Consider the following 57,671-nt stretch of genomic DNA (forward strand, 5'->3'; position numbering starts at 1 on the left):
ATGCTCAAGCGGCTGATCGCCAACATCGGCGCGGCCTTGCAGCACGTTCGGTCAGCTGCGGAGCAGTTCAAGGACCTCGACCGCTGGGGCTGCCTGCTGCGCTACGTCAGCGACCGCATAGCCCCGATCGTCGGCCCACCACGACCCGCGGCTGGCCTGCCAGCGACGGGGTAACTGCCGGATTTAGGCTGACTCGGTTCGTGAACGTGGCGATGTGGACTCCGGGGTGCGGGTGCCTCGCGGGGCATGGAGTCCACGGTCTCGAATCTGGCGCAAGAGTCGTCGCTTTGCGCCGCCCGCGCGGGTGCAGGCGGGACGGGTCGGGGCGCGGGGGAAAACAAGAAACCCCGCAAGCCGAAGACTTGCGGGGTTGGGTCTTGGTGGGCAGTGCAGGGTTCGAACCTGCGACCCCTGCCGTGTGAAGGCAGTGCTCTACCGCTGAGCTAACTGCCCGGAATGCGGTGTGGGCCGTGTTCCGGCAAGGCGCAGATTATGCCACGGCGCTGCGCCACACCGTCTTGCCGCCACTGGCCTTGTCCAGGTCCGCCAGTACGGCCTCGTGGGCGGCGCACTCCTCGGCGGTGGCGGCGAGCACGGGCAGCTCGAAGCGGCGCAGGTCGATCGGCGCGGCCGTCGCAGCCGCCTGCTCGCCGTCGAGACCGTCGATGACCAGCGACTCCTGGCCGCGCGTCATGCGGATGTAGACCTCGGCCAGCAGTCCGGCGTCGAGCAGCGCGCCGTGCAGCGTGCGGCTGGTGTTGTCGACCTCGAGGCGCTTGCACAGCGCGTCGAGCGAGTTCGACTTGCCCGGGTACATCTCGCGCGCCAGCTGCAGCGTGTCGACGATGCCGGCCACGTGCTCGCGCAGCGGCGCCCGTCCGATGCGCCGCAGCTCCTCGTCGAGGAAGCCGACGTCGAACGCGGCGTTGTGGATCACGACTTCGGCACCGGCCAGGTACGCCAGCAGCTCGTCGGCGATGGCGGCGAACAGCGGCTTGTCGGCGAGGAACTCGTCGGTCAGGCCGTGGATGCGCACGGCGTCTTCGCTGTTCGGGCGCTGCGGATTCAGGTAGTGGTGCAGGTTGCGCCCGGTCGGCCGCCGGTTGACGAACTCGACGCAGCCGATCTCGATGATGCGGTCGCCGTTCTCGGGGCTCAGCCCGGTGGTCTCGGTGTCGAGGAAAACCTGTCGCATCGGCTCAGCCTGTCTTCGGGGCACGCAGCCACAGCCACGCGCCGACGACGAGCATCGGCACGCACAGCCACTGGCCCATGCTCATGTTCAGCGCCAGCAGCCCGAGGAAGCTGTCGGGCTCGCGGAAGTACTCGGCAATGAAGCGCAGCACGCCGTAGCCGACGAGGAACGCCGCCGACACGCGCCCCAGCGGCCGCGGCTTGCGCGAATACCACCACAGCAGCACGAACAGCAGCACCCCCTCGAGCGCGAACTGGTACAGCTGCGACGGGTGCCGCGGCAGGCTCGAGCCCGACTGCGGGAACACCATCGCCCACGGCAGCGACGCGTCGGCCACCCGGCCCCACAGCTCGCCGTTGATGAAGTTGCCCAGCCGCCCGAGCGCCAGGCCCACCGGCACGACGGGCGCGACCAGGTCGCCCACCTCGAGCACCGGCCGGCCGCGCCGCCACGCGTAGCCGAAGAACGCGGCGATGACGCCGAGCAGCCCGCCGTGGAACGACATGCCGCCCTTCCACAGCGCCAGCGCCTCGAGCGGGTTCGCGGCGTAGTAGCCGGGCTTGTAGAACAGCACGTAGCCCAGGCGCCCGCCGACGATGACGCCGATCACGACCCAGAACAGCAGGTCCTCGACGTCGCGCGACGTCCAGCCGGCCGACGCGAACGGCGCGCGCGCGGCGCGGTGGCGCGCGAGCACGAAGCACAGCACGAACGACGCGAGGTAGGTCAGGCCGTACCAGTGGATGTGCACGGGTCCCAGCGACAAGGCCACCGGGTCGAACTGCGGGTGCATCAGCATGGTCGCGCATGCTAGCAGCGCGCTCGTGTGCGGCTCACGCGGCGCGGCCGCTGCCGCACGGGCCGCCGCCTAGAATGCGCGTTTGCCTTCGCGACCATCCCCCGAGGTGCCGCCATGACCGAACCGCTGAAGATCAACCGCCGCAGTGCCCACATCACCGAAGGCGTCGCGCGCGCGCCGAACCGCTCAATGTACTACGGCATGGGCTACGCGCCGGAAGACTTCGGCAAGCCGATGATCGGCGTGGCCAACGCGCACTCGACGATCACGCCGTGCAACTCGGGGCTGCAGAAGCTCGCCGACGCGGCGGTCGAGGGCCTGCGCATGGCGGGCGCGAACCCGCAGGTGTTCGGCACGCCGACGATCAGCGACGGCATGGCGATGGGCACCGAGGGCATGAAGTACTCGCTGGTGTCGCGCGAAGTCATCAGCGACTGCGTCGAGACCTGCGTCGGCGGCCAGTGGATGGACGGCGTGATCACGATCGGCGGCTGCGACAAGAACATGCCCGGCGCGATGATGGGCATGCTGCGCGCCAACGTGCCCGGCATCTTCGTCTACGGCGGCACGATCCTGCCCGGCCACTACAAGGGCCAGGAGCTGAACATCGTCAGCGTGTTCGAGGCGGTGGGCCAGTTCAGCGCCGGCAAGCTCAGCGAGGAGGACTTCTGCCAGATCGAGCGCCGCGCGATCCCCGGCAGCGGCTCGTGCGGCGGCATGTACACCGCCAACACGATGAGCTCGGCCTTCGAGGCGCTCGGCATGAGCCTGCCCGGCAGCTCGACGATGGCCAACGTCGAGGACGAGATCGTCGCCGCGACGCACCGCGCCGCACAGGTGCTCGTCGAGGCGGTCAAGAAGGACCTCAAGCCGCGCGACATCGTCACGCGCAGGAGCATCGAGAACGCGGTGGCCGTCATCATGGCCACCGGCGGCTCGACCAACGCCGTGCTGCACTTCCTCGCGATCGCGCACACGGCCGGCGTCGAGTGGACGATCGACGACTTCGAGCGCGTGCGCCAGAAGGTGCCGGTGATCTGCGACCTCAAGCCCAGCGGCAAGTACCTCGCGATCGACCTGCACCGCGCCGGCGGCATCCCGGCGGTGATGAAGGTGCTGCTCGACGCCGGGCTGCTGCACGGCGACTGCATGACGGTCACCGGCAAGACGGTGGCCGAGAACCTGGCCGACGTGCCGCCGCTGGCGGCCGACCAGCAGGTGATCCGGCCGATCGACCAGGCGCTGTACCCCGAGGGCCATCTCGCGATCCTCAAGGGCAACCTCAGCCCCGAGGGCAGCGTGGCCAAGATCACCGGCCTGAAGAACCCGGTGATCACCGGGCCGGCGCGCGTGTTCGACGACGAGCAGTCGGCGCTCGCCGCGATCATGGGCGGCCAGATCAAGCCCGGCGACGTGATGGTGCTGCGCTACCTCGGCCCCAAGGGCGGCCCCGGCATGCCCGAGATGCTCGCGCCGACGAGCGCGCTGATCGGCCAGGGGCTCGGCGAATCGGTCGGCCTCGTCACCGACGGGCGCTTCTCGGGCGGCACCTGGGGCATGGTCGTCGGCCACGTCGCGCCCGAGGCCTACGAGGGCGGCACCATCGCGCTGGTGCAGGAAGGCGACTCCATCACGATCGACGCGCATCGCCGGCTGCTGCAGCTCAACGTCGACGACGCCGAGATCGCGCGCCGGCGTGCCGCGTGGCAGCGGCCGGCTGCGCGCTACACGCGCGGCGTGCTGGCCAAGTTCGCGTTCAACGCCGCCAGCGCCAGCCACGGCGCCGTGCTCGACCGCTTCGACGGCCGCTGAACGTCGCGCGCCAGGCCGGTTGGGCAGGTCGACTCCCGGCGCAGCGGCGTCTGGGCATCACCGCGCGGCCTGCGGGCGGTGACGCTAGCGCAGACTCGGTAGGACGCCCGAAAACGGTACCGGCGGCGCGCGCGTCGCCTCACTGGCGCGGCCGGCGGGTGTCCTCCATGCCGAGGTTGACGATGTTCTTGCGCCGGCGCTCGGCCTTGCGCCGTTCCATCTTGTCGATCTCGCGCTTCTTCGTCAGCCCCGAGGTGTCGGCGTACCACCACCACAGCGCGGCCAGCGGGAACGGCGACAGCACCAGCCACCACGACCACCCGGCCACCGGGCCGAGTTCCGCCACTTTCATCACGATGAACAGCACGCCGACGATCACGAAGGCCATGGCCGATCTCCCAGCGACACGGTTGGGCGTCAACCGCCGTGCCTAGAATTGCGTTGTCGAGGTCGTACGGTACCCGTACGTCAACCGCTTGTATCGACCGCTGAGAGGAAACATGAAGACTCTGCTTGCCCTGACCGCCGTCGCCGGCCTGTTCGCCGCCGCCACCCCCGCGTTCGCCAGCGCCGAGTTGGCCAAGGCGAAGAACTGCATGGCCTGCCACGCGACCGACAAGAAACTCGTCGGCCCGGCTTACAAGGACGTCGCCGCCAAGTACGCCGGCCAGAAGGATGCGGTCGACAAGCTCGCGCAGAAGATCATCAAGGGCGGCTCGGGCGTCTGGGGCCCGGTGCCGATGCCGCCGAACGCCAACGTCAGCGAAGCCGAGGCGAAGACGCTCGCGGCCTGGGTGCTGACGATCAAGTAAGCCAGATCGTGTCGTCGCGTCGCAGCCCTGCGACGCCCGCATGGCCCGCCACCGCCGGGTGAGCGGGCCGTTTCTTTTGCGCCGCCTGCACGCGCGGCACGGCGTGGTCAGCGCGCGAGCGGACCGGCCAGCGCCGTGCCACCGGCCGCGGCAGGCGGCGTCGCATCGCCCGGCCCGGCTGGCGGACGCCACCGGCGCAGCAGCAGCGCGTTCGAGACGACGCTGACACTGCTCATCGCCATCGCCGCGCCGGCGATCACCGGGTTCAGCAGCCCGAACGCCGCCAGCGGGATGCCGACCACGTTGTAGGCGAAGGCCCAGAACAGGTTCTGGCGGATCTTCGCCGTCGTGCAGCGCGAGATCTCGATCGCCGCCGCGACGAGGCGCGGATCGCCGCGCATCAGCGTGATGCCGGCCGTCTCCATCGCGACGTCGGTGCCGGTGGCCATCGCGATGCCGACGTCGGCGGCCGCCAGCGCGGGGGCGTCGTTGATGCCGTCGCCGACCATCGCCACCGTCGCCCCGCCCGCCTTCAGGTCGCCGACGACGCGCGCCTTGTCGGCCGGCAGCACCTGCGCGCGCACTGCATCGATGCCGAGCTGGCGCGCGACGGCCTGCGCACTGCCGGCGTTGTCGCCGGTGAGCAGCACCACCTGCAGGCCGAGCGCACGCAGCCGCGCGACGGCGTCGGCGGCCGTCGGCTTGAGGCGGTCGCCGAACGCCAGCAGACCGAGCAGGCGCGACGTGCCGTCGCCGCCGACCTCGGCCAGCCAGGCCAGCGTGCGCCCCTCGGCCTCCAGCGCGGTGGCACGTGCCGCGAGCGCACCGACGTCGAGTGCGCGCTCGTCGCGCAGCCGGGAACTGCCCAGCCACAGTGGCCGTCCGTCGACGCGGCCTTCGACCCCGCGGCCGGCGAGCGCCTGCACCGCGTCGGCCGCCGGCGGTGCCAGCCCCTCGGCCTTCGCGTGCTCGACGACGGCGCGCGCCAGCGGATGTTCGCTGCGCGCCTGCAGCGCGGCGGCGAGCCCGAGCACCTCGCGCTCGCGGCCGGCGTCGGCGGCCTCGACGGCGATCAGCCGCGGCCGGCCTTCGGTCAGCGTGCCGGTCTTGTCGAACGCGACGTGGGTCACGCGATGCGCGAGCTCGAGCGCCTGCGCGTCCTTGATCAGGATGCCGTGGCGCGCCGCGACGCCGGTGCCGGCCATGATCGCCGCTGGCGTCGCCAGCCCGAGTGCGCACGGGCACGCGATCACCAGCACCGACACCGCGTTGATCAGCGCCCCCTCGGCGTCGCCGGTCCACCACGCGCCGCCGGCGAACGCGAGCACCGCGACGACCAGCACCACCGGCACGAACACCGCAGCCACCCGGTCGACCAGACGCTGGATCGGCGCCTTGGCGGCCTGCGCCGACTCGACGAGGCGGATGATGCGCGCCAGCGTGCTCTCGGCGCCGACGCCGGTCGCGCGCACCGTCAGCGCCCCTTCGCCGTTGACGGCGCCGCCGGTCACGCGGTCGCCCGGGCCCTTGGCCACCGGCAGGCTTTCGCCGGTCAGCAGCGACTCGTCGACGTGCGTGCGGCCCTCGACGACGACGCCGTCGACGGCGAGCTTCTCGCCGGGGCGCACACGCACGAGGTCGCCGACGCGCACCTGCGCGAGCGGCACCTCGACCTCGCTGCCATCGGCGCGCTGCACGCGCGCGCGCTGCGGGCGCAGCGCCTGCAGCGCGCGGATCGCGTCGGTCGCCTGGCGCTTGGCGCGCGCCTCGAGCCACTTGCCCAGCAGCACCAGCGTGATCACCGCCGCCGACGCCTCGAAGTACAGGTGCGGCATGCCATGCTCGGCGTGGCGCCACCACTGGAACACCGACAGCCCGTACGCGGCACTGGTGCCCAGCGCGACGAGCAGGTCCATGTTGCCAGCCCCAGCGCGCACCGCCTTGTAGCCGGCGACGTAGAAGCGCCGGCCGAACACGAACTGCACCGGCGTGGCCAGCAGCCACTGCAGCCACGCCGGCGGCATCGCGTCGACGCCAAACGGCATCAGCGCCATCGGCAGCACGAGCGGCAGCGTCAGCACGGCTGCGGCGAGCACCGCCAGCGCGTCGCGACGGCGCTGCGCATCGGGCTCGCTCGCGGCACCGCGGCCTGCGGCGGCGGCGCTGTCGGTGTCGTCGGCGGCGCGCGCGCCGTAGCCGGCGCGCTCGACGGCGGCCAGCAGCGTCGCCACGTCGACGCCGGCCAGCGCCTGCACCTGCGCCGCCTCGGTCGCGAGGTTGACGCTCGCCGCCAGCACGCCCGGCACGCGCGCGAGCGCCTTCTCGACGCGGCCAACGCAGCTCGCACAAGTCATGCCGTCGATGCGCAGCGTGTGGGTGCGCGTCGGTACGTCGTAGCCGGCGCGGCGCACCGCGTCGGCCAGCCGCCCGGCATCCACGCCGCCGGGCGCCGTCTCGACGACGGCCGTCTCGGTCGCGAGATTGACGCTCGCCGCGCGCACGCCGTCGACGGCCTGCAACGCCTTCTCGACGCGGCGCACGCACGACGCACAGGTCATTCCGGCGATCGGCACGTCGATCGTGCACGCCGCGCCGGCGCCGCTCTCAGCGGTGGTCGTCCCCATGCGGCGATGTTGCCACGCGCCGGTGCGCGCCCTCGACGCGTGCGGCGGCGTGGGCACCGCGGGCACCATGCGGCGGTGCGCCGTCGAGCGTGTGCAGCCAGCGCACGGTCAGCGCCGGCTCCTCCTCGTGCGACAGGTGGCCGAGCGCCGGCCACTCGGTCAGCGTCGATCCCGGCACGTGCCGGTGCACGCGCTGCGCCTGCGAAGGCGGCACGGCGCGGTCGCGGCGGCCCACGCCCAGGTGCAGCCGCCCGCCCAGCCGCGGCAGGTCGCGCCACAGCGGCGCGACGTCCCACTGCGCCATCATCGCCAGCGCCGCGTGACAGTGGTGCGCGTTGGCCACCAGCCGCGCATACAGCTCGACGCCGCGCTCGTCGAGCCGCGAGCCGGTGCCGTCGATCAGCCGCTGCACCGCGCGCCGGTCGGCCGCGCGCCACGCGAACAGGTGCGCCGCCACCGGCGTGGCCGCCATCAGCCGCGCCATCGGCGGAAAAAGCCACGCCGCCAGCCCCGGCAGCGGCAGCAGCGCGCCGTTGAGGCTCGCAACGACCTGCGGCTCGAGGAGCCCGTCGAGCACCATGCGCGCCGCGATCGCGGCGCCGGCCGAGTGGCCGACGACGCCGTGCGGACGCACCCCGAGCACGCGCAGCAGCTCGCCGAGCGCGGCGGCCATGCCGGGCAGCGTGTACGCCGCCGAGAACATCCCGAAGCCCGGCGGTGCACTCGTGAAGCCGTGACCCGGCAGGTCGACCGCGACGACCGTCGCGTCGCGTGCGAGCCGGGGCGCGACGTCGCGCCACGAGTGCGTCGCGGCGCCGGTGCCGTGCAGCAGCAGCCACACCGGGCCGCGGCCGAGCTGCTGCACGTGCCAGCGGATGCCGGCCGCGTCGACGAAGCGGCTGTGCTCGCGCAGCGGCCAGTCACGGCCGTCGCTCGCCCAGTCCAGCCGTGCCATCGCGGGTCCGACGGCGTCAGCCGACGGGGTCGGCGCCGCGCACGGCCTGCTGCACCGCGGCCGACATCGCGCGCGCGTCGGCGTGCGGCAGCGGCAGGTAGCGCGCGCCCATCGCCAGCGCGAGCTGCTGCGCGGTGGGCTGCGGCTGCGGCGACGTGTCGAGCAGCAGCACGCCGACGCCGGTGGCGCGCAGCCGCGCCGCGGCCGCCTGCGCGTCGGCCTGCGCCTGCGCCCGGCCCGGGCGGCCGTCGCGCGCAACGTTGGCGCGCCCGTCGGTCAGCAGCACGACGAGCGGCGTCGCGCCCTGCCGGCGCACCGCATCGGCGAGCGCGGCGGCACTGTCGATCGCGGCGGCCAGCGGCGTGCCGCCGCCGCCGGGCAGCCCGGCGAGGCTCTTCTTCGCGCGTACCAGCGAGCGCGTCGGCGGCAGCAGCAGCTCGGCGCCGGCACCGCGAAAGCCGATCACGGCGACCCGGTCGCGGCGCACGTAGCAGTCGGCCAGCAGCAGCTCGACCGCGCCCTTCGCTTCGGCGAGCCGGTGCAGCGCCGACGACCCCGACGCGTCGACGACGAACAGCGTCGTCGTCTCGCTGCGCTGCTTGAAGCGCGTGACGTGGAAGTCCTCGCGCCGCACGTGCAGCCGCGCGCCCGCGGCGCTGTCGCGCGCGCCGGCCTCGCGCCGGCGCAGCGGCTGCCAGGGCGCCGCGGTGCGCAGCGTCGCGATCAGGTTCAGCCGCGCGCCGGCACGGGGCTCGCCGCGGCGCACGCCGGCCGGCCGGCCGCGCAGGCGGCCCTGCTTCAGCGCGCCGGCGCGGCCGCCCGTCGGGCTGCGGTCGCGCGACATCACGCCACTGAGCAGCGCGGCGAGCAGGCCGGGCGGGATCGCCGCTTCGGCGGCGTCGAGCACGCGGTCTTCGAGCGCCTGCGGCTCGCGCTGCGCGTCGTCGTCGGTGGCCGGCGGGGGTTCGGCGGCGTCCTGCGGCGGCGGGGGCGGCTCGGCGTCGGCCTCGGCCGGCTCGTCGGGCAGATCGTCGGGCGGTGGCGCGGGCAGGCGCGTCGCGCGGTGCGCGAGCACGAGCCGCGCGGCGAGCGCGGCGTCGTCGGCGTCGGCGTCGGTGCGCCCGGCCAGCGCCGCGGCGGCGCGCGCGGCGCGCACCGCGAGCAGCGGCGCACGCACCGAGTCGACGCCCAGCGCCAGCGCCGCCGCGCACAGCGCCTGCACGACGTCGTCGCCGACCCGCACGCGCGACAGCCGCGCGCGCGCCGCGCCGATATCGTCACGGGTCCACGGCAGCGGCAGCGCGTCGTCGCGCGGCGAGCGCGGCGGCAGCGCCGGCGCGAACGCCAGCCGTTCGCGCAACGCCGCCGGCGTGCGCTCGTCGTCGGTGAGCCCTTCGTCGAGCGCGACGACGCCGATGCGCGCCGCGCGCGCGAGCGACAGCCCTTCGCGCTGCACTGTCACCTCGCCGTGGTCGAGCACGGCGGCGACGCGCGCCGCGGTGTCGGCGCCGAGCCGCTCGGCCATCGCGAGCACGGCGATGCCGCCGTCGGCGTCGGCCAGCACGCCGCGCTGCGCGACCGGGCGCCCGGCGGCCAGCGTCGCGGCGAGGTCGAGGCCGCCGAGCAGCCGGTCGTCGGCGATGCCCAACGGCACGCGCCGCACCGGGGCGTCGGCCGGCAGCAGCGCACGCAGCGCCGCGAGCCAGTCGTCGCGCGCCGGGCCGGCCGGCGCGCGCAGCACGGCGCCGCCGAGACCGGCCGGATCGACGGCGAGCAGCGCGGCCGCGGCGAGCGCGTCGACGCGCTGCGCCTCGACCGCCGCCGGGTCCGGCGGCGACGCCGACGCCGGCACGGCGCTCATGTCGCGGCCGGCGCGGGCTCGAAGAGCTCGGCCACCGCGCGCTCGACGCGCGTCGACGAGCCGGTGTCGTCGAGCGGGTCGCGGCGCAGGCGGTGGCGCAGCGCCGGCGGCGCGACGCGCTTGAGGTGCGCGTCGCCGACCTCGGTGTCGCCGTCGAGCGCGGCGAGCGCGCGCGCGGCGCGGATCAGCGTCAGCTCGCCGCGCAGGCCGTCGGTGCCGAGCGCCATGCACAGCTGCGCGGCGCGCTCGAGCGCGGCGTCGCCGACCTTGACCTGGGCCAGCCGCTCGCGCGCGCCGACGATGCGCCGGCGCAGCTTGTCCTCTTCCTTCTTCCACGCGGCGGCGAACGCCGCCGGGTCGCGCTCGAAGTCGTCGCGCCGGCGCACGACCTGCACGCGCGTCGCGAGGTCGGTGGGCGTGCGCACCTCGACCGACAGGCCGAAGCGGTCGAGCAGTTGCGGGCGCAGTTCGCCCTCCTCCGGGTTGCCGCTGCCGACCAGCACGAAGCGCGCCGGGTGGCGCACGCTCAGGCCCTCGCGCTCGACGACGTTCTCGCCCGACGCCGCGACGTCGATCAGCAGGTCCACGAGGTGGTCCTCGAGCAGGTTGACCTCGTCGATGTAGAGGAAGCCGCGGTGCGCGCGCGCGAGCAGCCCCGGCTCGAACGCCTTGACGCCCTGCGCGAGCGCGCGCTCGAGGTCGAGCGCGCCGACGACGCGGTCCTCGGTGGCGCCCAAAGGCAGGTCGACGACCGGCACCGGGATGCGCTCGGTCTTCGGCTTGCCCTTGTCCTTGAGCCTGGGGCAGTCGTCGCAGCGGTGCGTCGTGTCGGCCGGATCGCAGTGCCAGCGGCAGCCGGCGACGGCGACCATCGGCGGCAGCAGCGCCGCGAGCGCGCGCACCGCGGTGCTCTTGCCGGTGCCGCGGTCGCCGAAGACGAGCACGCCGCCGACGCTCGGGTCGACGGCGGCGATCAGGATCGCGAGCTTCATCTCGTCCTGGCCGACGATGGCGGAAAAAGGAAACGGGATGGCCATGGGCTGCGACGGCGAGTGACCGGGTCAGTATGTCATCGCAGTGCCGCCGCGCGCCGCTGTAGCCAGCGCCGGCGCAGCTCGACGGCGTGCAGCGCGCCGGCGGCGGCGAGCCACGCGAGTGCGACGGCGTCGAAGCCGTCGCCGACGCTGCGGCGCAGCGCGAGCATCAGCGCGAGGCCCGAAAGCAGGTGCCACGCGTAGTCGCGCGGCGCCAGCCCGCGGCCAGTGGCGCGGTGGTACAGCGCCAGCGCCAGCCCCTCGACGACCGCGAGCACGACGATGGCATCGACCAGCCGGGGCGCGAAGGCGGCGATGTCGTTCACCGCTCAGCCCCCGAACGGCGCGTTGAGCGACACCGTCGCCCCGTTCAGCGCGCCGGCGTACGCGACCCAGACCAGGTACGGCACCAGCATCCAAGCCGCGCGGCGGCTGTAGCGGCCGAGCACGCCGATCAGCAGCGCGACGCTCAGCCACAGGAAGACGACTTCGACGAGTGCCCAGTCGGGGCGGCGCAGGCGGAAGTACAGCAGGCTCCACAGCACGTTGAGGAAGCCATTGAGCGCGAACAGCGCCAGCAGCCACTCGCGCGCTGCACAGCCGGGCGCGTCGTGCCACGCCCACACGCCGGCCACCGCGCTCAGCGAGAAGATCAGCGTCCACGCCGGCCCGAAGGCCCAGTCGGGTGGCTTCCACGCCGGCTGGTGCAGCGCGTAGTACCAGTCGCCGAGGTCGGTGCTGATCGCGCCGAGCACCGCCACCGCGACGGCCGCGGCGGCGGCCACCGCGACCGGCTTCCAGCGCCCGCGCACCGTCATACCCGCGCCAGGCCGAGAAGGTGCGCCATGTCCTTGAAGAAGATACGCACGTGCGCCATCGGCTTCTTGCGCACCAGCTGCTTGTTCATGTAGGCGTCGAAAGTCAGCGTCTGCACGTCCTTGTCCTTGCAGATGCTGACGAAGCGCTCGCGCCGCTTGTCCGACGAGTACCAGAAGTGCTGCATGATGCCCAGCACCCAGAACACGCGCCCGTGCGCCTTCATGAAGCGCTTGCGCGCCTGCGCCAGCGCGCGCGCGTCGCCGGTGGCGAGCATCTCGTCGACGGCCTGCGCGGCGAGCTGGCCACCGAACATCGCGTAGTAGATGCCCTCGCCCGACGCCGGCGCGACGACGCCGGCGGCGTCGCCGGCGAGCACGACGTCGCGGCCGTTGTCCCAGCGCGGCAGCGGCTTCAGCGGAATCGGCGCCCCCTCGCGGCGCAGCGTCTCGGCGCCGGCCAGGCCCGAGGCCTCGCGCAGCGTGGCCACCGCGCCGCGCAGCGAGAAGCCCTTCTCGGCGCTGCCGGTGCCGATCGACAGCGTCTCGCCGTGCGGGAACACCCAGCCGTAGAAGTCGGGCGACAGCGAGCCGCGGTAGACGACGTCGCAGCGCGAACCGTCGTAGCCGTCGGGCGGCACGTCGGGCTTGCGCACGATCTCGTGGTACGCCGAGACGTACGTCGTCTTCTCGGCGACGTCGGGCAGCGCCTGGCGCGCCACGGCCGACTTCGCGCCATCGGCGCCGATCACGGCCCGCGTGCGCACGAAGGCCGGCACCGTCTCGTCCTTCGCGCCGACGCGCTGGCGAAAGCGCACGACGGCGGTGCCGTCGGCGTCGCGATCCAGACGCTCGAAGGTCCCCGTCACGCGCACGGCGCCCGCCGTGGCGGCGCGCCGGCGCAGCCACTCGTCGAACACCTCGCGGTCGACCATGCCGACGAAGCCGTTGTCGATCGGGATGTCGACGCGCGCGTCGCTCGGCGACACCATCCGCGCCGAGCGCGCCTTGGCCACCAGCAGCTCGTCGGGGATCGCGAAGTCGCGGATCAGCCGCGGCGGGATCGCGCCGCCGCACGGCTTGATGCGCCCGGCACGGTCGAGCAGCAGCACGCGCCGTCCGGCCCGCGCGAGCTCGTGCGCCGCCGTCGCGCCGGCCGGTCCACCGCCGACGACGACGGCATCGAAGGTTTCGTTCGCATCCATGCTGCTAGCTCCTGTCGATGCCGGCCGCCGCCAGCCGGGCCGGCGCCGGCCCCGTCACCGTGGCGGCGGGCCGGCCGACGCGCCACGCGAGCGCCGCGGCGATGCCGAACAGCAGCGCCTCGGCGAAGAACACGGCCCCGTACGCCGACGCCGGCGAGCCGACGAGCCAGCGCATCGCGTCGCTCGCGCCTGCGCCGGCCAGCCCGCCGAGGCCGAACGCGATCGCCTGCGCGGCGCCCCACAGCCCCATGCGCGTGCCCTCGCGCTGCGCCCGGCCGTCGCCGGCCATGCGCATCATCGACGCGATCGCGGCGATCGAGAACGCACCGTTTGCCACGCCGAGCACGAACACGTTCAGGCGCAGCGGCCAGCCCGGGCCCGCGACGCCGCCGACGACGAGCCCAAGCAGCGCCGCACCCGACACGAGGCAGCCGCCGACCGTCCACAAGCGCAGCGAGGCCAGCCACGCCGGCAGGTGACGCTGCCCGAGCGGCCCGCCGGCCAGCGCGACGACGACCATGCCGAGCAGCACGCCACCGTGCTGCACGCCCGACAGCTGCGTCGACTCACCGGGCGTGAAGCCGAACACGAGCCCCGCGAACGGCTCGAGGATCAGGTCCTGCGCGCTGAACGCGAGCATCGAGACGAAGACGAACACCGTGAAGCGCCGCGCCGCCGGCTCGGCCCACACCTGCGCGAGCGCGGTACGGAAGTCGGCCCGCTCGCGCGGCGCGAAGGCCGCCGTCGCCGCGTCGACGCCATGGCCCTCGACGCCGGCCAGCGCGAGCAGCGTGACGACCAGCGCCGCGAGCGACACGCCGCCGCTGACGGCCAGCAGCCGCGCGGGCGAGTACGGGTCGAGCAGCTTGCCGGCCACGCCGGCGGTGAGCGCGAAGCCGACGATCATCATCACCCACACGACGGTGGCCGCCGGCGCGCGCCGCGCCGCGTCGACGCGCTTGGCCAGCAGCACGAGCAGCGACGTGCCCGCGGCGCTGACGCCGACGCCGATCAGTGCAAACGCGAGCACCGCCAGCGCGATGCCGGCCGTGCGGTCGGTGCCCATCCATGCCACCGCGACGGCGGCGAGGAAGCCGCCGGCGGCCAGCACCGCCATGCCGCCGACGATCCACGGCGTGCGCCGCCCGCCGACGTCGCAGCCGTAGCCCATGCGCGGGCGCAGCATCTGCAGCAGGTGGTGCAGCACGACGAGCAGCCCGGGCAGCAGCGCCGGCAGCGCCAGCTCGACGACCATCACGCGGTTGAGCGTCGACGTCGTCAGCACGACGACGGCGCCCAGCGACAGCTGCACCAGCCCCAGGCGCACGATGCCGAGCCAGCCCAGCGGCGTCACGTCAGCTCCCGCCGCCCGAGCGCAGCGCGAACGCGCTCGCGAGCATGCCGATCACGTACAGCGTCACGCCCAGGCCGCTGTACGCCACGGCGTGGCGGCGCGGGTCGTCGAGGAAGCGGTCCATCAGCGCCAGCTGCAGCAGCAGCAGGCCGCCGACCGCGAGTGCGTGGCCGGTGTGTCCCCAGCCGATCAGCAGCAGCACGACGGCCAGCTGCGCCAGCGCCATGAACCAGCACGCGACCTTGGCCGCGCCCATCACGCCCAGGCGCACCGGCAGCGACTGCACGCCCATCTGGCGGTCGCCCTCGATGGCCTTGAAGTCGTTGAGCGTCATGATGCCGTGCGCGCCGGCGCTGTACAGCGCGGCGAGCACGATCGAGTGCGGGTGCGGCATCGCGCCGCCGGCCATCACGGCCGAGCCGGTGAACCACGCCAGCCCCTCATACGACACCGCGCACGCGGCGTTGCCCCACCAGCCGTTGTTCTTCAGCCGAAACGGCGGCATGCTGTACATCCAGGCCAGCAACAGCCCGAGCACGGCTGCCGCGAAGCCCCAAGGCCCCAGCAGCGTGGCCACCGCGAGCGACAGGCCGGTCCACAGGAGCGCGATGTACAGGCCCCAGCGCCCCGGGACACGGCCCGACGGAATCGGGCGCTGCGGCTCGTTGATCGCGTCGACGTGGCGGTCGAACCAGTCGTTGACGGCCTGGCTCGTGCCGCACACCAGCGGCCCGGCGAGCACGACGCCGATCACGATCAGTCCCCATCGCCCCTGCGCAGGCACGCCCGAGGCCACCACGCCGCAGCCGAAGGCCCACATCGGCGGGAACCAGGTGATGGGCTTGAGAAGCTGGACAACGGCCGACGGGACGGGAAACGGCATCGCCTCGATCTTGACGCTGACAACACAGAGCGTCAACCATTGTTGACACTTCCGCTGACGCCGCGTCAAGGTGGCCAGACGGACGGCGCGCGCCGGGCCGCCGCCGCGCGGCTATTCCTCGCTGTCGGAGGTCAGGTCGCCGAGTTCGTAGCGCCGCATCTTGACGTACAGACTCTGGCGCGACAGCCCGAGCATCTCGGCCGCCGAGGCGCGGTTGTCGTTGGTCAGCTGCAGCGCCGCCTCGATGCACAGCTGCTCGATCAGGTCGGTCGTGTCGCGCACGATCTCCTTGAGCGGCACGCGCCCGACGAGCTCGGTCATCTGCCCGACCGACCGTGGCAGCTCGCGCGCGGCGCGCCCTTCGGCGCCACCGGCCGGCAGACGCAGACCGACGTCGCGGATCACGAAACCCAGGCAGGGGGGGTCGACCCCTTCGACCGCGACCGCCGAGACCTCGACCTCGACGGTCGAGCCCACGGCGCCGCGCAGCTGCGTTGCAAACAGGCGCACGACGCCGCTGCTGCGCAGCGTCGTGATCAGCACGCTCATCTCGACGCCGGTGCGCCCGAGCCAGGTGCCCAGCAGCTGCCCGCGCGCCTGCTCCTCGCTGTTGAGCTGCGCCAGGTCGAGGAAAGCGCGGTTGGCGCTCAGCACGCGGCCGTCGGCGTCGGTGATCACGAAGGCGTCGGGCGCGACTTCCATCAGGCGCGCGAGCATCAGGTGACCCTCGTCCTCGGGCGCGGCGCCGGCGTTGGCCGTCGGCGACACGCGCACGAGGAAGTGCGAGGTCTTCTCCTGGCGGAACAGCGACAGCGACACCAGCACTTCGCGCCCGTCGGCCAGGCGCGCACGCTGCTGGTCGCCGCGGCCGGTGGCCCGCACGGCGGCCAGCGTCGCTTGCAGCGTGGCCGCCGTCTCGGGCTCGAAACTCTCCGGCAGCGTCCAGCCCGAGCGGCGCAGCGCATCGCCGAACAGCCGGCTGGCGGCCGGGTTGGCCTCTTCGAGGCGCAGCGTCGACGCGTCGAGGATCAGCACGGCCTCCGAGGCGACCTGAAACAGCAGCCGGTAGCGCGTCTCCATGTGACGCAGGCGCCAGTAGTCGCGCTCCATCGTCTGCTGCGCCTTGACCAGGCGCTGCTGCAGCGCGACGTTGGCGCGCAGGTCGCGTGCGAATGCCACGCGCCGCCCGACGGCCGCGGCGCGCGCGCCACCGCGCGGCAGCGCCACCGCGGTGTACATCAGCGGCAGGTCGGGCGCGCCGCCGGCCTGCGGGTGGTTGATGTGGCGCCACTTCGGTGCCGTGCGCGCCGCCGCCGACTCCGCCAGCAGCGCCTCGACTTTCGGCCGGCTCTCGGCCGTGACGGTCTGCGCCCAAGGCTTGCCGATCCAGGCACGGCAGTCGACGTCGAGCCCCTCGCCGGAGCAAGCGACGTCGACGATCACGCCGTCGTCGTCGAGGATCAGCGCGATGTCGGCCGCGGCGGCGATGATGGCGGCGGCAGCGGTGGCATCGAGGTCACCGAGGGCATGGGCGGGCGCGTCGAAAGCTTTCATGAGGTGGACTTTCGTCCGCGCTGCGACATCTTCAGTTCCTCGGCAGTCGGGGGTTCAGCAACTCCAAATGACTAATTTTGCATTCCATGGCGGCTGACGATTCGCTCGGCCATCGCCGGCGCGTGACGTCCGTCGGCGGCATACAGGTCGGCGCCCACGCGCTGCACGATCTCGGGCTGTTGGCCGAGCAGCGGCCCGCCGACCATGATCACGACGTGGCCGTTGCGGCTGGCCTGCCGCACCGCCGCGATGCACTCGGCCAGCCGATCGACGTGGCCGTCGTGTCCGAGCGAGAAGCCGACGACGTCGTACCACTCGCTGCCCACCAGCGTCGCAGCGTCTTCGCCGTTCTCCCACGGACCACCGGCGACGTCCCAGCCGGCACGGCGGAAGAACTCGGCGGCCATCACGAGCCCGAAGGTGTGCTGCTCGCCCGGGCTGGGCAGCAGCAGGATGCGACGGTCGAGCTCGCGTGCCGCGCCGGCTGCGGCGGGCTGCGCGAGCTGCGCACTCGTCTCGCGAAGCACACGCTGCAGCCGCCCGAGCCCGAGCGTCACCTCGGTGAAGTCGCACAAGTCCTGGTTCCACAACTCGCCGAGGTGGCGGGCGGTGGGTGCCAGCAGGTCGTGAAAGACGGCCTCGACCGCCACCCCGCGCGCCAGCAGCGTCTCGACACAGGCCTGCGCGGCATCCTCGTCCGACTCGAGCACGAGGCGCGCGAACTCCTCGACGTCGTGGGCGCCGAGCGCCGGACCGTCGAGCGCGACCGTCGGGCACGTCGGCGCACCGCGGTGCGCCATCATCAGGCGCGGGATGATCTCGTGCTCGATCGCCTGCGCGAGCCGCGCCAGGCGCCGGTCCGCGTCTGACGGCGCGTGCGGACCAGGCACGGCGGCGGATCCCTCGGCGGCCACCGCACCCTGATCGCCCGGGCCGCCGTCTGCGTCGGTTTGCCTCTGTGCGGGAGGTGCGCCTCGAACCGAACGTTCCATCTGCTCCCTCCGTGCGAAGTACGAGAGCAGCGCCCCTGCCAACCGTGCCGGCCACGCCTTGGCACGCGAACGAAACGCGCTCCCGAGACGCTTGCGATGGACAGCTCGGTCTGTGATCTCACCCGCCGTGCTCACCGTCCGCGCTCCGTGCGTTTCTACAGGCGACCCGGCACGCAGTCAACCGGCACGACCCTCCGCCCGCCGGGAGTCGAGCCACTGCCCCTGCCGCGCGGATCCGCATGGCATCGACTGCCCCATGCCGGTTCCACCGGTTCGAAGCATCATCGGCAATCCCGCCGCGTCTGTCAACGTGTCTTTACGTCTAGCCTGATTGACAGTCTGCGGGTGCCGGTCTAGATTCGACCCCGCGGGTGATCGTCTCGCCCGACGAGGAAGTCGATGGCACGAGCCAGGCCCCGAGCAGCCGTTGCGCGGACCCTGTACACCGCCGAGGAGCGCCGCCGGCGTGACGAAAGCCGCTGGACCGTCGTCCAAGGCATCTTGGCGCCGGTGCAGTTCGCCGTCTTCCTGGTCAGCCTCGCGCTGGTGCTGCGCTTCGTCGCCACCGGCGAGGGCTATGCGGCCGCCACGTGGTCGATCGTCGTCAAGACGATGCTGCTGTACGCGATCATGGTCACCGGCTGCATCTGGGAGAAGGTCGTGTTCGGGCGCTATCTGTTCGCGCCGGCCTTCTACTGGGAAGACGTGTTCAGCATGCTCGTGCTCGCGCTGCACACGACCTACCTCGTCGCGCTCGCCACCGGCTCGCTCTCGCCGATGCAGCAGATGGCGCTCGCGCTCTCGGCCTACGCCGCCTACGTGACCAACGCGACGCAGTTCTTGCTCAAGCTGCGCATGGCGCGCCTCGAGCACGCACGCGAGCAGCACGAGCGTGAGGCGCAGCAGCGCCGATTCGGCACCGCGGGAGCGGGCACGTGAGCGCCGTGATCGCGCTGCAACCCGTGGGCGACGGCTGCGTCGACGCCCCCGTGCTGCGCGAGCGCGGCCAGCGCGAGGTGTTCTGCGGCCTGACCGGCATCATCTGGCTGCACCGCAAGATCCAGGACGCGTTCTTCCTCATCGTCGGCTCGCGCACCTGCGCGCACCTGATGCAGTCCGCCGCCGGCGTGATGATCTTCGCCGAGCCGCGCTTCGGCACCGCGATCATCGACGAGCGCGACCTCGCGGGGCTCGCCGACTGCAACGCCGAACTCGACCGCGTCGTCGCGCGCCTGCTCGAGCGCCGGCCCGACATCCGGTTGCTGTTCCTCGTCGGCTCGTGCCCGTCGGAAGTCATCAAGCTCGACCTGTCGCGCGCGGCGCAGCGCCTGAACGCTCGGTTCGCGCCGGCCGTGCGCGTGCTGAACTACTCCGGCAGCGGGATCGAGACGACGTTCACGCAGGGCGAGGACGCCTGCCTCGCGGCGCTGGCCGCCGAGCTGCCGGCCGAGGCTGCCGGCGCGGCGCCGTCGCTGCTCGTCGTCGGCACCCTCGCCGACGTCGTCGAGGACCAGTTCGCGCGCCTGTTCGCGCAGCTCGACGTCGGGCCGGTGCGCTTCTTCCCGCCGCGCCGTTCGGGCGAGCTGCCGGCCGTCGGCCCGAACACGCGCTTCCTGCTGGCGCAGCCGTTCCTCGCCGACACCGCGCGCGTGCTCGAGGCGCGCGGCTCGCAGCGGCTGGCGGCGCCCTTCCCGCTCGGCATCGAAGGCACGACGGCGTGGCTGCGCGCGGCGGCGCATCCGTTCGGCGTCGGCGCCGAGCGCTTTGAGCGCGTGACGGCACCCGGCCGCGAGCGCGCCGCGGCGGCGCTGGCGCGCCACCGCCCATGGCTCGAGGGCAAGCGCATCTTCTTCTTCCCCGACTCGCAGCTCGAGGTGCCGCTCGCGCGCTTCCTCGCGCGCGAGCTCGGCATGCAGCTCGTCGAGGTCGGCACGCCGTACCTGCACCGCCAGCACCTCGCCGACGAACTCGCATGGCTGCCTGCCGGCACCGCGCTGTCGGAAGGCCAGGACGTCGAGCGCCAGCTCGACCGCTGCCGCGCGGCGCGGCCCGACCTCGTCGTCTGCGGGCTCGGCCTCGCGAACCCGCTCGAGGCCGAGGGGATGACGACGAAGTGGGCGATCGAGCTCGTGTTCACGCCGATCCACGGCTACGACCAGGCCGGCGACCTCGCCGAACTGTTCACGCGCCCGCTCGTGCGGCGCGACCTGCTGGCCGCGGCGTAGGGGCAAACGCGATGCAGCTCACCGTCTGGACCTACGAAGGCCCGCCGCACGTCGGCGCGATGCGCGTGGCCACCGGCATGAAGGGCCTGCACTACGTGCTGCACGCCCCGCAGGGCGACACCTACGCCGACCTGCTGTTCACGATGATCGAGCGCCGCGCCGAGCGCCCGCCGGTCACGTACACGACGTTCCAGGCGCGCGACCTCGGCAGCGACACCGCCGAGCTGTTCAAGACCTCCGCGCGCGAGGCGTTCGAGCGCTTCCGCCCGCAGGCGATGATCGTCGGCGCGTCGTGCACCGCCGAGCTGATCCAGGACGACCCCGGCGGCCTCGCGAAGGCACTCGACCTGCCGGTGCCGGTGGTGGCGCTCGAGCTGCCGAGCTACCAGCGCAAGGAGAACTGGGGCGCCGCCGAGACGTTCTACCAGCTGGTGCGCGCGCTGGCCGGCCCGGCCGAGCCCAAGGGCGCGACGCGCCCGGCGCGCGCACCCGGCACGCGGCCGCGCTGTAACCTGCTCGGGCCGACGGCGCTGGGCTTCCGGCACCGCGACGACGTCGCCGAGATCACTAAGCTGCTCGCGCGCCTGGGCGTCGACGTCAACGTCGTCGCGCCGATGGGCGCGACGCCGGCCGACTTCGCGCGCCTCGGCGACGCCGACTTCAACGTCGTGCTCTACCCCGAGGTCGCACACACCGCGGCGCAGTGGCTGCAGCGCACGTTCGGCCAGCCGGCGACGAAGACGGTGCCAATCGGGTTCGGGGCGACGCGCGAGTTCGTCGCCGAGGTCGCGCAGCTCGCCGGCGTCGACGCCTCGGCCGTGCTCGCCGACGCCTCGGCGTCGCGCGCGCCGTGGTACTCGAAGTCGGTCGACTCGACCTACCTCACCGGCAAGCGCGTGTTCGTCTTCGGCGACGCGACGCACGCGGTGGCCGCCGCGCGCGTCGCGGCACGCGAGATGGGCTTCACCGTCGTCGGCCTGGGCACCTACGGCCGCGAGTTCGCGCGCGAGATCCGCGCCGCCGCGGCGCTGTACGGCGTCGAGCCGCTGATCACCGACGACTACCTCGAGGTCGAGGCCCGGGTCGCCGAGCTGCAGCCCGAGCTCGTGCTCGGCACGCAGATGGAGCGCCACATCGCCAAGCGCCTGGGCATCCCCTGCGCCGTGATCTCGGCGCCGGTGCACGTGCAGGACTTCCCGGCCCGGTACTCGCCGCAGATGGGCTTCGAAGGCGCGAACGTGTTGTTCGACACCTGGGTGCACCCGCTGATGATGGGGCTCGAGGAGCACCTGATCGGCATGTTCCGCGGCGACTTCGAGTTCCACGAGGACGCCGCGCCGTCGCACCTCGGCCGCCCGGCCCCGCCGCGCGCCGAGCCGGCCGCCGCCGCAGCCGCCACGCCACCCACGGTCGCCAGCGTCGAGGCAACGCCGGCCACGGCGCCTGCGAGCGACGCCGCCGGCGTCGCGGCCTGGACCGCCGACGCCGAGTGCGAGCTGAAGAAGATCCCGTTCTTCGTCCGTGGCAAGGCCAAGCGCAACACCGAGCGCTTCGCGCTCGAACGCGGTCTCACCACCATCACGATCGACACCCTTTATGACGCCAAAGCGCACTTCAGCCAGCGCTGAGCCCGGCGCGTCGAGCGGCGCGGTCGACACCCGTGTCGTGCTGGTGACGATGGACAGCCACATCGTCGGTGCCGCCGCGCGCGCGCAGCGGCGTCTCGCGAAGCTGCTGCCAGGGCTGCACTTCACGGTGCACGCCGCCGCCGAGTGGGGCGACGACCCCGAAGCGCTCGAGCGCTGCCGCGACGACATCGCACACGCCGACATCGTGATCGTCACGATGCTGTTCATGGAGGAGCACTTCCTGCCGCTGCTGCCCGCCCTGCAGGCCCGGCGCGACCACTGCGACGCGATGGTGTGCGCGATGTGCGCCGGCGAGGTCGCCAGGCTCACGCGCATGGGCAAGTTCGACATGTCGGCGCCGGCGAGCCCGCTGATGGCGATGCTCAAGAAGCTGCGCGGCAAGGCCGGCGGCGGCAAGGACGGCGCGGCGTCGGCGAGCGCCGGCGCGCGCCAGATGGCGATGCTGCGCCGCGTGCCGCAGCTGCTGCGCTTCATCCCCGGCCCGGCGCAGGACGTGCGCGCCTATTTCCTCACCCTGCAGTACTGGCTCGCGGGCTCCGAGGAGAACATGGCGCACCTCGTGCACTACCTCGTCGACCGCTACGCCGCCGGGCCGCGGCGCGCGCTGCACGGCGTGGCGAAGCCGCAGCCGCCGGTCGAGTACCCCGAGGTCGGCGTCTACCACCCGCGCCTCGACGGGCGGCTCGCCGACAGCGTCGCGGCGCTGCCGCGCGTGGCCACGAGCGGCAAGCGCGGCACGGTGGGCGTGCTCGTGATGCGCTCGTACCTGCTGGCGGGCAACAGCGCGCACTACGACGGCGTGATCACCGCGCTCGAGGCGCGCGGACTGCGCGTCATCCCGGCGTTCGCCAGCGGCCTCGACGCACGCCCGGCGATCGAGCGCTTCTTCCTGCAAGACGGCCAGCCCGTCATCGACGCGCTGCTGTCGCTCACCGGTTTCTCGCTCGTCGGCGGCCCGGCGTACAACGACGCGCACGCCGCCGAGGAGACGCTCGCGAAGCTCGACGTGCCCTACGTCTCGGTGGCGCCGGTCGAGTTCCAGACGCTGCAGCAGTGGGGCGCGTCGCAGCGCGGCCTGATGCCGGTCGAGGCGACGATGATGGTCGCGATTCCCGAGCTCGACGGCTCGACGAGCCCGATGGTGTTCGGCGGCCGCGCCGACGCCGGCCACACGCGCTGCACCGGCTGCGCCAAGGGCTGCACCTTCGACGACGTGGACGGCACCCACGACATGCAGGTCTGCAGCGAGCGCGCCGATGCGCTTGCCGCGCGCATCGCGCGCCTCGTCGACCTGCGCCGCGGCGATCGCGCGCAGCGCAAGGTCGCCTGCGTGCTGTTCAACTTCCCGCCCAACGCCGGCAACACCGGCACCGCGGCGTTCCTCGGCGTGTTCGAGTCGCTCTACAACACGCTGGCGGCAATGCGCGAACGCGGCTACGTCGTCGACTTGCCGCCCAGCGTCGACGCGCTGCGCGAGCGCATCATCCACGGCAATGCCGAGCAGTTCGGCGCGCCGGCCAACGTGCACGCGCGCATCGCGGCCGACGAGCACGTGCGGCGCGAGAAGTGGCTCAAGGAGATCGAAGCGCAGTGGGGCCCGGCGCCGGGGCGCCAGCTCAGCGACGGGCGCTCGATCTGGATCCTCGGCGAGCGCTTCGGCCACGTGTTCGTCGGTATCCAGCCGGCGATGGGCTACGAGGGCGACCCGATGCGGCTGCTGTTCGAGCGCGGCTTCGCGCCGACGCACGCATTCAGCGCGTTCTACCGCTGGCTGCGCGAGGACTTCAAGGCCGACGCCGTGCTGCACTTCGGCACGCACGGCGCGCTCGAGTTCATGCCCGGCAAGCAGTGCGGCCTGTCGGGCTCGTGCTGGCCCGAGCGGCTGATCGGCGACCTGCCCAACGTGTACCTGTACGCGTCGAACAACCCGAGCGAAGGCACGATCGCCAAGCGCCGCGCCGCCGCGACGCTGGTGAGCTATCTGACGCCGCCCGTCGCGCAGGCCGGGCTCTACCGGGGGCTCGTCGACCTGAAGGCCTCGATCGAGCGCTGGCGCGCGCTGCCGCCCGACACCAGCCACGAGCGGCGCGAGCTCGCGCTGCTGATCCAGGCGCAGGCGGCCGAGCTCGAGATGGCCGCCGCCGAGCCGACGTGGGACGATGACGCCGAGGCGCGCGTCGCGCAGCTCGCGCAGCAGGTGTTCGAGCTCGAGGTCACGCTGATCCCGCACGGGCTGCACGTCGTCGGCCGCGTGCCCAGCGCCGCCGAACGCGTCGACATGCTGCTCGCGCTGGCCGCGGCCGCGCACGGTGCGCGCCCGCCGCGCGCCGCCGTCGAGGCCCTCGTCGACGGTCACAGCCCGGAAGACGCCCTCGCGCTGGCCGCCGGCAGCGACGTCACGCTCGACGTGCTGCGCTCGCTCGCCGACAGCGCCAGGCTGCTCGCCGAGGACCACGAGATCGACGGCATCCTGCGCGCGCTCGACGGCCGCTTCGTGCGTCCCGCGCCCGGCGGCGACCTGCTGCGCACGCCGCAGATCCTGCCGACCGGCCGCAACCTGCACGGCTTCGACCCGTTCCGCATCCCGAGCGCCTATGCGATCCGGGACGGCGCGCGGCAGGCGCAGCGCCTGCTCGACCGCCACGCCGCCGACGGCCACGCGCTGCCCGAGTCGGTCGCACTCGTGCTGTGGGGCACCGACAACCTGAAGACCGAAGGCGCGCCGATCGCGCAGGCGCTGGCCCTCGTCGGCGCGCGCCCGCGCTTCGACGGTTACGGGCGGCTGGCCGGCGCCGAGCTGGTCCCGCTGGAACAGCTCGGGCGCCCGCGCATCGACGTCGTCATCACGCTGTCGGGCATCTTCCGCGACCTGCTGCCACTGCAGACCCGCCTGCTGGCCGAGGCTGCGTACCTCGCGGCGGCGGCCGACGAACCGGCACACCTCAACTTCGTGCGCAAGCACGCGCTGGCGTACCAGGCCGAGCACGGCTGTGACCTCGAGACGGCGAGCCTGCGCGTGTTCGGCAACGCCGAGGGGGCCTACGGCTCGAACGTCAACTTCCTCGTCGACAACGGCCGCTGGAACGACGAGGACGAACTCGCCGAGACCTTCAGCCGCCGCAAGGGCTTCGCGTACGGCCGCAGCGGCCGCCCGCGCCAGCAGCCGGCGCTGCTGCAGAGCGTGCTCGCCGGCGTGCAGCTCGCGTACCAGAACCTCGACTCGGTCGAGCTCGGCGTCACGACGATCGACACCTACTTCGACACGCTCGGCGGCATCAGCCGCGCGGTGCAGCGCGCCAAGCGCGCGCGGCTGGGCGACGGCGCCGCGCTCGCACCGGTGTACATCGGCGACCAGACGCGCAGTGCCGAGGGGACGGTGCGCACGCTCGCCGAGCAGGTCGCGCTCGAGACACGTACGCGCATGCTCAACCCGAAGTGGTACGAGGGCCTGCTCGCGCACGGCTACGAGGGCGTTCGCCAGATCGAGGTGCACCTGACGAACACGCTGGGCTGGTCGGCCACCACCGGCCAGGTCCAGCCCTGGGTCTACCAACAGCTGACGCAGACCTTCGTGCTCGACCCGGTGATGCGCGAGCGCCTCGCGCGGCTGAACCCCACCGCGTCGGCCAAGCTCGCGAGCCGGCTGCTCGAGGCCTGCGAACGCCAGTACTGGCAGCCCGACGCGAAGACGCTCGACGCGCTGCGCGAAGCCAACGAAGAACTCGAGGACCGCCTCGAGGGCGTGTACCAGGGAGCCCCCGCATGAACGTCGCCACCGTCGCGCTGGCCGACCTGAAGCGCAGCGCCGCCAACCCCGGGCGCCGCCCCGACGGCGAGGGCAGCGTGCAGGTGCAGATGGACCCGAACCTGAAGATCGGCACCGCGAAGGTGTTCGCCGTCTACGGCAAGGGCGGCATCGGCAAGAGCACGACGTCGAGCAACCTCAGCGTCGCGTTCAGCAAGCTCGGCAAGCGCGTGCTGCAGATCGGCTGCGACCCGAAGCACGACAGCACCTTCACGCTGACGAAGAAGCTGATGCCGACCGTGATCGACGTCCTCGAGTCGGTCGACTTCCACGCCGAGGAGCTGCGCCCGGAGGACTTCGTCTGGGAGGGCTACAACGGCGTGATGTGCGTCGAGGCCGGCGGGCCGCCGGCGGGCACCGGCTGCGGCGGCTACGTGGTGGGCCAGACCGTCAAGCTGCTCAAGGAGCACCACCTGCTCGAGGACACCGACGTCGTCATCTTCGACGTGCTCGGCGACGTCGTGTGCGGCGGCTTCGCCGCCCCGCTGCAGCACGCCGACCGCGCGCTGATCGTGACCGCCAACGACTTCGACTCGATCTTCGCGATGAACCGCATCGTCCAGGCCATCAGCGCGAAGGCCAAGAACTACCACGTGCGCCTGGGCGGCGTGATCGCCAACCGCAGCGACGCGACCGACCAGATCGACAAGTTCAACGACCGCGTCGGCCTGAGCACGCTCGCGCGCTTCCCGGCGCTCGACGCGATCCGCCAGTCGCGGCTGAAGAAGGCCACGCTGTTCGAGATGGACCCCTCGCCCGAGGTCGAGGCGGTGCAGCAGGAGTATCTGCGTCTCGCCGCCCGCCTGTGGGCCGGCACCGACCCGATCGCACCCGCGGCACTGAAGGACCGCGAGATCTTCGACCTCCTGGGCTTCGACTGATGAGCGCGCAGACGTACACCCAGCGCCGCAGCGAGATCGAGCACTACTTCGACCGCACCGCGGCCGACGCGTGGGCGCGGCTGACTTCCGACGCGCCGGTGGGCCGCATCCGCGCCACCGTGCGCGCCGGGCGCGAGCGCATGCGTGCGACGCTGCTGTCGTGGCTGCCCGCGGACCTCAGCGGCCGACGGCTGCTCGATGCCGGCTGTGGCACCGGCGCGCTGGCCGTGGACGCCGCGCGCCGCGGCGCGCACGTCGTCGCGATCGACCTGTCGCCGACGCTGGTCGACCTCGCGCGCGAGCGGCTGCCGGCCGAGCTGCGCGAGCGCATCGACTTGCGCAGCGGCGACATGCTCGACCCGGCGCTCGGCGCGTTCGACCACGTCGTCGCGATGGACTCGCTGATCCACTACCGCACCGCCGACGCGGTGCGCGTGCTGGCTGCGCTGGCGCAGCGCACGCGCGTGTCGATCGTGTTCACGTTCGCGCCGCGCACGCCGGCGCTCGCCGCGATGCACGCGGTGGGCCAGTGGTTCCCGCGCGGCAACCGGTCGCCCGCGATCGAGCCAGTGGCCGAGGCCGACCTGCACCACCGCCTGCGCGCCGAGCCGCTGCTGGCCGACTGGTCGGCCGCGCGCACGCTGCGCGTGGCCAGCGGCTTCTACACCTCGCAGGCGCTGGAGCTCGTGCACCGATGAGCACGCCCGCCGCGCGCCCGACCCTGTCGTCGCAGCTCGTGCGCGGCTGGCGGCGCGTCAGCCCGCGCTTCCTGCCGTTCGCCGATGCGGCCAGCGCCGAGCTGCCGCTGCCGCGGCTGCTGCGGCTGTCGCTGTTCCAGGTTTCGGTCGGCATGGCGCTCGTGCTGCTCAACGGCACGCTCAACCGCGTGATGATCGTCGAGCTCGGCGTGCCGGCGTTCCTCGTCGCGACGATGGTCGCGCTGCCGCTCGTGTTCGCGCCTCTGCGCGCGCTGATCGGCCACCGCTCGGACCACCACCGCTCGCTGCTCGGGTGGAAGCGCGTGCCCTACCTCTGGTTCGGCACGCTGCTGATGTTCGGCGGCTTCGCGATCATGCCGTTCGCGCTGCTCGTGCTGTCGGGCGACGCGCACGGGCCGCTGCGGTGGGGCCAGCTCGGCGCCGCGCTCGCGTTCCTGCTGGTGGGCGCCGGGCTGCACACGACGCAAACCGCCGGGCTGGCGCTGGCCACCGACCTCGCGCCCGAGGCGACGCGCCCGCGCGTCGTCGCACTGATGTACGTGATGCTACTCGCCGGCATGGTCGTCGCGAGCCTGGGCTTCGGCGCGCTGCTGGCCGACTTCCGCCAGGTCAAGCTGATCCAGATCATCCAGGGCGTCGCGCTCGCGACGATGGTGCTGAACCTGATCGCGCTGTGGAAGCAGGAGCCGCGCCGCCCGCGCGAGACGGCCCCCGAGCGGGCCCGGCCGACGTTTCGCGCCAGCTGGCGGCAGTTCACGGCCGGCGGCCGCGCGAGCCGGCTGCTCGTCGCGCTCGGACTGGGCACTGCGGCGTTCAGCATGCAGGACATCCTGCTCGAGCCCTACGGCGGCCAGGTGCTGCACCTGGGCGTCGGCGCCACGACGTCGCTGACGGCGCTGCTGGCCGGCGGTTCGCTCGCCGCGTTCGCGCTCGCCGCGCGCTGGCTCAGGCAAGGCTCCGACCCCTGCCGCCTCGCCGCCGGCGGCGCGCTGGCCGGCATCGCCGCGTTCGGTGCCGTGATCTTCGCGGACCCGCTCGGCTCGGTCGCGCTGTTTCGCGTCGGCGTGGCCTTCATCGGTTTCGGCGGCGGGCTGTTCGCAGTGGCCACGCTGATCGCTGCGATGGACCTCGCGCAGGGCGGCGCGCGCAACGGCATCGCGCTCGGCGCCTGGGGCGCCGTGCAGGCCACGGCGTCGGGGCTCGCGATCGCGGCCGGCGGTGCGCTGCGCGACGGGGTCTCGGCGCTGGCCACCGGCGGCGCCCTCGGCCCGGCGCTGGTGTCGCCGACGGTCGGCTACAGCTTCGTCTACCACCTCGAGATCGCGCTGCTGTTCGCCACGCTGGTGGCGATCGGCCCGCTGGTGCGACTGCGCCGCGAGGTGCCGTCGTCGTCCACGTCCACCCCCCGATTCGGGCTCGCCGAGTTTCCCGGCTGACCCGCGGCACGCACTTTCGACAGGAGGCCAACACCATGGGAACCGGCGCTCTGACAGGCTACATCGACGTTGCGCAGATCGTGCTCTACGTCTTCTGGGCGTTCTTCGCGGCGCTCATCTTCTACCTGCACCGCGAGAACAAGCGCGAGGGCTACCCGCTCGAGAACGAGCGCTCGAAGCACGTGAAGGTGCAGGGCTTCCCGCCGATCCCGGCGCCCAAGACCTTCCTGCTGCGCGACGGCTCGACGTTCCAGGCCCCGAGCTACCACAAGCCCGAGCCGGCCTACTCGGCACGCCCGGCGGCCCCCTGGCTCGGCGCGCCGATCGAGCCGGTCGGCGACCCGATGAAGGCCGGCGTCGGCCCCGGCGCGTACGCGATGCGTGCCGACGTGCCCGACCTGACGCTCGACGGGCAGCCGAAGATCGTGCCGCTGCGCAACGACCCGGACCACGACGTCGCGCATGGCGACCCCGACCCGCGCGGCGCGCCCGTCATCGCCTACGACGGCAAGGTCGCCGGCACCGTCGTGGACCTGTGGGTCGACCGCTCGGAAGCCGTGTTCCGCTACCTCGAGGTCGAGCTGCCCGGCGGCAAGCGCGTGTTGCTGCCGATGAACTTCACGCGCATCAACGCGCCCGGCAGCCTGAGCGACTTCCTGTTCGGCCGCATGAAGGACCGCACCGTCAAGGTGCGGGTGCGCTCGCTGCTCGCCCACCAGTTCGCCGACGTGCCGACGACCAAGCACCCCGACCTCGTGACCCTGCTCGAGGAAGAAAAGATCATGGCCTATTACGGCGCCGGCACGCTGTACGCGACGCCGCAGCGCCAGGAGCCCCTGCTGTGACGCCTGCGGCGGCCCGCGCCGCCTGGAGACCCCGATGAGCGGCATGGAACACGACTTCGAACCGGTGCGCGGCCTGCCCGAAGCCTTGCCCGCCGGCGAGCACATCGTCTGGCAGGGCGCGCCGCGCTGGCAGCGGCTGGCCATCGACGCGTTGCACGTGCGCAAGGTCGCCGTCTACTTCGCGCTGCTGCTCGCCTGGCGCGTCGCCGACGTGCTCGCCGCCGGCGGCGGCGCCGGTGCGGCGCTCGCGGCGGCGGCGTGGACGTTGCCGCTGGCTGCAGTCGCGATCGGCCTGCTGCTGCTCATCGGCTGGCTGATGGCGCGCACCACCGTCTACACGCTGACCGACCGGCGCATCGTGATGCGCGTGGGCGTCGTGCTGGGCATCGCGTTCAACCTGCCGCTGTCGCGCATCGCCAGCGCCGCGCTGCGCCGCCACCGCGACGGCAGCGGCGACATCATGCTCGCGCTGTCGGGCCCGGACCGCATCGCCTACCTGCACCTGTGGCCGCACGCGCGGCCCTGGTTCGTGCGCCAGCCGCAGCCGATGCTGCGCGCGCTGCCCGACGTCGATCGCGCCGCCCGACTGGTGGCCGACGCACTGGCAGCCTCGGCCGGCCAGCCGCGGCCGGCGTTGGCCGATGCCCCGGTGCCCGGGCGGTCGGTACCCGCGGCCGGCACGGCCGTCGCCGTCTGACACGAAGGAGGCCTCATGGGTTCGCCGAGCCACGTCCACCCGCCGTTCCCCACCGCGATCCTGCGCGCGACCGGCGCGATGATCGTCGGCGTCGTGCTCGTCGTCGCGTTCGTGCGGCTGACCGGCATCGGCGCGGCGACGACGCCCCCCGCCGCCGTCGTCGAGCAGCGTGAGCTGCGCTTCGCCGACCGCGACGACGGCGGCATCGACGTCTACGACGCGCGCGACGGCCGCCTCGTGCGTCACATCGAGCCAGGCACCCACGGTTTCCTGCGCGGCACGATGCGCGGGCTCGCGCGCGAGCGCAAGCGCCAGGACGTCGGCGCCGACCTGCCGTTTCGGCTGATCGCCCACGCCGACGGGCGCATGACGCTCGAGGACCCGGGCACCGGCCGCCGGGTCGACCTCGGCTCGTTCGGCCCCACCAACGCCGCCGCCTTCGCGCAGCTGATGGCACGCGACAGGCCCTGACGCCCCCCGACGACGGAGACCGCCATGAACACTACCACCGCCCCCGTGCCCAAGGGCGTCTCGGCCGAGGCCACCGCGCGCGCACGCGCCGACTCGATCATCGCGCCGCGCTTCTACACGACCGACTTCGCCGCCTTCGACCGCCTCGACGTCGGCCCCGTGCGCGCCGAGTGGGACGCGATGATGGCCGAGTACGAAGGCGACAACAACCACGATCACTTCCAGCGCGACGCGGCGTTCCGCGACGAGATCCGCGAGCTGCCGCCCGAGCTCGACCGCGAGTTCAAGGACTTCCTGATCAGCTCGATCACCTCCGAGTTCAGCGGCTGCGTGCTCTACAACGAGATCAAGAAGCACGTCACGAACCCCGACGTGAAGCAGCTGATGGAGTACATGGCGCGCGACGAGTCGCGCCACGCCGGCTTCATCAACCAGTCGCTGAAGGACTACGGCATGGGCGTGGACCTCGGCGACATCAAGCGCACGAAGAAGTACACCTTCTTCAAGCCGAAGTACATCTTCTACGCGACGTACCTGTCCGAGAAGATCGGCTACGCGCGCTACATCACGATCTTCCGCCAGCTCGAGCGCCACCCCGACAAGCGGTTCCACCCGATCTTTCGCTGGTTCGAGCGCTGGTGCAACGACGAATTCCGCCACGGCGAGAGCTTCGCGCTGATCATGCGTGCCCACCCGCACCTGCTGCGCGGCGGCAACCTGCTGTGGATCCGCTTCTTCCTGCTCGCCGTGTTCGCGACGATGTACGTGCGCGACCACATGAGGCCGCAGCTGCACGAGGCGATGGGGCTCGCGTCGACCGAGTATGACTACACGGTGTTTCGCATCACGACCGAGATCAGCAAGCAGGTGTTCCCGATCTCGCTCGACATCGACCACCCGGCGTTCCGCGCCGGCATGCAGCGGCTGTTCGCCTGCATGTCGAAGGCCGCCGACGCGACGGCGCGCGGCGGCGTCGTCGGGCAGGTGCAGCGCGCGTGGTGGAGCGCGGGCGCGGCGCTGACCTTCGCGCGGCTGTACCTGCTGCCGGTGAAGTCGCACGCGCTGCCGCAGCAGGTGCGCCTGCAGCCGGCGTGGTGAGCCCACCGCCTCCGGAGTCCGCCGATGACGCTGTACCTCGGCCCGGTGCTGTTCACGCTGTTCGTGTGGTGGTTCAGCACCGGCGTCATCCTCTACCTCGACGGGCTGCCGCGGCGCACGTTCAAGGTCACGCTGGCCGTCGCGACCGCGCTGCTGCTGCTCGCACTGCTCGGGCTGTACGCGACGCGCGACGACACCCGCCTCACCGGCGCCTACCTTGCGTTCACCTGCGGCGTCGTCGTGTGGGCGTGGCAGGAGATCGCGTTCCTGCTCGGCGTCGTCACCGGTTCGCGGCGCGAGCCGCTGCCGCTCGGCGCACAGGGCTGGCCGCGCCTGCGCTACGCGGTGCAGGCCGTGCTGCACCACGAACTGGCGCTGGTCGTGCTGTTCGCGGCGGTGCTGGCCGCCACGTGGGGGGGCGAGAACCTGGTCGGCCTGTGGACCTACGTGATCCTGTGGGTCATGCGCCAGAGCGCCAAGCTCAACATCTTCCTCGGCGTGCGCAACCTCAACGAGGGCTTCCTGCCGCCGCACCTGGCGTACCTGCAGACCTATTTCCGCCGCGCGCCGGGCAACTCGCTGTTCCCGCTGTCGGTGCTCGCCTCGACGGTCGTCGCCGCGCTGCTGTGGCAGGCCGCGTTCGCCGACGGCATTGCCGACGCCGCGGCCGCCGGGCTGGTCTTCGCCGCGACGCTGCTGTCGCTCGCGGTGCTCGAGCACTGGTTCCTCGTGCTGCCGCTGCCGTCCGAGCGGCTGTGGGACTGGAGCCTGCGCTCGCGCCGCGCGCCGCGCGTCGACGCGCCACCGGCGGTGGCCGTCGCGCCGGTCGCCTCACCGCCGCGGCACTGACGACCGTCCGCCGCGGCCGCGTGCCGCAACGCCGGCTACGATACGGCGCGTCCGACCCGCCCCTATCCCCTGAGTTGCGATGAACCCCGCCCTGTGGCTCGAGCGCAGTGCCCGGCTGCACGCCGCGCGCCCGGCGCTGGGCTGCGGGCCTGCCGTCACGCACAGTTATCGCGACTTCGCCGACGCCGCAGCGTGCACCGCAGGCTGGCTGCGCGCCGCCGGCCTCGCGCCGGGGGACCGCGTCGGGCTGTACCTGCGCAATGCGCCCGAGTACCTGCTCGCGCTGTGGGGCACGTGGTGGGCGGGCGGCGTCGTCGTGCCGATCAACGAGCGCCTGCACGGCCGCGAAGCAGGCTGGATCCTGCAGCACAGCGGCGCGAGGCGGGTGTTCGTCGACGGCGCGCATGCGCAGGCGCTCGCCGGCTTCGTGCCCGACGGCTGCGCGATGCACGACGTCTCCGGTGAGCCGGCGCCGTGGCGCCACGGCCCCGCGCTGCCGGCACCCGTCGAGCGCGCGGCCGGCGACGCCGCGTGGCTGTTCTACACCTCGGGCACCACCGGCCGGCCGAAGGGCGTGACGCTGACGCCGCGCAACCTGCGCGAGTGCGCGATGGCGTACCTCGCCACCGTGCAGCCGCTGCAGCCGGGCGACGCCTGCCTGCACCCGGCGCCGCTGAGCCATGGCAGCGGCATGTACCACCTGCCCTATGTAATCGCGGGCGGCGTCAACGTCGTGCCGGCCAGCGGCGGCTTCGACGCCGCCGAGGTGTTCGCGCTGGCCACACACTGGCGCCGCGCGTCGTTCTTCGCCGCGCCGACGCTCGTCAACCGGCTCGCCGCGCACGCGCGCGAGCACGGCGCCGACACGTCGGGACTGGCCACCGTCGTCTACGGCGGCGCGCCGATGTACCTCGCCGACCTCGTCGCCGCGCGCGAGGTGCTGGGGCCCCACCTGGCGCAGATCTACGGCCAGGGCGAGAGTCCGATGACGATCACCGTGCTTGCGAGGCACGTCCTCGAGGACCGCGCGCACCCGCGCTGGGCCGAGCGAGCCTCATCGGTCGGCGTCGCACAGCCCAACGTCGAACTGTCGATCCGCGACGCCGACGGCCGTGAACTGCCCATTGGCACGCCGGGCGAGGTGTGCGTGCGCGGCGACGTCGTGATGGCCGGCTACTGGCGCGACGCCGACGCCACCGCGGCGGCGATCCACGACGGGTGGCTGTACACCGGCGACATCGGCCGCCTTGACGACGAGGGCTTCCTGACGCTGCTCGACCGCAGCAAGGACCTCGTGATCAGCGGCGGCCACAACGTCTACCCGCGCGAGGTCGAGGAGGCGCTGCTGCTGCACCCGGCCGTGGCCGAGGTCGCCGTCGTCGGCCGCCCCGACCCCGAATGGGGCGAGTCGCTGGTGGCGTACGTCGTGCCGCGCGGCGTGCCGCCCGACGACCTCGCGGCACGGCTCGACGCGCACTGCCTCGAGCACATCGCGCGCTACAAGCGGCCCAAGGTGTACCGCGTCGTCGACGCGCTGCCGAAGAACCACTACGGCAAGGTGCTGAAGACCGAGCTGCGCGCGCGCGAGGCGCAGTCACGCGGCTGAGGCGCGGCTGCGCCGCGCGCCCCCGCCTCAAGTCGCGGGCGGCTGCTCCGATAACGCAACGTGCCGCCGGTGCCGGCCCTGCCGGCACTCGTGCCGACGCCACCCCCACACAGGAAGGAGACCCCAATGTCCTCGCCCCTGTCCTTCGCTCTGGCGCCCGGCATGGCGCTGATGCGGCGACTGCGCCTGCCCGCCAAGATCACACTGACCGGGATGATGCTGTTCGTCCCGCTGCTCGTGCTGCTGGCGCTGGCGCTGTCCGCGGTGCGCGGCGAGCTCGCCTACACGCGCCAGGAGACCGAGGGCGCGCGGCTGGTCGGCGCGCTGCTCGACGTCGCGACGCCGCTGCAGGCGCACCGCGGACTCACGAACCGCGCGCTGTCGGGCGACACCGCGGCCACCGCCGCGCGCGACGCGACGCGGCAGGCGCTGCGCGCAGCGCTGGGCGCCGTCGACGAGCGCGTGCGGGCGCTGACGGCATTTCGCATCGACGACGCGTGGCCCCCGACGCGCGACGCGATCGCGGCGCTGGCCGAGGGCCGGCACGACGCGCAGCGCACGCGCGCGTTCGCGCAGCACAGCGAGCAGGTCGAGGCGCTGCGCCAGCTGCTGCAGCTCGTTGCCGAACGCTCGGGGCTGCTGTTCGACCCCGAGCCCGCGTCGTACTACCTGATGTCGATCGCCGTCGATCAGCTGCTGCCGTGGACCGAGTCGCTCGGCGTGCTGCGCGGCCAGGGCGCGGCGCTGCTCGCGCGCGGCGACGCCAGCGCGCACGAGCGTGCGCAGATGCTCGCGCGCGCCGAGGCGATGCAGCGCCAGCTCGGCGAGCTCGAGGCCCGCATCGCCGCACTGCAGCGCGCCGGCGTCGCGCCGCCGGCGGCGTTCGCCGACGCCGCGGCCGCGGCGCGCGCCTACGCGCAGCGCGTGCAGGCCGTGTTCGAAGTCGACGCGGCGCTGACCGACGAACCGGCGCCGTTCTTCGACCAGGGTACGGCGGCGATCGCGCAGGCCGTGGCCGTCAAGGGCCAGGTGCTGCAGGCGCTCGACGACGCGTTCGCGCAGCGCAGCGACGCGCTGCAGTGGCGCGCCGCGCTGCAGACGGCGGCCACGCTGGCCGGGCTGGCGCTGCTCGGCTACTTCGGGCTGTGCTTCTACCTCAGCTTCACCGGCGCGCTGAAGGCGCTCACGCGCGGCGTGCAGGCCGTGGCCGACGGCAACCTCGCACACCGCTTCGCGATCCGCGGACGCGACGAGCTGGCCGACATCGGCGCCGTCGTCGAGCGCATGGCCGACCGCCTGTCGGCGATGGTGGCCGAGATCCGCAGCAGTGCGGTGCGCGTGTCGGGCACCGGCGAGCAGCTCGCGCACGACAGCGCCGCGCTCGCGCAGCGCACCGAGGAGCAGGCCGCCAGCCTGCGCCAGTTCGTGACCACCGTCGAGGAGCTCAGCGCCGCGGTGGCGAGCAACGCCGAGCAGGCGCAGCTGCTCGACCAGGTCACCGGTGACCTGCACCAGCGCGCCGATGCCGGCGGCGCCGCGATGCGCGACACCGTGGCCTCGCTCGGCGCGCTCGAGGCCGGCTCCAAGCGCGTCGGCGAGATCATCGGCGTCATCGACGGCATCGCGTTCCAGACCAACATCCTCGCGCTCAACGCCGCCGTCGAGGCTGCGCGCGCCGGCGACGCCGGCCGCGGCTTCGCGGTGGTGGCCAGCGAAGTGCGCGCGCTCGCACAGCGCAGCGCCAACGCCGCGGCCGAGATCCGCACGCTGATCGCGCAGTCGGGCGAGCAGGTCGGCGCCACCGTCGAGCGCGTGCAGGGCATGAGCGGCTCGCTGCAGCAGATGGTTGACGGCGTGCGCGACGTCTCGGCGCGGCTGCGCCACATCGCGCAGGCCAGCGCCGAGCAGAGCCGCGGCCTCGAGGAGATGGCGCGCAGCGTCGGCAACCTCGACGAGATCACGCGCCGCAATGCGGCGCTGGTCGAGGAGTCGACCTCGTCGTCGCAGGATCTCGTCGAGCGCGCGGCCAAGCTCACGCAGGCGGTGTCGTCGATCAAGCTGCGCCAGGGCAGCGCCGACGAGGCACGGGCGCTGGTCGAGCGTGCGCTCGCGCTGATCCACGCGCGCGGCCGCGCCGCGGCGGCGCCGGTGCTGCACAGCACCGACGAGGGCTTCGTCGACCGCGACCTGTACGTGTTCCTGCTCGACCGCCAGGGCCGCTACGTGCTGCACGGCGCCAAGCCGACGATGGAAGGCAAGCGCGTGCACGAGGTGCCCGGCATCGACGGCGACCGCTTCGTGCGCGACGCCTGGGCCGCCGCCGACGCCGGCGGCGGCTGGGTCGAGTACGACATCGTCAACCCGGCCACCGGCCAGGTGCAGCCCAAGGCCTCCTTCGTGCGCCCGCTCGACCGCGACGTGCTCGTCGGCTGTGGCGTGTACCGCCACGTGGAGACCACCGCCGCGGCGCACGCGCCGCTCGCCGAGCCGCCCGTGGTGACGCGCACGGCCCCCCGGCTGGCCGCGGCCTGACCCGCCGCCGGCCCGCCACGCCCGCCCTGCGCGGGCGCCGGGGCCGACGGCGCCCGGATGTCACCAGTCGCGATGCGCTCGGGCGACGGTGGCTGCCTCACCGCCGCGACGCATCGGGCGACGCCGCGCGGTCGCCAGCCGATGCCACCCGACGCCCCGGGCCCTGCGCCGATCGCTGCACCCTGACGAAGACGCTGCGACGACGGGGTCTGCGTGCGTTCAGCCCAAGGCAACGCCCGCGAGCCGGGCTGGCGCGAGCCGCGACCGCCAGAACGTCTCGAAGTCGGGCACGGCCAGTGCCGGTGCGACGAGGAAGCCCTGGAAGCTGTCGCAGCCGCGCTCGCGCAGGAACGCGAGCTGCGCCTCGGTCTCGACGCCCTCGGCGAGCACCTGCAGTCCGAGCGCGTGGCCCATCGCGATCACGCTCGACGCGATCTCGACGTCGTCGCCGTCGTCGGGCAGCCCGGTGACGAACGAGCGGTCGATCTTCAGCCGGTGCACCGGGAAGCGCTTGAGCTGCGCGAGCGACGAGTAGCCAGTGCCGAAGTCGTCGATCGCCAGCCGCACGCCGGCCGCATCGAGCCGCGCGAGCGCCTGCGCCGTCGCGTCGCCGGCCATCAGCACGCTCTCGGTGATCTCGAGCTCGAGGCACGCCGCGGGCACACCGTTGGCCTCGAGCTCGGCGACGACGCGCGCGGCGAAGTCGCCGCAGCGCAACTGGCGCGCGCTGACGTTGACGGCCAGCGTGATCGGCGGCCAGCCGGCGTCGGCCCAGCGGCGCGCCTGCCGGCACGTGGCACGCAGCACCCACGCGCCGATCTCGTCGATCAGCCCGCTCGCCTCGGCCACGCCGATGAAGCGCCCCGGCAGGATCAGGCCCTCGTCGGGGTCGCGCCAGCGCAGCAGCGCCTCGGCGCCAACGACACGGCCGCTGGCGACGTCGATTTGCGGCTGCCAGTGCAGCTCGAGGCGCTCTTCGGCCAGCGCGCGCTTCAGGCGCGCCTCGGTGCGCAGCTTGTCGCGCACCGCGGCGGTGAGCTCGTCGCTGTAGAAGCGCACGACGCCGCGGCCGTCGCCCTTGGCGCGGTACAGCGCCGCATCGGCGTGCGCCATCAGCGTCGAGGCGTCGGTGCCGTGCGCCGGAGCCATCGCGATGCCGATGCTGCACGCCACCGCGATCTCCTCGCCGTCGACGCCGCGCCACGGCTGCGCGAGCGCGGCCTGCAGGCTCGCGGCCAGCCGCGCCGCGGCGTCGGGCTCGGCGACGTCGTTCATCACGAGCGCGAACTCGTCGCCGCCCAGCCGCGCGAGCGTGTCGCTGCGGCGCAGCCGCTGGCGCAGGCACGCCGCGACGTGCTGCAGCAGGCGGTCGCCGGCGGCGTGGCCCCAGCTGTCGTTGACGTCCTTGAAGTGGTCGAGGTCGAGCAGCAGCAGCGCGACCTGCGTGCCGTGCCGCTCGGCGGCAGCCAGCGCCTGGTCGAGGCGGATGTTCAGCAGCAGCCGGTTCGGCAGCTGGGTCAGCACGTCGTGGTGCGCGAGGAAGTCGAGCCGCTCCTCGGTCTGCTTGAGCTGCGAGATGTCACTGCACACGCCGACGTAGTGCGTCACCTTTGCGCCGGCGTCGCGCACCGCGCTGATCGACACCAGTTGCGGCACCCGCCGCCCGTCGCGCGTGCGGGCGACGATCTCGCCCTGCCAATGGCCCACGCGCGTGACGTCGCGCCCGATCGTCTCGAAGACAGACGCGTCGTGGCCGTCCGCGACGAGCAGCTGCGGCGTACGGCCGACGAGTTCGTCGGGCGCGTGGCCGAGCGTGCGCGCCAGGGCCGGGTTGACGGCGACGATGCGCTGCTGCGCGTCGGTGATCAGCACGCCCTCGCGCGTGTGCTCGAACACGGCCTGCGCGAGCCGCAGCCGCTCTTCGGCCTGCAGACGGCCGTGCAGGTCCGACAGGACACCCGAGAAGCGCACCGCCCGCCCCTGCGCGTCGCGCTGCACGCCACCGCGACCGAGGAACCAGCGGTACTCGCCGTCGAAGCAGCGCAGCCGGTAGCTCGCGGCGAACGGCACCCCGTCGTCGATCGAGCGGCGCACCGCCGCGAGTGCGGCCTCGCGGTCTTCGGGGTGCAGCCGCTCGCGGAACACGAACGCGTCGCGAAAGCCCGGCCCCGGATGGCGCAGCAGCCTGGCGAAGCCGTCGCTGTACTCGACGCGGTCGCTGACCAGGTCCCACACCCAGCCGCCGTCGCCACTGGCCTCCAGCGCCAGGCGCAGGCGCTGCGCGCTCGCCTCGCGCTCGGCGTTCGAGTCGGCGAGTGCGCGCAGCATCGCATCGAAGGCCTCGCCGAGGCGCCGCACCTCGGCCGCACCCGACGGCACGACGCGTGCCACCGGAACACCGGCGCGCGCCGCGTCGGCGGCCTGCGTCAGCGCCCCCAGCGGCTGCACGACGCGGCGGTGCAGCCACACGCCCAGCAGGGCGAGCAGCAGCGCGGTCGCGGCCACGTCGGGCACGCGCGCGCGCAGCACCTGTGCCGTCAGCGCCTCGCGCTGCGGTCGCGCATCGAGCGTGAGCCACACCAGCGCCGGCGCGCGGCCGCGCAGCGAGTCGTCGCTGCCCGCGAGCTCGACGCGCTGCGCCAGCGCGAGGCGACCGCCGTCGAGCCACGCGAGCTGCGCGTCGTCGCCGCGCAGCGCGCGCTCGGCGAGCCCGGCGTCCCAGCCGTCGAGCGTCGCGGCCGCGGGCAGCCCCACCCATGCGCGGTACTGGCCGTGCAGCACGCGGCCCTCGGCAGAGACGACGGCCAGCGCGCGCAGCTCGCGCACCGCGGCCGCGTGCGCGAAGTCCTGCACGAAGCGCGGGTCGGCGACGCTGACGCCCGTGGCCATGCGCACGAGGTGAACGACCTGCGCGCGCGCGTCGCGCTCGAGCTGCCGTGTCAGCTCGGCGTGGCGAGCCGACAGCGCATTGCCCATGCTCAGCGCGATCGCGAGCACCCACAGCACGGCCAGCACGAGCGGCACGTGCCAGCGCAGCGACGACGGGCGCGCCGTCACGCGCTCGCCCCTGCGTCCGGCGGCAGGTAGGCGTCGTCGCCGAGCGTGTTCAGCGGCGCGGGCCGCTCGAGCAGCCGGCCGTCGAGCATGACGCCCTGCAGGTCGGCGGCCGCGCGCGCGAGGCGCACCCGCAGCCACTCGCGCTGCGCCGCCAGCGGCACCAGGGTCAGTCCGGTGAACAGCGCGTCGACCTCGGCGTCGGCGATGCCCAGACGCGCGGCCAGCGCCGGGCGCACCGTAGCGGCATCACGCTGCCACGCATGCTGCGCCGCGAAGTGCGCGGCCAGCCACGCGCGCAGGCCCGCCGCGTGCGGCTCGCGCGCGTCGGCGCGCACGGCCAGCACGTCGACGATCGCGCCGGGCATGCGCGCGCTGTCGAACAGCACGCGCGCGCCCTGCGCCAGCAGCGCGCGTGCCGCCGCGCCGTAGGTCACGACGGCGTCGACCTCGCCGCCGGCGAGCGCGGCGCGGTGGCGCTGCATCGGCATGTCCACCGGCACGATCTCGTCGGGGCGCAGGGCCGCGGCCTGCAGCGCGCCCTTGAGGAGCAGCGCACCCACCGCACCGCGCTCGAGCCCGACGCGCCGCCCGCGCAGCGCCGCGAGCGACGCGACCCCGGGGCCGCCAAGCAGCATGTCGGCACCCTGCGACTCGTCGCACACGGCCACGGCGACCAGGTCGAGGCCGCGGCTGCGCGCGTACAGCATCTCGTCGAGCGTCAGGCCGGCGGCCTCGACGGTGCCGGCGTGCAGCGCGGTCAGGCAGTCGGTCGACGACGGCATCTCGACCAGACGCACGGCCCCGGCATCGAGCCGGCCGGCGACGCGCTCGGCCTCGGCGAACAGATACGGTGCCCAGTCGATGCCGGCCACCCGCAGCGGCGGCGCGCCGTCGCGCGCGCAGCCCGCCAGCGGTGCGACCACCGCCAGCGCCGCACAGGCGCGCAGCCAGCGGCGGCGACCCAGCGTGACGGCGTCGCGGGCGGGCGGGGGCATCGGATCGGTCCGTCGGTGCGGGCGAGCGGGGCAGACGCGGCTCAGCCCTCGTTGTGCACCAGGCGCAGCGCGGCGCTGCGTTCGCGCACCGCGCCGCGGCCGCTGCGCTTGGCGGCGTAGCAGGCGTCGTCGGCGTCGGCGAGCCACTGCGCCGGGTCGGCGTGGGCATCGCTCAGCTCGGCCACGCCGAGGCTCGCGCCGACGCCGAGCGTGCGCCCCTGCCACGGCAGCGCGATGTCACGGATCGCCTTGCGCACCTTCTCGGCGACGACGACGGCCTGCGCCTGCGTGCAGCGCGGCAGCAGCACCGCGAACTCGTCGCCGCCGAGCCGTGCGACGACGTCGCTCGTGCGCACCGCGCCGCCGATGGCCTGCGCGACGGCGACGAGCATGGCGTCGCCGGCGGCGTGGCCGGCGGTGTCGTTGATCGGCTTGAAGTGGTCGAGGTCGATCATCACGACCGACGCCGGACGCTGCGTGGCCGGCGCCGCGAACACGCGGGCCATCGCGGCCTCGAAACCCTTGCGGTTGGCCACGCCGGTCAGCGCGTCGTGCAGCGCCGCGCGCTCGAGCTGCTCGCGCGCCTGCACCTGGTCACTGATGTCGTTGAGGCTCCAGATCGTGCCGGCGCCCGGGTCGGCCGCGTCGACCGGCCGTCCGCGCAGGCGGGCCCAGAACACCTGCCCGTCGGCGCGCAGCATCTGCCACTCGCCGACGTAGGGCTCGCCGCGCGCGAACGCGGCGGCCACCTGCGGCCCGAGCGCGAGGTAGTCCTCGTTCGACGCGAAGATCAGCTGCGTCGGCTGGCCGACGAGCTCGTGCTCGCTGCGCCCGAGCAGGTGGCACAGCTGCGCACTGACGAGCTCGAAGCGGCCGTGGCGCGTGAAGCACAGCCCCACCGGTGCGGCCGCCATCACCGAGCGCAGCTTGGCGAGCACCTCGGTGTTGAACGCCTCCATCTGCGAGCGCTCGGCCCACACGTGGCGCAGCGTGCGCGCCAGCCGCCCGATCTCGCCGTCGGCCACCGGCCAGTCGTCGTCGGCGCCGTTGTGCCCTCCCGCGTGCAGCAGCCGCTGCGCACGCCACTCGAGCTGCCGCAGCGGGCGCAGCTGCCACGCGAGGAAGCCCACCAGCAGCGCGGCCAGTACCGCGGCGATGCCGGCCGAGCGGCGCAGCGCCGTCGCCGCCGCCTGCGCCAGCGGACCGAGCTGCACCGCGTGCGGCATGGCGCGCCACACGTGCCAGCCGGCCACGCCCTCGCCGGCCATCGCGACGACTTCGCCGGCCTGCTGCCAGTGGCCGGCATCGCGCTGCAGCGGCCGCGCCTGCGCCTCCCACTGCAGGTACGCCGACGCCAGCCGCGGCTCGTCGGCCAGCGAGCGCAGCACCATCGCGCGCTGCGGGTGCGCAAGGATCGTGCCGTGGTCGTCGGTGATGACGACGAGGGTGCCGTCGTCGTCGCTGCGCGCCTCGGCGAGGTCGGCGAGCAGGTCGCGGCTGGCCAGCCGCAGCACGCCCAGCAGCACCGCGTGCACCTCGCCGTCGGCCAGCAGCGGCTGCGCGAACACGACCACCGGCTCGCCGGCCACGCGCCCGGGCAGCGGGTCCGAGATCTGCGCCCGGCGCTCGGCCAGCGCACGCCGGAAATGCGGGCGGTCGGCGATCGACACTTTGGGCCAGCTCACGCTCTTGTCGTCGACCGAGATCAGCAGCCGGCCGTCGCGGCCGGCGACGTTGACGTAGTGGAACGCCGACAGCAGCACCGGCTGGCCGACGAGGAAGGCCTCGAGCCGCGCCGGGTCGGCGGTCAGCGCCGGCGGCATCTGCGCGGCCACCAGCGCGAGCGCGCGCTGCAGCTCGGCCAGCCGCCGCCCGATCACGGCGGCGGTGCGCTGCGCTTCGCGCTGCTCGCGCGCCTGCGCCTGCGCGAGCAGCTCGTCGGCGGCGACCTGCTGCATCTGCCACGCCGACCACGCCATGCCGGCCAGCAGCGTGACCAGTGCGCCAGCGGCCAGCCGCAGCTTCAGCGTGCCCAGCCACTGCCGCGGGTGCCACGCCGCCAGCCGCTCGCGCCAGCGCGAGCGCGCCGGCGCGTCGTCGGTGAACAGGTCGGCGTCCACGGGGCGCGGCGGTGCGTCAGAGGTCGCGCTTGACGCGCAGGATCGCCCTGACGGTGCGGTTCGACGCCTCGGCGAAGCGCGAGCCGCTGCCCAGCAGCCGCTCGGCAGCGTCGTAGGCGCCGCGGTTGATCGTCGCGGCGACTTCGCCGGCCGCGCGATGGAACTCGGCGTGCTCGTCGAGCAGTGACGTGAACGCCGGGCGCGTGCCCCAGCGCGCGCCGCCGGGGCCGTGCAGCCACTGGCCGAGCGGGCAGCGGTCGTCGCGGCAGATCGTGTCGGCGTCGAGCCGCTCGCGGTTCGCGATCGCGCTGCGCAGCTTGACCTTCCACGCGCGGTGCGCGTCGACGGCCTTGTCGAAGTCGAAGTCGGCCGTCGGCGCGGCGGCTGCCGTCGCCGCCACCGGCGGGGCGCCCTCGGGCAGGCGGAAGCGCGAGACGCGCTGCGCCAGCTGCGCCGCCTGCTCGCGCAGCGCCTGCGCGGCGGCGGCGGTCTGTTCGACGAGCGCGGCGTTGGCCTGCGTCGTCTGGTCGAGCTCGGTGGCCGCGGCGCCGACCTGCTCGACGCCGAGCGCCTGCTCGCGCGCCGCGGTGGCGATCTCGTCGATCAGGCCGCCGACGCGCTGCGCGCTGTCGACGACGCGCTCGATCGCCTCGCGCGCCTGGCCGACCACCGCGGTGCCGGCCTGCACCTGCTGGACGCTCGTCGTGATCAGCGCCTTGATCTCGCGCGCCGCCGCGCCCGAGCGCTGCGCGAGCGCGCGCACCTCGCTGGCCACGACCGCGAAGCCGCGGCCGGCGTCGCCGGCACGCGCGGCCTCGACGGCGGCGTTGAGCGCGAGGATGTTGGTCTGGAACGCGATGCCGTCGATGACGCCGATGATCTCGCCGATGCGCTTGGACGACTCGCCGATGCCGTCCATCGTCTGCACGACCTGCGCCATCGTGCGCCCGCCCTCGGTGGCGGCCATCGCGTTGTCGCGCGCGATCGTCACCGCGGCGTTGGCGTTGTCGGCGGTGCTCTTGACGGTGCCCGAGATTTCTTCCATCGACGCCACCGTCTGCTCGAGGTTGGCCGCGGTCTTCTCGGTGCGCGCCGACAGGTCCATCGCGCCGCTGGCGATCTCGCTGCTCGAGTGCAGGATCTGGTCGCTGCCAGTGCGCACCTCGGTGACGATGGTGCGCAGCGAGTCCTGCATCTCGCGCAGCGCGACCATCAGCTGCGCCGCCTCGTCGCGGCCCCAGGGGTCGGGGCTGGTCGTCAGGTCGCCGTCGGTCATCGCACGCAGGTGGCGCCGCGTCTCCTTAAGGCCGCCGTCCATCACGAGGTAGAAGCTGTAGAAGAGGTACGCGGCGACCGCGACGAACAGCGCGACGGCCACGCCCATCGCGATGCCGCGTCCGCGCAGCGTGGCCACGCGCTCGGCGAGCAAACCGTCGAGCCGTTCGAGCATCGCGCGCTGCAACCCGACGACTTCGTCGACGGCCTTCGCGCCGTCGGCGCCGATCTTCGTCGCGTTGTTCATCGCCTGCGCCTCGAGGCGGAACGCCTTCAGCGCCACGTCGATCTCGCCGAAGCGCAGCGCGGCGAGCGTGCCGGCGTGCACGCCGTCGACCTTGTGCAGCGCCTCGTCGAGCTGCGCCGTCAGCAGTTCGGCCGAGAACTCGGAGCGCACCATCGCGTCGTGCGACTTCGACGACGTCTGCGCGCCGCCGGCGATCGCGCCGCCGAGCGCGGCGAGGCGGCCCAGGCGGTCGAGCAGCGCCGGAACGCGCAGCAGCGCGCCGTCCATCAGATAGTAGGTGTCGATCGCCGGGTCGAGCGTCAGGTTCGAGCCGTCGGTGGCCTGCGTCACGAGGTCGACGACGGCGCCCACCACGGCGTCGTGCGCCGCCATCACGGCCTCGAGCTCGCCGCCGGCCGGCAGCGCCGCCAGCGCCTGCTTCAGCCGCGCCAGCGACTTGGCGGTGCCGAACGCGTCGCCGCTGGCCGCCTGCGCCGCCTCGACGGCCTTCAGCTGGCGCGCGACGTCGCCCTGCACGGCCGCCAACTCGGCCGGCGTTTGGCCCAGCACCGTCTGCTGTGCCGCCAGCGCGCGCTGGCGCACCAGCAGCACCTGCAGCGGCATCACGTCGCGCGCGAAGGCCAGGCCGTCGCGCTCCTTCTGCGCAAACGCGATGTCGGCGTTGACGCCGGCGAACCACGCCCCGCCGACGAGCAGCAGCGGCACCAGGAAGCACACGCTGATGATGGCCGCCTTGAAGCGGAATCCGACCTGGCGGAACAACTTCACGCCCGGTGCCCACACGCCGTGGTGCGTGAAGAAGCCGGCGGGGTTCCCGCCCCGGTCGGCCTCGGAAGAGGACGCCACCGGCACTGCGCTGCCGGGTTGAAGAACTGCTGCCATCGTCATTGCCACCTTCTCAGCGCGGATCGCTGTCGTTGTCGGGGGCTGCCGCGCGCGAGCATCGACGCGCAGGCAACCTGGACCGGTCTTCGGCACAGGATCGCCGAAGCTTGAGGCTGTCCAAGACAGGAAATGCGCCCAGGCGCCGGTCCATCCCGGCGCTTCGGCGGCCCGGTGGGTGCCGGTTCAGGCGGGTGCGCGGCCCGGGATCGGCGGCAGCGGCAGCCGCACGTCGGCGCACTGCGCGCGGTGGCGCAGCACGTGGTCCATCACGACCAGCGCCAGCATCGCCTCGGCGATCGGCGTGGCGCGGATGCCGACGCAGGGGTCGTGGCGGCCGTGCGTCTCGACCGTGGTCGGGCGGCCGTCGCGGTCGATCGACGCCTTGGGCAGGCGGATCGAGCTGGTGGGCTTGATCGCGATGCGCACGACGAGGTCCTGCCCGGTGCTGATGCCGCCGAGCACGCCGCCGGCGTGGTTGCTGCGGAAGCCCTCAGGGCTCAGTTCGTCGCCGTGCTCGCTGCCGCGCTGCGCGACGACGCCGAAGCCGTCGCCGATCTCGACGCCCTTGACGGCGTTGATGCCCATCATCGCGTGGGCGATGTCGGCGTCGAGCTTGTCGAACAGCGGCTCGCCGAGACCCACCGGCACGTTCGCGGCGCGCACCTCGATGCGTGCGCCGCACGAGTCGCCGGCCTTGCGCAGCGCATCCATGTACGCCTCGAGCCGGGGCACGATGGCCGCGTTCGGCGCGAAGAACGGGTTGTGGGCGATGTGCTCGGCGCTGTCGAACGGGATCTCGATCTCGCCGAGCGCGCTCATCCAGCCGGTGAACGTCGTGCCGTGGGCCTCGCGCAGCCACTTCTTGGCCACCGCACCGGCGGCGACCATCGGCGCGGTCAGCCGCGCCGAGCTGCGCCCGCCCCCGCGCGGGTCCCGCAGGCCATACTTGCGCCAGTAGGTGTAGTCGGCGTGGCCGGGGCGGAACGTGTCGAGCAGGTTGCCGTAGTCCTTGCTGCGCGGGTCGGTGTTGCGGATCAGCAGGCAGATCGGCGTGCCGGTGGTGCGGCCCTCGTAGACGCCCGACAGGATCTCGACGCGATCGGCCTCCTGGCGCTGCGTCACGTGGCGGCTGGTGCCGGGGCGGCGGCGGTCGAGGTCGGGCTGGATGTCGGCCTCGGCGAGCGCCATCCCCGGCGGGCAGCCGTCGATCACGCAGCCGATCGCCGGGCCGTGGCTCTCGCCGAAGTTGGTGACGCGAAACAGCTCGCCGAACGTGGAGCCTGACATGCCGAAGCGCCGCCCCTGCGGCGTGGTGGGGGAACCGCCGGGATTGTGCCTCGCAGCGACCGGCGACCTGGCCCGTGCGGAGTGGAACGGGACGATCAGCGCGCCGTTTGGTGCATCGGCGGCGACGGTACCGGCTCAAGATCGGCGCGCCGACGTCGATATCGGGCGCTGGCACCGACCCGATGACGCTGCCCCTCCGGCCTGCGGCGTCATGGCCCGCACCGGCCTGCTTGCGCTCACAAGCAGCCGTCGGCCACCGTCCTGAGCACCGGGCGGCTGCGCGCCGCTGCGGTCGATCCGTCCGTCCCACTTCGAAACCCGTCATGCAACTCCTCGACAACCTATCGCTGCGCAACAAGCTGCTCCTCGCCCCCGCCGTGTGCCTCGTGCTGCTGGTGCTCAGCGCGGCCGGCGCGATGTGGGGCTTCGCGCAGCAGCGCGCCGCCGTCGACTCGATCCACGCGCAGCGGCTGCCGAGCTACACCTTCGTCGCCGGGCTCGAGTCGGGCATCCGCGACCTCAACGGCCTGATCAACCGCTCGATCGGCTACTCGTCGATGGGATTCAACGTCAAGGAGATCGATGCCATCGACCAGGCGCTCGCCGAGACCTCGGCGCGGCTGTCGAAGGCGCTCGCCGACCGTGCCGCGGCGGTGACCTCCGACGACGAACGCGAAGTCGTCAAGGCGCTGGCCGCCGGCTTCGCGAAGTACGACCATGCGATCAAAGACACGCTGGACATGAAGTCCACCGGCGCCGCGATGGCGGCCACGTTCCTGACCACCGCGCAGGGCGAGTACGACCGCCTGCTCAAGCAGATCAGCGAAGTGACGGCCGCGCGGCTGGCCGCGATCGACGCCGACGTCGCCAGCGCCCGCGCCTCGGCGGCGACGGCGCAGACGACGATCGCCGTCGCGGCGCTGGTCGCGCTCGGGGCCGGCTTCGGCCTGAGCCTGCTGCTCGCGCGCGGTCTGCTCACCCGCATGCACGCGGCGTCGGCAGCGGTCGCGCGCCTGGCCGACGGCGACCTGACGCAGCCGCTGCAGGCGCAGGGCCGTGACGAGGTCGGCCGGCTCGTGCGCGATGTCGAGTCGGTGCGCCAGCGCCTGGCGCAGGCGATCCACGCGGTGCAGCAGGCGTCGGACTCGGTCAAGGTCGCCGCCGGCGAGATCGCCTCGGGCAACGCCGACCTGAGCGCGCGCACCGAGACGCAGGCCAGCAGCCTGCAGCAGACGGCGTCGTCGATGGAGCAGCTCACCGCCACCGTCAAGACCAACGCCGACACCGCCCGCGCCGCATCACAGCTGGCCACCGCGGCGCGCGACGTGGCCACGCGCGGCGGCGACGTCGTCGGCCAGGTCGTCGCGACGATGGACGAGATCAGCGCCAGCAGCCGGCGCATCGCCGACATCATCGGCACGATCGACGGCATCGCGTTCCAGACCAACATCCTCGCGCTCAATGCCGCCGTCGAGGCGGCGCGTGCCGGCGAGCAGGGCCGCGGCTTCGCGGTGGTCGCCGGTGAGGTGCGCAGCCTCGCGCAGCGCAGCGCGCAGGCGGCCAAGGAGATCAAGAGCCTGATCGGCGCCAGCGTCGAGAAGGTCGACACCGGCGCCAAGCTGGTCGGCGACGCCGGGGCGACGATGCAAGACATCGTGCAGCAGGTCAAGCGCGTCAGCGACCTGATCGCCGAGATCAGCGCCGCGTCGGCCGAGCAGACCTCGGGCATCGGCCAGATCGGCGACGCCGTCACGCAGCTCGACCAAGCGACGCAGCAGAACGCGGCGCTCGTCGAGCAGTCGGCCGCCGCGGCCGAGAGCCTGCGCCAGCAGGCCGAGCAGCTCGTCGCCGCGGTCAGCGTGTTCCGCGTCGCCCGCACGCGCGCCTGAGACGCACGCCGCCCTCGCTCACTCCGCCGGACGACCCGCCCGCGCGGCGAACGTCAGGCGGGCGGGCCCCAGCCCCCGCCACCCGGCGTCTCGATGACGAACACGTCGCCAGGGTTCATATCGACCGAGGCGCACGCGCCGAGCATTTCGACGCGGCCGTCGGCGCGCTCGACGCGGTTGACGCCCACGGCACCCGGCCGCCCGCCGGCCAGCCCGAACGACGGCACGACGCGGCCGTTGCTGAGGATGGCCGCCGTCATCGGCTCGAGGAAGCGGATGCGGCGCACGCCGCCGTCGCCGCCCTTCCAGCGCCCCGCCCCACCGGAGCCGCGGCGGATCGTGAAGCTGTCGAGCCGCACCGGGTAGCGGAACTCGAGCACCTCGGGGTCCGTCAGGCGCGAGTTCGTCATGTGCGTCTGCACGACCGCGGTGCCGTCGAAGCCGCCGACGACGCGGCCCGTGTCGTCGCGGATGACCCCCGCGCCGCTGCCGCCGGCGATCGTCTCGTAGTACTGCTGGCGCGCGTTGCCGAACGTGAAGTTGCTCATCGTGCACGGGCCGGCGGCCATCACGCCGAGCGCGCCGTACAGCGCGTTGGTCACGCACTGCGAGGTCTCGACGTTGCCGGCCACCACCGCCGCCGGCGGCTTGGGGTTCAGCATGCAGCCCTCGGGCACGATCACGTGCAGCGGCTTCAGGCACCCGGCGTTGAGCGGGATGTCGTCGTCGACCAGCGTGCGGAACACGTACAGCACGGCGGCCATCGTGACCGCCTTGGGCGCGTTGAAGTTGTCCGGCAGCTGCGCGCTCGTGCCGGTGAAGTCGATCGTCGCCTCGCGCCGCGCCGCGTCGACGCTGACCCGCACGCGGATCACGGCACCGTTGTCGAGCGGCAGCTCGAAGGTGCCATTCTTCAGGGCCGTGATCACGCGGCGCACCGACTCCTCGGCGTTGTCCTGCACGTGGCGCATGTAGGCCGCCACCGTGTCGCGGCCGAACTGCCCGACCATCGCGCGCAGCTCGTGCACGCCCTTCGCGTTGGCGGCGATCTGCGCGCGCAGGTCGGCGATCGTCTGCTCGGGGTTGCGCGCCGGGTAGGCTCCGGAGGCCAGCTGCGCGCGCAGCTCGGCCTCGCGCAGCCGGCCGTCGCGCACGAGCAGGAAGTTGTCGAACAGCACGCCCTCCTCGGCGATCGACGTCGAAAACGGCGGCATCGAGCCCGGTGTGGCGCCGCCGATGTCGGCGTGGTGGCCGCGGCTGGCCACGTAGAACGCCGGCGTGGGCTCCCCGTCGTGCAGGTACACCGGCGTCACGACGGTGACGTCGGGCAGGTGCGTGCCGCCGTGGTACGGGTCGTTGAGCACGTAGACGTCGCCGGCGCGCATGTCGGGGTTGCGTGCGATGACGGTCTTGATCGACTCGCTCATCGAGCCGAGGTGCACTGGCATGTGCGGGGCGTTGGCGATCAGGTTGCCGTCGGCGTCGAACAGCGCGCACGAGAAGTCGAGCCGCTCCTTGATGTTGACCGAGTGCGCCGTGTTCTGCAGCACCAGCCCCATCTGCTCGGCGATGTTCATGAACAGGTTGTTGAACACCTCGAGCATCACCGGGTCGGCCGCGGTGCCCAGCGCGTGGCGGGTGGGCCGCGGCTGCACGCGCACGAGCTCGAGCACACCGCCGGCGGCCAGCCGCGCCTGCCAGCCGGTCTCGACGACGGTCGTCGCGTTGCGCTCGGCAATCACCGCGGGGCCGTCGATCACGGCGCCGGGCACCAGACCCTCGCGCTGGTACAGGCCGGCGTCGCGCCAGCCCGGGGCGTCGTCGGCGGCGAAGTCGTACAGCCGCACGTGCTCGAGCGGCGGCGGGCGGTGCTCGCGGGCGACGGCCGCGCCGCACTCGTCGTGGCGCTCGCCGGGCGCGACGGCCTCGACCGACACCGCCTCGATCACGCGCACGCGCTCGGGCATCAGGAACGCGAAGCGCTGCCGGTACGCCGCGTCGAAGTCGTGGCCGATCGCCTCCAGCGCCGCCCCCGCACCGGATCCGCCGTCCGGCGGCAGCGGCACGACGAGCGCGGTGTCGGTGCCCGCGTAGCGCACGTGCACGCGCTGGTGCACCTGCACCGCGTCGGGCGCGACGCCCTGCGCGACGAGTTCGGCGCACGCCGCGTCGGCCAGCTCGGCGGCGCGACGCGCGGCGGCCTGCAGCCCGGCCTCGTCGAGCGGCTGCTCGACCGACGCCTCGCGCATCGCGGTCTGGTCCGCTAGCCCCATGCCATAGGCCGACAGCACGCCGGCCAGCGGGTGCACGAACACGCGCGACATCCCGAGCGCGTCGGCGACCAGGCAGGCGTGCTGGCCGCCGGCGCCGCCGAAGCACTGCAGCGTGTACCGCGTGACGTCGTGGCCGCGCGCGACCGAGATGCGCTTGATCGCGCCGGCCATGTTCTGCACCGCGATGCGCAGCGCGCCGGCTGCGGCCTCCTCGGCGCTCACGGCACGGCCGGCGGCCGCGCTCATCTCGCGCGCGACGGCCTCGAAGCGCTCGGCGACCACCGCGCGGTCGAGCGTCTGGTCGCCGTGCGGCCCGAACACGGCCGGGAAATGCGACGGCTGGATGCGCCCGAGCATCACGTTGGCGTCGGTGACAGCCAGCGGACCGCCGCGGCGGTAGCTCGCCGGCCCGGGGTTGGCGCCGGCCGACTCGGGCCCCACGCGCAGCCGCGCACCGTCGAAGCGCACGATCGAGCCGCCGCCGGCGGCCACGGTGTGGATGCTCATCATCGGCGCGCGCATGCGCACGCCGGCGACCTGCGTCTCGAACGCGCGCTCGAACTCGCCAGCGTAGTGGCTGACGTCGGTCGACGTGCCGCCCATGTCGAAGCCGATGACCTTGTCGTGCCCGGCCGCGAGCGCGGTGCGCACCATGCCGACGATGCCGCCCGCGGGTCCCGACAGGATCGCGTCCTTGCCGTGGAAGCGGTGCGCCTCGGTGAGCCCGCCGCTGGACTGCATGAAGTACAGCGGCACCCCCGGCATCTGCGCCGCGACGCGGTCGACGTAGCGGCGCAGGATCGGGCTCAGGTAGGCGTCGACGACGGTCGTGTCGCCGCGCGCGATGAGCTTCATCAGCGGGCTCGCCTCGTGCGACACCGACACCTGCATGAAGCCGGCGTCGCGCGCCAGCCGCGCCGCGGCCGCCTCGTGCGCGGTGAAGCGCCAGCCGTGCATGAACACGATCGCGCAGGCACGCAGGCCGGCCTCGAACGCGTCGCGCAGCGCGCGCGCGAGCGCGGCCTCGTCGAGCGGCACGACGACGGTGCCGTCGGCGCCGACGCGCTCGTCGGCCTCGACGACGCGCTCGTACAGCAGCTCGGGCAGCACGATGTGGCGGTCGAACAGCCGCGGGCGGTTCTGCTGCGCGATGCGCAGCGCGTCACCGAAGCCGCGCGTCGTCACCAGCAGCGTGCGCTCGCCCTTGCGCTCGAGCAGCGCGTTGGTGGCCACCGTGGTGCCCATCTTCACGCACTCGACGCGCGCCGGCGTGATCGGCTCGCCGTCTTGCAGCCCGAGCAGCCGGCGGATACCCTCGACGGCGGCGTCGTCGTACTGGCCCGGGTTGTCCGACAGCAGCTTGAGCGTGCGCAGCGAGCCGTCGGGCGCACGGCCGACGACGTCGGTGAACGTGCCCCCGCGGTCGATCCAGAACTGCCAGCGCCCCGTCGGCGCGCGGTCGTCGTGCATCACGTCGAGCTCACAGCGAAGTGGCCGCCCGCGCGGCCTGGTCGTACATGCCGCTCATCGTGCGCAGCAGGCGGGCGAGCTCGCCGATGTCGGCGTTGAGCTCCGTGTCCAGACTCTTGACGAGGCACTCCTCGCGCACCGCGCGGTACTGCTGCACGTAGGCCTCGCCCTGCGGCGTCGGGCGGTAGAACACCTCCTTGCCCTGCCGCTGCGCCTGCGCGAGGCCGGCGGCCACCAGCTTCTTCAGCGAGTACGCAACGACGTGCGTGTCCTCGTAGTTGAGCACGAAGCAGATGTCGGCGAGCTTCTTGTTGCGCGCCCGGTGGCACAGGTGGTGCACCAGCAGCACGTCGGTGATCGTGAGGTCGGGGCAGCCGGCGGCGGCCATGCAGCGCACGGCCCAGCGCGAGAACGCGTTCCACGCGACGATGAGGCCGAACTCGAACTCCGACAGCTCGACGCTGCGCGGCGAGACGAGGTGCGACGACGACACGATGCCCCCACTGCGCCGCGACGCCGCGGCGGGCGCCGGCGTCGCGGCGACGGAGGCGGATTTGCGCGGCATCGGGGTTTGCACCAGAACGTCGAAGATTTATTGACAATTTATCGTCACGCTTCCTAGACTGCAACGCACCCGCTGGCAAACCCCGAGCCCGCGCCAGGCCGGCACGGCAGATGCTTGCAGCGTGCACACCCGCTTTCCACCCCGACCGCCAGGAGCCCCGATGAAACTGTTGCCGCCCCTGCTCGCCGCCGCCAGCCTCGCCGTTGCGGCGGCTGCCCACGCCCAGGTCAAGTGGGACCTGCCCGCCGCCTACCCGGCGACCAACTTCCACAGCGTGAACCTGCAGCAGTTCGCCGACGACGTCGAGCGCGCGACCGGCGGCAAGCTCAAGATCACGGTGCACCCCAACGCGAGCCTGTTCAAGGCGCCCGAGATCAAGCGCGCCGTGCAGGGCGGGCAGGCGCAGATCGGCGAGATCCTGCTCGTCAACTTCCAGAACGAGTGGCCGATCTTCGGCGCCGACGGCATCCCGTTCCTGGCCACCAGCTACGACGACGCAATGAAACTGTGGCGCGTGCAAAAGCCGATGCTCGACAAAAAGCTCGCCGAGCAGGGCATGATGGTGCTGTACGCGGTGCCATGGCCGCCGCAGGGCATCTACGTCAAGAAGCCGATCAGCTCGGCCGCCGACCTCAAGGGCGTCAAGTGGCGCGCCTACAGCCCGGCGACCGCGCGCATCGCCGAGCTCGTCGGCGCGCAGCCGGTGACGGTGCAGGCCGCGGAACTCAGCCAGGCGATGGCCACTGGCGTCGTCGAGAGCTACATGTCCAGCGGCGCCACCGGCTTCGACACCAAGACCTACGAGCACATCAAGTACTGGTACGACACGCAGGCCTGGCTGCCGAAGAACGCCGTGATCGTCAACCGGCGCGCCTTCGACGCGCTCGACAAGCCCACGCAGGACGCGCTGCTGAAGGCCGCCGCCGACGCCGAGGTGCGCGGCCTCGAGGCGAGCAAGAAGGCCAACACCGAGAGCCTCGACAAGCTGCGCGCCAACGGCATGACGATCGTCTCGCCGCCGCCGGCGCAGCTGACCGCCGACATGAAGAAGGTCGGCGAGACGATGCTCAAGGAGTGGCTCGACAAGGCCGGCCCCGAGGGCCAGCAGCTGGTCGACGCGTTCCGCAAGTAAGCCGCGCGGGCCGTGGTGCGCCGCGCGCTCGACGCGCTCTACGACGGGGCCGCCTGGGCAGCGGCCCTGTGCATGGTCGGCCTACTGGCGATGGTGCTGCTGTCCATCGTCAGCCGGGCGCTGCACTTCCACGTGCCGGGCACCGACGCCTACGCCGGCTACCTGATGGCCGCCGCCGGCTTCCTCGCGCTCGCGCACACGCTCAAGCGCGGCGACCACATCCGCGTCACGCTGGTGCTGGGCACGCTCGCCGGCGGTGCACGGCGCGCGCTCGAGGTGTGGGCGCTGGGCGCCGCATCGCTGCTCGCGGCGCTGCTCGCGTTCTACAGCGTGCGGCTGGCGTGGCAGTCGCACGCGTTCAACGACGTCTCGACCGCCAGCGACGCGACGCCGCTGTGGATCCCGCAGCTGTCGATGGCAGTGGGCAGCGTGATCTTGGCGATCGCCTTCGTCGACGAACTGGTGCTCGAGCTGCGCGGACGCCGTGTCGCTGCGGCCAGCGACGAGGCCGCACGCAACGAGTGACCGCCACCTGCGCATGAGCGACCTCGCGATCACGACGCTGCTCGTCGTCTCGCTGTTCTTGATCCTCGGCAGCGGGGTGTGGATCGGGCTGGCGCTGTCGGGTGTGGCGTGGATCGGCATGCAGCTGTTCAGCGCGCGCCCGGCCGGCGACGCGATGGCGGTCACGATCTGGGGCAGCGCATCGAGCTGGACGCTGACGGCGCTGCCGCTGTTCGTCTGGATGGGCGAGATCCTGTTTCGCACGCGGCTCTCCCAGGACATGTTCCGCGGGCTGGCGCCGTGGATGCAGGCGCTGCCCGGGCGGCTGCTGCACGTCAACGTCGCCGGCTGCGCGCTGTTCGCCGCCGTCTCGGGTTCGAGCGCCGCCACCGTCGCGACGATCGGCAAGATGAGCCTGCCCGAGCTGAAGCGGCGCGGCTACCCCGACGCGATAGCGATCGGCTCGCTGGCCGGCGCCGGCACGCTGGGGCTGCTGATCCCGCCGTCGATCATCATGATCGTCTACGGCGTCGCGGCCGAGGTCTCGATCGCGCAGCTGTTCATCGCCGGCGTCGTGCCCGGCATCCTGATCGCACTGCTGTTCTCGGGCTATCTGATGGTGTGGGCCTGGCGCCACCCGCAGCTCGTGCCGCCGGCCGACGCGCGGCTGCCGCTGCGCGACAGGCTGCGCGAATCGCGCCACCTGATCCCCGTCGTGCTGCTGATCGCCGCCGTGCTCGGCAGCATCTACGCCGGCATCGCGACGGCGACCGAGGCGGCCGCGATCGGCGTCGTTGGCGCGCTCGTGGTCTCGGCGGCGCAGGGGTCGCTCACCTGGGCCACGTTCCGCGACAGCCTGATCGGCGGCACGCGGCTGTACTGCATGATCGCGCTGATCCTCGCCGGCGCGGCGTTCCTGACGCTGTCGATGGGCTACATCGGCCTGCCACGGCACCTGGCCGAGTGGATCGCGACGCTGGGCCTGAGCCCGTTCGCGCTGCTGCTGGCGCTGATGCTGTTCTTCATCCTGCTCGGCTGCTTCCTCGACGGCATCTCGATGGTCGTGCTGACGATGGGCGTGATCCTGCCGACGATCACGAAGGCCGGCATCGACCCGCTGTGGTTCGGCATCTTCGTCGTGCTCGTCGTCGAGATGGCGCAGATCACGCCGCCGGTGGGTTTCAACCTGTTCGTGCTGCAGGGCATGACCAGGCGCGAGATCGGCTGGATCGCGCGCGTGACGCTGCCGTTCTTCGTGCTGATGGTCGCGGCGGTCGGTCTGATCTACGCCTTTCCCGAGCTGGTGACGTTCCTGCCGCAGCAGATGCGACGCTGAGGCGCCGCCGCGCGCCCCCCCGGCGCGCAACTGCGCCGCCAACGCCCCGCATCTCGGCGCTTCGCCCCGCGCTGCGGCGCCTACGATCGTTGCGCGGGAATCTGCCCGCGCGCCGATTCCACGCCCCAGCGATGACGGACCTGTCCATGCCGCCGCTCGACCCGCCGCCGACGTCGGCGGGGGGTGGCTTCGCGTGGCCGTCCCCGCCCTCGCCCGCGTATGCGTCGGTGCAGCCGCGGCTGCCGGCCGAGTGCACGATCGAAGGCACGACGGGCCGCACGATCCGCGGCCAGCTGACCGCGTTCGATCCCGCGCAGCGCACCGCCTGCGTGCGCATCGGCAGCGGGCGGCAGGCGATGCCGTTCGCGTTCGCGCAGATCCAGCAGCTGACGCTGACGGTGCCGCTGCAGCCCGCGCGCAGCGACGACGCGCATCCCCTCGCCCAGCGCTATCGACTGCTCAATGCGATGGGCCAGGCGCGCTGCGGCGAGACCGTCGGCCACGTCGAGACCGACGCCGGGCTGTTCCTGTTCGTCCCGCACGGCGACCATGGCGCGGTGCAGCCGGTGTTCGTGCCGCAGGGACGCTACAGCGGCTTCGCGCTGGATGCGCCGCCCGACACGGCAGCCGCGCCCGGCACGCCGTGCGACACGCCGCCGGTCGAAGCCGAGTTGCACCTCGACGCGCCGCCCGAGCCGAAGACGCAGCCCCCGGCCGCGGCGCGTCCGCCCGCTGACGCGCTGCTCGCGAAGAAGGTCGCCAGCGCCGACGAACTCGTCGCCGCGATCGACCACCAGGCGCGCATGCCGGTGATGCGCATCGGCGAGGCCCTGCTCGGTCTGGGCCTGATCACCGAGGAGCAGCTCGACGAGGCGCTCGCGCAGCAGAAGCTCGACCGCTCGGTGCCGCTGGGCCAGCTGCTGGTGCGCAACGGCATCGTCTCGCGGCAGGACCTGCAGACCGCGCTGGCGCGCAAGATGGGCTACCCAGTGGTCGACGTCGCGGCGTTCCCGGTCGAGATCGAGGCCGCACGGTGCGTGCCGTTCGCGGTAGCGCACCGGCTCAACGCGCTGCCGCTGCTGCGCCGCGGCTCGCGGCTGATCGTCGCGATGGACGACCCCACCGTGCGCCCCGCACTCGAGGAGCTGGAGTTCGTCTCGCAGTGCAAGATCGTGCCGGCGCTGGCACCGGCCAGCGACATCGCGCGCGCGCTGCCGCCGATCTACGAGCGCTTCGGCATGGACGCGCGCCACGCCGACACCGCGGTCGCGCACCTCGGTGCGCCGATCGAGTTCGAACCCCCCGACGCGAGCCAGCTGTTGGCCTCGCTCGAGCAGCAGCAGCTGAGCGCCGCCGAGCGCGACGACGAGCCGGCGATCGAGCAGTCCGACAACTCGCTCGTCAAGCTCGTCAACACGATGATCGTCGACGCCTGGATGCAGCGCGTGTCCGACATCCACATCGAGACGCAGCCCGGCCGCGAGAAGGTGCGCATCCGCTTCCGCCGCGACGGCGTGCTCAAGCCCTACCTCGAGCTGCCGCACACCTACCGCGCGGCGCTGGTGGCGCGCATCAAGATCATGTGCGACCTCGACATCAGCGAGCGCCGCAAGCCGCAGGACGGCAAGATCAACTTCGCGCGCTTCTCGCCGCAGCACAAGATCGAGCTGCGCGTCGCGACGATCCCGACGGCCAATGGCCTCGAAGACGTCGTGATGCGCATCCTCGCGTCGGCCAAGCCGCTGCCGATCGACCAGCTCGGCCTGTCGGCCGACAACCTCGCGCGGCTGCGCCACGCGATCCACCGCCCCTACGGCATGGTGCTGTGCGTCGGCCCCACCGGCAGCGGCAAGACGACGACGCTGCACTCGGCGCTCGGCGAGATCAACACGCCCGAGCGCAAGATCTGGACGGCCGAGGACCCGATC

42 protein-coding genes and 1 tRNA gene (1 of these 43 running past the window's edge) are annotated in these 57,671 nt (G+C 73.3%); 21 read left to right on the forward strand and 22 right to left on the reverse strand.

Translation table 11 applies throughout. The features are described 5' to 3' along the window. Positions 1-378 precede the first annotated feature (378 nt). From DRV96_RS05625 to lgt, 3 genes are all read right to left on the reverse strand, one after another. A tRNA-Val gene (locus DRV96_RS05625) sits at positions 379-453 on the reverse strand. 37 nt (positions 454-490) lie between these two features. After that, positions 491-1,195: a DNA polymerase III subunit epsilon gene (gene dnaQ / locus DRV96_RS05630; RefSeq protein ID WP_119288719.1), complete on the reverse strand. Its 705-nt coding sequence runs from the start codon at positions 1,193-1,195 to the stop codon at positions 491-493. A 4-nt stretch (positions 1,196-1,199) separates the two neighbouring features. After that, positions 1,200-1,994: a prolipoprotein diacylglyceryl transferase gene (lgt, locus tag DRV96_RS05635; RefSeq protein ID WP_119288721.1), complete on the reverse strand. Its 795-nt coding sequence runs from the start codon at positions 1,992-1,994 to the stop codon at positions 1,200-1,202. Positions 1,995-2,108: 114 nt separating this feature from the next. On the opposite strand from lgt, the gene ilvD reads away from it, so the two are divergent. Beyond that, entirely contained in the window at positions 2,109-3,806 is a 1,698-nt protein-coding gene (gene ilvD / locus DRV96_RS05640; protein ID WP_119288723.1) for a dihydroxy-acid dehydratase, read from the forward strand. 139 nt (positions 3,807-3,945) lie between these two features. Here ilvD and DRV96_RS05645 read toward each other — a convergent pair whose 3' ends face one another. Beyond that, entirely contained in the window at positions 3,946-4,194 is a 249-nt protein-coding gene (locus DRV96_RS05645) for a TIGR04438 family Trp-rich protein (RefSeq protein ID WP_119288725.1), read from the reverse strand. A 112-nt stretch (positions 4,195-4,306) separates the two neighbouring features. Here DRV96_RS05645 and DRV96_RS05650 point away from each other — a divergent pair, with 112 nt between their 5' ends. Next, positions 4,307-4,618, forward strand: coding sequence for a c-type cytochrome (locus DRV96_RS05650; protein WP_119288727.1), 312 nt, complete (start codon positions 4,307-4,309; stop codon positions 4,616-4,618). A gap of 107 nt (positions 4,619-4,725) precedes the next feature. On the opposite strand, the gene DRV96_RS05655 is transcribed toward DRV96_RS05650, so the two are convergent. From DRV96_RS05655 to DRV96_RS05705, 11 genes are all read right to left on the reverse strand, one after another. Continuing rightward, entirely contained in the window at positions 4,726-7,242 is a 2,517-nt protein-coding gene (locus DRV96_RS05655; RefSeq protein WP_119288923.1) for a heavy metal translocating P-type ATPase, read from the reverse strand. Next, positions 7,223-8,197 (reverse strand): alpha/beta fold hydrolase BchO, encoded by a 975-nt coding sequence (gene bchO / locus DRV96_RS05660; RefSeq protein WP_119288729.1) that lies wholly within the window; start codon positions 8,195-8,197, stop codon positions 7,223-7,225. Before bchO ends, DRV96_RS05655 begins: the two co-directional genes overlap by 20 nt. 16 nt (positions 8,198-8,213) lie before the next feature. Then, positions 8,214-10,058: a magnesium chelatase subunit D gene (locus DRV96_RS05665; protein WP_119288732.1), complete on the reverse strand. Its 1,845-nt coding sequence runs from the start codon at positions 10,056-10,058 to the stop codon at positions 8,214-8,216. Next, positions 10,055-11,095 (reverse strand): magnesium chelatase ATPase subunit I, encoded by a 1,041-nt coding sequence (bchI, locus tag DRV96_RS05670; protein WP_119288734.1) that lies wholly within the window; start codon positions 11,093-11,095, stop codon positions 10,055-10,057. Before bchI ends, DRV96_RS05665 begins: the two co-directional genes overlap by 4 nt. Before the next feature lie 32 nt (positions 11,096-11,127). Continuing rightward, entirely contained in the window at positions 11,128-11,418 is a 291-nt protein-coding gene (locus tag DRV96_RS05675) for a hypothetical protein (protein ID WP_119288736.1), read from the reverse strand. A 3-nt stretch (positions 11,419-11,421) separates the two neighbouring features. Next, positions 11,422-11,910, reverse strand: a complete 489-nt coding sequence (locus DRV96_RS05680; protein WP_119288738.1) for a TspO/MBR family protein — start codon at positions 11,908-11,910, stop codon at positions 11,422-11,424. Beyond that, on the reverse strand, positions 11,907-13,112 hold the full coding sequence (locus DRV96_RS05685) for a geranylgeranyl diphosphate reductase (protein ID WP_119288740.1): 1,206 nt from the start codon (positions 13,110-13,112) through the stop codon (positions 11,907-11,909). Before DRV96_RS05685 ends, DRV96_RS05680 begins: the two co-directional genes overlap by 4 nt. Before the next feature lie 4 nt (positions 13,113-13,116). Then, positions 13,117-14,466 carry a BCD family MFS transporter gene (locus DRV96_RS05690; protein ID WP_119288742.1) on the reverse strand — a complete coding sequence of 450 codons (1,350 nt, stop codon included), beginning with the start codon at positions 14,464-14,466 and terminating at the stop codon, positions 13,117-13,119. Between the two features lies 1 nt (position 14,467). Then, positions 14,468-15,349 (reverse strand): chlorophyll synthase ChlG, encoded by an 882-nt coding sequence (chlG, locus tag DRV96_RS05695; RefSeq protein WP_119288925.1) that lies wholly within the window; start codon positions 15,347-15,349, stop codon positions 14,468-14,470. Positions 15,350-15,460: 111 nt separating this feature from the next. Next, positions 15,461-16,903, reverse strand: a complete 1,443-nt coding sequence (gene ppsR / locus DRV96_RS05700) for a transcriptional regulator PpsR (protein WP_119288744.1) — start codon at positions 16,901-16,903, stop codon at positions 15,461-15,463. A 71-nt stretch (positions 16,904-16,974) separates the two neighbouring features. Continuing rightward, positions 16,975-17,793 carry a cobalamin B12-binding domain-containing protein gene (locus DRV96_RS05705; RefSeq protein WP_162910958.1) on the reverse strand — a complete coding sequence of 273 codons (819 nt, stop codon included), beginning with the start codon at positions 17,791-17,793 and terminating at the stop codon, positions 16,975-16,977. A 501-nt stretch (positions 17,794-18,294) separates the two neighbouring features. Here DRV96_RS05705 and bchF point away from each other — a divergent pair. From bchF to DRV96_RS05775, 14 genes are all read left to right on the forward strand, one after another. Next, positions 18,295-18,834 (forward strand): 2-vinyl bacteriochlorophyllide hydratase, encoded by a 540-nt coding sequence (bchF, locus tag DRV96_RS05710; RefSeq protein ID WP_119288749.1) that lies wholly within the window; start codon positions 18,295-18,297, stop codon positions 18,832-18,834. Then, positions 18,831-20,120 (forward strand): ferredoxin:protochlorophyllide reductase (ATP-dependent) subunit N, encoded by a 1,290-nt coding sequence (locus tag DRV96_RS05715; protein WP_119288751.1) that lies wholly within the window; start codon positions 18,831-18,833, stop codon positions 20,118-20,120. The genes bchF and DRV96_RS05715 overlap by 4 nt, the downstream gene beginning before the upstream one ends. A gap of 11 nt (positions 20,121-20,131) precedes the next feature. Further along, positions 20,132-21,748, forward strand: coding sequence for a ferredoxin:protochlorophyllide reductase (ATP-dependent) subunit B (gene bchB, locus DRV96_RS05720; RefSeq protein WP_119288754.1), 1,617 nt, complete (start codon positions 20,132-20,134; stop codon positions 21,746-21,748). 49 nt (positions 21,749-21,797) lie between these two features. Next, a complete protein-coding gene (locus tag DRV96_RS05725) occupies positions 21,798-25,535 on the forward strand; it encodes a magnesium chelatase subunit H (protein WP_235823299.1) in 3,738 nt (1,245 codons plus the stop codon). Further along, a complete protein-coding gene (gene bchL / locus DRV96_RS05730) occupies positions 25,532-26,455 on the forward strand; it encodes a ferredoxin:protochlorophyllide reductase (ATP-dependent) iron-sulfur ATP-binding protein (RefSeq protein WP_119288758.1) in 924 nt (307 codons plus the stop codon). Before DRV96_RS05725 ends, bchL begins: the two co-directional genes overlap by 4 nt. Further along, positions 26,455-27,153: a magnesium protoporphyrin IX methyltransferase gene (bchM, locus tag DRV96_RS05735; RefSeq protein WP_119288760.1), complete on the forward strand. Its 699-nt coding sequence runs from the start codon at positions 26,455-26,457 to the stop codon at positions 27,151-27,153. Before bchL ends, bchM begins: the two co-directional genes overlap by 1 nt. Continuing rightward, complete coding sequence (locus tag DRV96_RS05740) at positions 27,150-28,610, forward strand: BCD family MFS transporter (RefSeq protein WP_119288762.1); 1,461 nt, start codon at positions 27,150-27,152, stop codon at positions 28,608-28,610. Before bchM ends, DRV96_RS05740 begins: the two co-directional genes overlap by 4 nt. Positions 28,611-28,645: 35 nt before the next feature. After that, positions 28,646-29,455: a photosynthetic reaction center subunit H gene (puhA, locus tag DRV96_RS05745; RefSeq protein ID WP_119288764.1), complete on the forward strand. Its 810-nt coding sequence runs from the start codon at positions 28,646-28,648 to the stop codon at positions 29,453-29,455. A 34-nt stretch (positions 29,456-29,489) separates the two neighbouring features. Continuing rightward, entirely contained in the window at positions 29,490-30,152 is a 663-nt protein-coding gene (puhB, locus tag DRV96_RS05750; RefSeq protein WP_119288766.1) for a photosynthetic complex putative assembly protein PuhB, read from the forward strand. Positions 30,153-30,167: 15 nt separating this feature from the next. Further along, a complete protein-coding gene (puhC, locus tag DRV96_RS05755; RefSeq protein ID WP_119288769.1) occupies positions 30,168-30,623 on the forward strand; it encodes a photosynthetic complex assembly protein PuhC in 456 nt (151 codons plus the stop codon). A gap of 24 nt (positions 30,624-30,647) precedes the next feature. Beyond that, the gene (gene acsF / locus DRV96_RS05760) at positions 30,648-31,721 is read left to right on the forward strand and encodes a magnesium-protoporphyrin IX monomethyl ester (oxidative) cyclase (protein ID WP_119288771.1); all 1,074 of its coding nucleotides are present in this window, start codon (positions 30,648-30,650) and stop codon (positions 31,719-31,721) included. Positions 31,722-31,745: 24 nt separating this feature from the next. Then, the gene (gene puhE, locus DRV96_RS05765; protein ID WP_119288773.1) at positions 31,746-32,570 is read left to right on the forward strand and encodes a putative photosynthetic complex assembly protein PuhE; all 825 of its coding nucleotides are present in this window, start codon (positions 31,746-31,748) and stop codon (positions 32,568-32,570) included. Positions 32,571-32,649: 79 nt separating this feature from the next. Beyond that, positions 32,650-34,176 (forward strand): class I adenylate-forming enzyme family protein, encoded by a 1,527-nt coding sequence (locus tag DRV96_RS05770; RefSeq protein WP_119288775.1) that lies wholly within the window; start codon positions 32,650-32,652, stop codon positions 34,174-34,176. 126 nt (positions 34,177-34,302) lie between these two features. Continuing rightward, positions 34,303-36,708: a methyl-accepting chemotaxis protein gene (locus DRV96_RS05775; RefSeq protein WP_162910959.1), complete on the forward strand. Its 2,406-nt coding sequence runs from the start codon at positions 34,303-34,305 to the stop codon at positions 36,706-36,708. 219 nt (positions 36,709-36,927) lie between these two features. Here the strand turns inward: DRV96_RS05775 and DRV96_RS05780 are convergent, their stop codons facing one another. The 5 genes from DRV96_RS05780 to aroC form a co-directional block, all read right to left on the reverse strand. Next, on the reverse strand, positions 36,928-39,765 hold the full coding sequence (locus tag DRV96_RS05780) for an EAL domain-containing protein (protein WP_119288779.1): 2,838 nt from the start codon (positions 39,763-39,765) through the stop codon (positions 36,928-36,930). Next, complete coding sequence (locus tag DRV96_RS05785) at positions 39,762-40,760, reverse strand: ABC transporter substrate-binding protein (protein ID WP_119288782.1); 999 nt, start codon at positions 40,758-40,760, stop codon at positions 39,762-39,764. The genes DRV96_RS05780 and DRV96_RS05785 overlap by 4 nt, the downstream gene beginning before the upstream one ends. A 41-nt stretch (positions 40,761-40,801) precedes the next feature. Continuing rightward, a complete protein-coding gene (locus DRV96_RS05790; protein ID WP_235823300.1) occupies positions 40,802-42,880 on the reverse strand; it encodes a sensor domain-containing diguanylate cyclase in 2,079 nt (692 codons plus the stop codon). Positions 42,881-42,896: 16 nt separating this feature from the next. Further along, positions 42,897-45,248 (reverse strand): methyl-accepting chemotaxis protein, encoded by a 2,352-nt coding sequence (locus DRV96_RS05795; RefSeq protein ID WP_235823301.1) that lies wholly within the window; start codon positions 45,246-45,248, stop codon positions 42,897-42,899. Between the two features lie 222 nt (positions 45,249-45,470). Next, positions 45,471-46,574, reverse strand: a complete 1,104-nt coding sequence (gene aroC, locus DRV96_RS05800) for a chorismate synthase (protein ID WP_119288784.1) — start codon at positions 46,572-46,574, stop codon at positions 45,471-45,473. Between the two features lie 323 nt (positions 46,575-46,897). Between aroC and DRV96_RS18700 the strand changes: the two genes are divergently transcribed. Continuing rightward, complete coding sequence (locus tag DRV96_RS18700; protein WP_119288786.1) at positions 46,898-48,463, forward strand: methyl-accepting chemotaxis protein; 1,566 nt, start codon at positions 46,898-46,900, stop codon at positions 48,461-48,463. A gap of 53 nt (positions 48,464-48,516) precedes the next feature. Here the strand turns inward: DRV96_RS18700 and DRV96_RS05810 are convergent, their stop codons facing one another. Both DRV96_RS05810 and DRV96_RS05815 read right to left on the reverse strand, forming a co-directional pair. Further along, a complete protein-coding gene (locus DRV96_RS05810) occupies positions 48,517-52,206 on the reverse strand; it encodes a hydantoinase B/oxoprolinase family protein (protein ID WP_119288789.1) in 3,690 nt (1,229 codons plus the stop codon). A 10-nt stretch (positions 52,207-52,216) separates the two neighbouring features. Further along, a complete protein-coding gene (locus tag DRV96_RS05815) occupies positions 52,217-52,771 on the reverse strand; it encodes a winged helix DNA-binding protein (protein ID WP_119288791.1) in 555 nt (184 codons plus the stop codon). 160 nt (positions 52,772-52,931) lie between these two features. Here DRV96_RS05815 and DRV96_RS05820 point away from each other — a divergent pair, with 160 nt between their 5' ends. The 4 genes from DRV96_RS05820 to DRV96_RS05835 all read left to right on the forward strand — a co-directional run. Further along, complete coding sequence (locus DRV96_RS05820) at positions 52,932-53,903, forward strand: TRAP transporter substrate-binding protein (protein ID WP_119288793.1); 972 nt, start codon at positions 52,932-52,934, stop codon at positions 53,901-53,903. Between the two features lie 15 nt (positions 53,904-53,918). Next, positions 53,919-54,428, forward strand: a complete 510-nt coding sequence (locus DRV96_RS05825; protein ID WP_119288931.1) for a TRAP transporter small permease — start codon at positions 53,919-53,921, stop codon at positions 54,426-54,428. Between the two features lie 13 nt (positions 54,429-54,441). After that, entirely contained in the window at positions 54,442-55,743 is a 1,302-nt protein-coding gene (locus tag DRV96_RS05830) for a TRAP transporter large permease (protein WP_119288795.1), read from the forward strand. A gap of 131 nt (positions 55,744-55,874) precedes the next feature. Continuing rightward, positions 55,875-57,671, forward strand: partial view of a GspE/PulE family protein gene (locus DRV96_RS05835; RefSeq protein WP_210756981.1) — the 5' portion only. It continues 702 nt past the right edge of the window; only the first 1,797 of its 2,499 coding nucleotides appear in the window; its start codon is at positions 55,875-55,877; its stop codon lies beyond the right edge, outside the window.

It is taken from the genome of Azohydromonas sediminis (genome assembly GCF_003574675.1).
In the GTDB taxonomy this organism is placed as follows: Bacteria; Pseudomonadota; Gammaproteobacteria; order Burkholderiales; family Burkholderiaceae_C; genus Calidifontimicrobium; species Calidifontimicrobium sediminis.

Coding starts and splice junctions, on each gene's coding strand:
- DRV96_RS05740 (WP_119288762.1), top strand. CDS start 27,150: ATGAGCACGCCCGCCGCGCGCCCGACCCTGTCGTCGCAGCTCGTGCGC.
- DRV96_RS18700 (WP_119288786.1), top strand. CDS start 46,898: ATGCAACTCCTCGACAACCTATCGCTGCGCAACAAGCTGCTCCTCGCC.
- DRV96_RS05650 (WP_119288727.1), top strand. CDS start 4,307: ATGAAGACTCTGCTTGCCCTGACCGCCGTCGCCGGCCTGTTCGCCGCC.
- aroC (WP_119288784.1), bottom strand. CDS start 46,574: ATGTCAGGCTCCACGTTCGGCGAGCTGTTTCGCGTCACCAACTTCGGC.
- puhE (WP_119288773.1), top strand. CDS start 31,746: ATGACGCTGTACCTCGGCCCGGTGCTGTTCACGCTGTTCGTGTGGTGG.
- acsF (WP_119288771.1), top strand. CDS start 30,648: ATGAACACTACCACCGCCCCCGTGCCCAAGGGCGTCTCGGCCGAGGCC.
- DRV96_RS05685 (WP_119288740.1), bottom strand. CDS start 13,112: ATGGATGCGAACGAAACCTTCGATGCCGTCGTCGTCGGCGGTGGACCG.
- DRV96_RS05810 (WP_119288789.1), bottom strand. CDS start 52,206: ATGCACGACGACCGCGCGCCGACGGGGCGCTGGCAGTTCTGGATCGAC.
- ilvD (WP_119288723.1), top strand. CDS start 2,109: ATGACCGAACCGCTGAAGATCAACCGCCGCAGTGCCCACATCACCGAA.
- bchL (WP_119288758.1), top strand. CDS start 25,532: ATGAACGTCGCCACCGTCGCGCTGGCCGACCTGAAGCGCAGCGCCGCC.
- ppsR (WP_119288744.1), bottom strand. CDS start 16,903: ATGAAAGCTTTCGACGCGCCCGCCCATGCCCTCGGTGACCTCGATGCC.
- bchI (WP_119288734.1), bottom strand. CDS start 11,095: ATGGCCATCCCGTTTCCTTTTTCCGCCATCGTCGGCCAGGACGAGATG.
- dnaQ (WP_119288719.1), bottom strand. CDS start 1,195: ATGCGACAGGTTTTCCTCGACACCGAGACCACCGGGCTGAGCCCCGAG.
- puhB (WP_119288766.1), top strand. CDS start 29,490: ATGAGCGGCATGGAACACGACTTCGAACCGGTGCGCGGCCTGCCCGAA.
- DRV96_RS05785 (WP_119288782.1), bottom strand. CDS start 40,760: ATGCCCCCGCCCGCCCGCGACGCCGTCACGCTGGGTCGCCGCCGCTGG.
- DRV96_RS05655 (WP_119288923.1), bottom strand. CDS start 7,242: ATGGGGACGACCACCGCTGAGAGCGGCGCCGGCGCGGCGTGCACGATC.
- DRV96_RS05815 (WP_119288791.1), bottom strand. CDS start 52,771: ATGCCGCGCAAATCCGCCTCCGTCGCCGCGACGCCGGCGCCCGCCGCG.
- bchM (WP_119288760.1), top strand. CDS start 26,455: ATGAGCGCGCAGACGTACACCCAGCGCCGCAGCGAGATCGAGCACTAC.
- chlG (WP_119288925.1), bottom strand. CDS start 15,349: ATGCCGTTTCCCGTCCCGTCGGCCGTTGTCCAGCTTCTCAAGCCCATC.
- DRV96_RS05775 (WP_162910959.1), top strand. CDS start 34,303: ATGTCCTCGCCCCTGTCCTTCGCTCTGGCGCCCGGCATGGCGCTGATG.
- bchF (WP_119288749.1), top strand. CDS start 18,295: ATGGCACGAGCCAGGCCCCGAGCAGCCGTTGCGCGGACCCTGTACACC.
- DRV96_RS05645 (WP_119288725.1), bottom strand. CDS start 4,194: ATGGCCTTCGTGATCGTCGGCGTGCTGTTCATCGTGATGAAAGTGGCG.
- DRV96_RS05830 (WP_119288795.1), top strand. CDS start 54,442: ATGAGCGACCTCGCGATCACGACGCTGCTCGTCGTCTCGCTGTTCTTG.
- bchO (WP_119288729.1), bottom strand. CDS start 8,197: ATGGCACGGCTGGACTGGGCGAGCGACGGCCGTGACTGGCCGCTGCGC.
- DRV96_RS05665 (WP_119288732.1), bottom strand. CDS start 10,058: ATGAGCGCCGTGCCGGCGTCGGCGTCGCCGCCGGACCCGGCGGCGGTC.
- DRV96_RS05725 (WP_235823299.1), top strand. CDS start 21,798: ATGGACAGCCACATCGTCGGTGCCGCCGCGCGCGCGCAGCGGCGTCTC.
- DRV96_RS05820 (WP_119288793.1), top strand. CDS start 52,932: ATGAAACTGTTGCCGCCCCTGCTCGCCGCCGCCAGCCTCGCCGTTGCG.
- bchB (WP_119288754.1), top strand. CDS start 20,132: ATGCAGCTCACCGTCTGGACCTACGAAGGCCCGCCGCACGTCGGCGCG.
- lgt (WP_119288721.1), bottom strand. CDS start 1,994: ATGCTGATGCACCCGCAGTTCGACCCGGTGGCCTTGTCGCTGGGACCC.
- puhC (WP_119288769.1), top strand. CDS start 30,168: ATGGGTTCGCCGAGCCACGTCCACCCGCCGTTCCCCACCGCGATCCTG.
- puhA (WP_119288764.1), top strand. CDS start 28,646: ATGGGAACCGGCGCTCTGACAGGCTACATCGACGTTGCGCAGATCGTG.
- DRV96_RS05770 (WP_119288775.1), top strand. CDS start 32,650: ATGAACCCCGCCCTGTGGCTCGAGCGCAGTGCCCGGCTGCACGCCGCG.
- DRV96_RS05680 (WP_119288738.1), bottom strand. CDS start 11,910: ATGACGGTGCGCGGGCGCTGGAAGCCGGTCGCGGTGGCCGCCGCCGCG.